49 protein-coding genes and 1 CRISPR repeat array (1 of these 50 cut by a window edge) are annotated in these 57,671 nt (G+C 41.9%); of the genes, 13 read left to right on the top strand and 36 right to left on the bottom strand.

The genetic code is table 11. The features are described from left to right. A protein-coding gene (gene betA / locus ACXJY6_RS01920; protein WP_458767107.1) for a choline dehydrogenase crosses the window boundary here: on the bottom strand, positions 1-1,148 show its 5' portion. The gene continues 532 nt to the left of window position 1, outside the view; 1,148 of the gene's 1,680 nt are visible here — the first part of the coding sequence; it begins with the start codon at positions 1,146-1,148; its stop codon lies beyond the left edge, outside the window. An 893-nt stretch (positions 1,149-2,041) separates the two neighbouring features. On the opposite strand from betA, the gene ACXJY6_RS01915 reads away from it, so the two are divergent. Next, entirely contained in the window at positions 2,042-3,070 is a 1,029-nt protein-coding gene (locus ACXJY6_RS01915) for an amino acid ABC transporter substrate-binding protein (protein WP_458767105.1), read from the top strand. Between the two features lie 128 nt (positions 3,071-3,198). Continuing rightward, on the top strand, positions 3,199-3,954 hold the full coding sequence (locus tag ACXJY6_RS01910) for an aspartate/glutamate racemase family protein (RefSeq protein WP_458767103.1): 756 nt from the start codon (positions 3,199-3,201) through the stop codon (positions 3,952-3,954). A gap of 118 nt (positions 3,955-4,072) precedes the next feature. Here the strand turns inward: ACXJY6_RS01910 and puuE are convergent, their stop codons facing one another. The 7 genes from puuE to ACXJY6_RS01875 all read right to left on the bottom strand — a co-directional run bounded on the left by puuE (position 4,073) and on the right by ACXJY6_RS01875 (position 10,339). Beyond that, positions 4,073-4,966: an allantoinase PuuE gene (gene puuE, locus ACXJY6_RS01905; protein ID WP_458767101.1), complete on the bottom strand. Its 894-nt coding sequence runs from the start codon at positions 4,964-4,966 to the stop codon at positions 4,073-4,075. A 42-nt stretch (positions 4,967-5,008) separates the two neighbouring features. Further along, entirely contained in the window at positions 5,009-5,725 is a 717-nt protein-coding gene (locus ACXJY6_RS01900) for an aspartate/glutamate racemase family protein (RefSeq protein WP_456051459.1), read from the bottom strand. A gap of 6 nt (positions 5,726-5,731) precedes the next feature. Further along, entirely contained in the window at positions 5,732-6,454 is a 723-nt protein-coding gene (locus ACXJY6_RS01895; protein ID WP_456051458.1) for an ABC transporter ATP-binding protein, read from the bottom strand. A gap of 3 nt (positions 6,455-6,457) precedes the next feature. Further along, a complete protein-coding gene (locus ACXJY6_RS01890; RefSeq protein WP_456051457.1) occupies positions 6,458-7,240 on the bottom strand; it encodes an ABC transporter ATP-binding protein in 783 nt (260 codons plus the stop codon). Continuing rightward, entirely contained in the window at positions 7,240-8,208 is a 969-nt protein-coding gene (locus tag ACXJY6_RS01885) for a branched-chain amino acid ABC transporter permease (protein ID WP_456051456.1), read from the bottom strand. Before ACXJY6_RS01885 ends, ACXJY6_RS01890 begins: the two co-directional genes overlap by 1 nt. A gap of 4 nt (positions 8,209-8,212) precedes the next feature. Beyond that, positions 8,213-9,082 carry a branched-chain amino acid ABC transporter permease gene (locus ACXJY6_RS01880; RefSeq protein ID WP_458767098.1) on the bottom strand — a complete coding sequence of 290 codons (870 nt, stop codon included), beginning with the start codon at positions 9,080-9,082 and terminating at the stop codon, positions 8,213-8,215. Between the two features lie 69 nt (positions 9,083-9,151). Next, positions 9,152-10,339: an ABC transporter substrate-binding protein gene (locus ACXJY6_RS01875; RefSeq protein WP_456051454.1), complete on the bottom strand. Its 1,188-nt coding sequence runs from the start codon at positions 10,337-10,339 to the stop codon at positions 9,152-9,154. Between the two features lie 324 nt (positions 10,340-10,663). Here ACXJY6_RS01875 and ACXJY6_RS01870 point away from each other — a divergent pair, with 324 nt between their 5' ends. After that, positions 10,664-11,350, top strand: a complete 687-nt coding sequence (locus ACXJY6_RS01870) for a GntR family transcriptional regulator (protein ID WP_456051453.1) — start codon at positions 10,664-10,666, stop codon at positions 11,348-11,350. Here the strand turns inward: ACXJY6_RS01870 and ACXJY6_RS01865 are convergent. The 15 genes from ACXJY6_RS01865 to ACXJY6_RS01795 all read right to left on the bottom strand — a co-directional run bounded on the left by ACXJY6_RS01865 (position 11,345) and on the right by ACXJY6_RS01795 (position 32,179). Next, on the bottom strand, positions 11,345-12,580 hold the full coding sequence (locus tag ACXJY6_RS01865) for an allantoate amidohydrolase (protein ID WP_456051452.1): 1,236 nt from the start codon (positions 12,578-12,580) through the stop codon (positions 11,345-11,347). The two genes, ACXJY6_RS01870 and ACXJY6_RS01865, sit on opposite strands and share 6 nt — an antisense overlap. Before the next feature lie 19 nt (positions 12,581-12,599). After that, on the bottom strand, positions 12,600-13,832 hold the full coding sequence (locus ACXJY6_RS01860) for a pyridoxal-phosphate-dependent aminotransferase family protein (protein WP_458767095.1): 1,233 nt from the start codon (positions 13,830-13,832) through the stop codon (positions 12,600-12,602). Further along, positions 13,822-15,399, bottom strand: coding sequence for a gamma-glutamyltransferase family protein (locus ACXJY6_RS01855; RefSeq protein WP_456051450.1), 1,578 nt, complete (start codon positions 15,397-15,399; stop codon positions 13,822-13,824). The genes ACXJY6_RS01860 and ACXJY6_RS01855 overlap by 11 nt, the downstream gene beginning before the upstream one ends. Beyond that, a complete protein-coding gene (locus ACXJY6_RS01850) occupies positions 15,396-16,580 on the bottom strand; it encodes an amidase (protein WP_456051449.1) in 1,185 nt (394 codons plus the stop codon). Before ACXJY6_RS01850 ends, ACXJY6_RS01855 begins: the two co-directional genes overlap by 4 nt. 11 nt (positions 16,581-16,591) lie before the next feature. After that, positions 16,592-17,593, bottom strand: coding sequence for a bile acid:sodium symporter family protein (locus ACXJY6_RS01845; RefSeq protein ID WP_456051448.1), 1,002 nt, complete (start codon positions 17,591-17,593; stop codon positions 16,592-16,594). A 35-nt stretch (positions 17,594-17,628) separates the two neighbouring features. After that, the gene (locus ACXJY6_RS01840) at positions 17,629-18,447 is read right to left on the bottom strand and encodes a MurR/RpiR family transcriptional regulator (RefSeq protein WP_456051447.1); all 819 of its coding nucleotides are present in this window, start codon (positions 18,445-18,447) and stop codon (positions 17,629-17,631) included. Between the two features lie 364 nt (positions 18,448-18,811). Next, a CRISPR array of direct repeats spans positions 18,812-23,174; the repeat unit is 29 nt; unit sequence CGGTTCATCCCCGTGAGTACGGGGAACAC. 79 nt (positions 23,175-23,253) lie between these two features. Continuing rightward, complete coding sequence (gene cas2e, locus ACXJY6_RS01835; protein ID WP_456051446.1) at positions 23,254-23,550, bottom strand: type I-E CRISPR-associated endoribonuclease Cas2e; 297 nt, start codon at positions 23,548-23,550, stop codon at positions 23,254-23,256. A 12-nt stretch (positions 23,551-23,562) separates the two neighbouring features. After that, on the bottom strand, positions 23,563-24,480 hold the full coding sequence (gene cas1e / locus ACXJY6_RS01830) for a type I-E CRISPR-associated endonuclease Cas1e (RefSeq protein WP_456051445.1): 918 nt from the start codon (positions 24,478-24,480) through the stop codon (positions 23,563-23,565). A gap of 8 nt (positions 24,481-24,488) precedes the next feature. Further along, positions 24,489-25,958, bottom strand: coding sequence for a type I-E CRISPR-associated protein Cse1/CasA (casA, locus tag ACXJY6_RS01825; RefSeq protein WP_456051444.1), 1,470 nt, complete (start codon positions 25,956-25,958; stop codon positions 24,489-24,491). Continuing rightward, positions 25,945-26,595 (bottom strand): type I-E CRISPR-associated protein Cas5/CasD, encoded by a 651-nt coding sequence (gene cas5e / locus ACXJY6_RS01820; protein WP_456051443.1) that lies wholly within the window; start codon positions 26,593-26,595, stop codon positions 25,945-25,947. The genes casA and cas5e overlap by 14 nt, the downstream gene beginning before the upstream one ends. A gap of 21 nt (positions 26,596-26,616) precedes the next feature. Then, positions 26,617-27,642, bottom strand: a complete 1,026-nt coding sequence (gene cas7e / locus ACXJY6_RS01815; RefSeq protein ID WP_456051442.1) for a type I-E CRISPR-associated protein Cas7/Cse4/CasC — start codon at positions 27,640-27,642, stop codon at positions 26,617-26,619. A gap of 17 nt (positions 27,643-27,659) precedes the next feature. Continuing rightward, positions 27,660-28,097, bottom strand: coding sequence for a type I-E CRISPR-associated protein Cse2/CasB (locus ACXJY6_RS01810; protein WP_456051441.1), 438 nt, complete (start codon positions 28,095-28,097; stop codon positions 27,660-27,662). Positions 28,098-28,106: 9 nt separating this feature from the next. Beyond that, entirely contained in the window at positions 28,107-28,649 is a 543-nt protein-coding gene (gene cas6e / locus ACXJY6_RS01805; protein WP_456051440.1) for a type I-E CRISPR-associated protein Cas6/Cse3/CasE, read from the bottom strand. Positions 28,650-28,651: 2 nt separating this feature from the next. Then, the gene (gene cas3 / locus ACXJY6_RS01800; RefSeq protein ID WP_456051439.1) at positions 28,652-31,108 is read right to left on the bottom strand and encodes a CRISPR-associated helicase/endonuclease Cas3; all 2,457 of its coding nucleotides are present in this window, start codon (positions 31,106-31,108) and stop codon (positions 28,652-28,654) included. A 90-nt stretch (positions 31,109-31,198) separates the two neighbouring features. Then, positions 31,199-32,179: a BrxR family transcriptional regulator gene (locus tag ACXJY6_RS01795; RefSeq protein WP_458767091.1), complete on the bottom strand. Its 981-nt coding sequence runs from the start codon at positions 32,177-32,179 to the stop codon at positions 31,199-31,201. A 117-nt stretch (positions 32,180-32,296) separates the two neighbouring features. On the opposite strand from ACXJY6_RS01795, the gene ACXJY6_RS01790 reads away from it, so the two are divergent. Next, positions 32,297-33,148 carry a patatin-like phospholipase family protein gene (locus tag ACXJY6_RS01790; RefSeq protein WP_456051437.1) on the top strand — a complete coding sequence of 284 codons (852 nt, stop codon included), beginning with the start codon at positions 32,297-32,299 and terminating at the stop codon, positions 33,146-33,148. 56 nt (positions 33,149-33,204) lie between these two features. Here ACXJY6_RS01790 and ACXJY6_RS01785 read toward each other — a convergent pair whose 3' ends face one another. The 7 genes from ACXJY6_RS01785 to hutX form a co-directional block, all read right to left on the bottom strand. Beyond that, positions 33,205-33,633: a DUF2753 family protein gene (locus ACXJY6_RS01785; RefSeq protein ID WP_456051436.1), complete on the bottom strand. Its 429-nt coding sequence runs from the start codon at positions 33,631-33,633 to the stop codon at positions 33,205-33,207. A 147-nt stretch (positions 33,634-33,780) separates the two neighbouring features. Next, complete coding sequence (locus ACXJY6_RS01780; RefSeq protein WP_458767089.1) at positions 33,781-36,186, bottom strand: putative bifunctional diguanylate cyclase/phosphodiesterase; 2,406 nt, start codon at positions 36,184-36,186, stop codon at positions 33,781-33,783. A gap of 29 nt (positions 36,187-36,215) precedes the next feature. Then, positions 36,216-36,944 carry a transporter substrate-binding domain-containing protein gene (locus tag ACXJY6_RS01775; protein WP_456051434.1) on the bottom strand — a complete coding sequence of 243 codons (729 nt, stop codon included), beginning with the start codon at positions 36,942-36,944 and terminating at the stop codon, positions 36,216-36,218. Positions 36,945-37,161: 217 nt separating this feature from the next. Then, positions 37,162-38,952 carry an ABC transporter ATP-binding protein gene (locus tag ACXJY6_RS01770; protein WP_458767087.1) on the bottom strand — a complete coding sequence of 597 codons (1,791 nt, stop codon included), beginning with the start codon at positions 38,950-38,952 and terminating at the stop codon, positions 37,162-37,164. Between the two features lie 63 nt (positions 38,953-39,015). Next, complete coding sequence (locus ACXJY6_RS01765) at positions 39,016-41,160, bottom strand: TonB-dependent hemoglobin/transferrin/lactoferrin family receptor (protein ID WP_458767085.1); 2,145 nt, start codon at positions 41,158-41,160, stop codon at positions 39,016-39,018. 120 nt (positions 41,161-41,280) lie between these two features. Continuing rightward, positions 41,281-41,808: a heme utilization protein HutZ gene (gene hutZ, locus ACXJY6_RS01760; RefSeq protein WP_458767083.1), complete on the bottom strand. Its 528-nt coding sequence runs from the start codon at positions 41,806-41,808 to the stop codon at positions 41,281-41,283. Then, positions 41,798-42,289, bottom strand: coding sequence for a heme utilization cystosolic carrier protein HutX (gene hutX, locus ACXJY6_RS01755; RefSeq protein ID WP_456051538.1), 492 nt, complete (start codon positions 42,287-42,289; stop codon positions 41,798-41,800). The genes hutZ and hutX overlap by 11 nt, the downstream gene beginning before the upstream one ends. A gap of 477 nt (positions 42,290-42,766) precedes the next feature. On the opposite strand from hutX, the gene ACXJY6_RS01750 reads away from it, so the two are divergent. The 9 genes from ACXJY6_RS01750 (at position 42,767) to ACXJY6_RS01710 (ending at position 51,406) form a co-directional block, all read left to right on the top strand. Beyond that, positions 42,767-43,600: a heme/hemin ABC transporter substrate-binding protein gene (locus ACXJY6_RS01750; protein ID WP_458767081.1), complete on the top strand. Its 834-nt coding sequence runs from the start codon at positions 42,767-42,769 to the stop codon at positions 43,598-43,600. A gap of 26 nt (positions 43,601-43,626) precedes the next feature. Then, entirely contained in the window at positions 43,627-44,685 is a 1,059-nt protein-coding gene (locus tag ACXJY6_RS01745; protein ID WP_458767080.1) for a FecCD family ABC transporter permease, read from the top strand. After that, positions 44,682-45,455, top strand: coding sequence for a heme ABC transporter ATP-binding protein (locus ACXJY6_RS01740; RefSeq protein WP_458767079.1), 774 nt, complete (start codon positions 44,682-44,684; stop codon positions 45,453-45,455). The genes ACXJY6_RS01745 and ACXJY6_RS01740 overlap by 4 nt, the downstream gene beginning before the upstream one ends. Before the next feature lie 469 nt (positions 45,456-45,924). Then, the gene (yiaK, locus tag ACXJY6_RS01735) at positions 45,925-46,926 is read left to right on the top strand and encodes a 3-dehydro-L-gulonate 2-dehydrogenase (RefSeq protein WP_458767078.1); all 1,002 of its coding nucleotides are present in this window, start codon (positions 45,925-45,927) and stop codon (positions 46,924-46,926) included. Positions 46,927-47,029: 103 nt separating this feature from the next. Next, a complete protein-coding gene (locus ACXJY6_RS01730) occupies positions 47,030-47,515 on the top strand; it encodes a TRAP transporter small permease (RefSeq protein WP_456051426.1) in 486 nt (161 codons plus the stop codon). Beyond that, a complete protein-coding gene (locus ACXJY6_RS01725) occupies positions 47,512-48,792 on the top strand; it encodes a TRAP transporter large permease subunit (RefSeq protein ID WP_456051425.1) in 1,281 nt (426 codons plus the stop codon). Before ACXJY6_RS01730 ends, ACXJY6_RS01725 begins: the two co-directional genes overlap by 4 nt. A 59-nt stretch (positions 48,793-48,851) precedes the next feature. After that, the gene (locus ACXJY6_RS01720) at positions 48,852-49,829 is read left to right on the top strand and encodes a TRAP transporter substrate-binding protein (protein WP_458767075.1); all 978 of its coding nucleotides are present in this window, start codon (positions 48,852-48,854) and stop codon (positions 49,827-49,829) included. 60 nt (positions 49,830-49,889) lie between these two features. Further along, the gene (locus tag ACXJY6_RS01715) at positions 49,890-50,405 is read left to right on the top strand and encodes a NanQ anomerase/TabA/YiaL family protein (RefSeq protein ID WP_456051423.1); all 516 of its coding nucleotides are present in this window, start codon (positions 49,890-49,892) and stop codon (positions 50,403-50,405) included. A gap of 242 nt (positions 50,406-50,647) precedes the next feature. Continuing rightward, positions 50,648-51,406, top strand: a complete 759-nt coding sequence (locus ACXJY6_RS01710) for an IclR family transcriptional regulator (protein WP_456051422.1) — start codon at positions 50,648-50,650, stop codon at positions 51,404-51,406. 59 nt (positions 51,407-51,465) lie between these two features. Here ACXJY6_RS01710 and ACXJY6_RS01705 read toward each other — a convergent pair whose 3' ends face one another. From ACXJY6_RS01705 to ACXJY6_RS01680, 6 genes are all read right to left on the bottom strand, one after another. Next, positions 51,466-51,609, bottom strand: a complete 144-nt coding sequence (locus ACXJY6_RS01705) for a hypothetical protein (protein ID WP_458767073.1) — start codon at positions 51,607-51,609, stop codon at positions 51,466-51,468. A 255-nt stretch (positions 51,610-51,864) separates the two neighbouring features. Continuing rightward, complete coding sequence (locus tag ACXJY6_RS01700; protein ID WP_458767071.1) at positions 51,865-52,773, bottom strand: SMP-30/gluconolactonase/LRE family protein; 909 nt, start codon at positions 52,771-52,773, stop codon at positions 51,865-51,867. A 16-nt stretch (positions 52,774-52,789) separates the two neighbouring features. Next, positions 52,790-53,899, bottom strand: a complete 1,110-nt coding sequence (locus ACXJY6_RS01695) for a substrate-binding domain-containing protein (protein ID WP_456051419.1) — start codon at positions 53,897-53,899, stop codon at positions 52,790-52,792. Continuing rightward, positions 53,896-54,936, bottom strand: coding sequence for an ABC transporter permease (locus ACXJY6_RS01690; RefSeq protein ID WP_456051418.1), 1,041 nt, complete (start codon positions 54,934-54,936; stop codon positions 53,896-53,898). The genes ACXJY6_RS01695 and ACXJY6_RS01690 overlap by 4 nt, the downstream gene beginning before the upstream one ends. Before the next feature lie 9 nt (positions 54,937-54,945). Next, complete coding sequence (locus ACXJY6_RS01685) at positions 54,946-56,457, bottom strand: sugar ABC transporter ATP-binding protein (RefSeq protein ID WP_458767069.1); 1,512 nt, start codon at positions 56,455-56,457, stop codon at positions 54,946-54,948. A gap of 594 nt (positions 56,458-57,051) precedes the next feature. Next, positions 57,052-57,645 carry an ANTAR domain-containing response regulator gene (locus ACXJY6_RS01680; protein WP_456051417.1) on the bottom strand — a complete coding sequence of 198 codons (594 nt, stop codon included), beginning with the start codon at positions 57,643-57,645 and terminating at the stop codon, positions 57,052-57,054. Between the last annotated feature and the right edge of the window lie 26 nt (positions 57,646-57,671).

Below are 57,671 nucleotides of genomic sequence, written 5' to 3'. Positions count from 1 at the left end.
ACGTGGACTTGAAAACCATGTCCATCAAATGCCGCTTGACCGTCATATCTCATTGCTGCAGGTAAAAAATGATATTGAATATTTGGCCATTTCAATCCAGCTCGAGAACGAATAAATGCGCACGATTCAAAATGGTTAGTGGCTCCCAACCCTTTTTTGGTCAAAATCCACTCTGCTCCAATCATTCCTTTGCTTATAAGATCGATCTTACTGTTTAACGTTATTGGTGCTTTACAACGATATTGAAAATACACTTCTAGATGATCTTGAAGGTTCTCGCCAACCCCTGCCAATTCTTTATGAACGTCAATGCCGGCTTGTTCTAGTACCTCTTTAGGGCCGATTCCTGAGAGCTGTAACAACTGAACCGATCCAATCGAACCTGCGGATGAAATCACTTCTTGATCAGCATAGGCAGTGCTTACGTTGCCTTTGTTCTCATATTCGACCCCAACAGCAACACCCTTTTCAATGACCACTTTACGCGCGACAACATGCTTGATAACCGTTAAATTGGTGCGCTTAATCGCTCGCTTTAAATACGCATTCGATGTAGACGCACGCACACCATTCTTAACTGTCATGTGCATAGGGCCAAATCCCTCTTGCTGATAACCGTTATAATCTTCGGTCACGGGATAACCCGCATCTTTACCCGCATCAATAAACGCTTGATATAGCGGATTTAGCTTCATTTCATTGCCATTACAGGTTGATAGCGGTCCGCTACCACCTCGATAAGTTGACTCACCATCACTCCAAGTTTCAGCTAGCTTAAAGTAAGGTAAACAGTGACTGTATCCCCATCCAGCCGCACCGTGTTCTTGCCACTCATCAAAGTCGCATGCATGCCCTCTCACATACACCATGCCATTAATCGACGAACTGCCACCTAGTACCTTTCCACGGGGACAATGTAATTTACGACCATCTAACCCACTTTCACTCAATGACTCGAATTGCCACGCGTATTTTGGAGTGTTCATGGGATAAGAAAGCGCGGTCGGCATTTGAATGAAAATACTGCGATCAGAGCCACCGGCCTCGAGTAAGAGAACTGAGTTTTTTCCTGATTCAGTTAAACGATCGGCAAGTACACAACCTGCCGAACCTGCCCCTACTATGATGTAATCGTATCGATTAGCCATTTACAAATATGCTCCTTACTAATACGGACTCTCAAAGCTTCCCAGCCTGATAAATACGCGTTTTGTTTGTGTATGATTAAAGATGAGCTCACCCAGTTCTCTCGATCAACTCTAAAATGTCTGTAACCACCCGCGACCATTTCAGCGGAGAGTTATTCCAACACCTTCTAGCGTGAAGTTGATAGAGAACGCGGTGAGCTCACGATATATTTTGAGTTAATACCGCACCAGCTAAGCACCATAATCACTGTTACTGTGTGGATACTTGCTATGAGTCTACTATCCTCGGATCATTCAAGATGCTGAATTTGTTGTCAAGACAGGATCATGCTAAACCAGAAGAAAGTGATATTATAAACCTAATTATTAGCTCAAGTTTTTCTTATAAAAAAAGGCAAGAGCTCAAAGTTGTTGATTCTTTATTTATAAGCGGCAACCTATTTTAGGCGAGTCGGTTACTACTGCACGAGAACAGTAACCGAATACCTATATTGTGCCATTTAAGGCAAGCGCCAACTCGGTGCTTTACCCTGTCGTACCTTGAATTTCTCGTATTATTTTTAAGAATCATTCTTTAATTTGACGCTGATTAGAAACCAAATTAATCCGTTCATTAGCATATGTCACCGCCGTAAAATCACTCTTTGGCATAACTCTCTAAATCACTAAAGTCGTGCAGTTCTGCACCATTTACTCTTTGTTTCAACTTCGGCATTCTAGCCTGAAAGACACGAAAACAAACCTAAACAAAATCAATGAATTAACACCAAATTATAGTATTTATCTATAGATAATGCGTGAACGTCTAGCAAAGGTATATATCTAAACGCCATCTAGAAGGGATTTATTGATTAAACATTTCTTTTTAAACAAACGTCAGGAAGGATCCTCATATGAATTTCAAATTTAATGCCCTATCGACTACCGTGATATCGTCGTTATTATTGATGTCGAGTACTGCTTTTGCTGAGACTTCGACACTCGACAGAATTAAACAAAGTGGGTACTTAACATGTGGCGTGAGTACTGGGTTACCCGGATTCTCGAACCCAAACTCAAAAGGCGAATGGGAAGGCTTAGATGTTGGATATTGCCAAGCACTTGCGGCAGCAGTGATCGGCGATAAAACCAAAGTGAAATACATCCCACTCACACCAAAAGAACGGTTTACTGCGCTACAGTCAGGCGAAGTCGATGTGCTCTCTCGCAACACTACTTGGACTTATACCCGTGATACAGCCCTCGGCTTGAACTTTGCCGGTGTCACTTACTATGATGGTCAAGGGTTCATGGTATTTAAAGATTTGGGGGTTAGCAGCGTAGATGAACTCGACGGGGCGTCGGTTTGTGTTCAAGCTGGTAGCACTACAGAATTAAACTTAGCTGACTATTTCCGTAGTCATGGAATGTCTTACCAACCCGTTGTATTTGATACACCAAACCAGACTAAGAAAGGCTTTGATTCCGGGCGATGTGATGTGTTAACGACCGATCAATCTGGATTATATGCCCTGCGCTTGGAACTGGAAGACCCATCTAACGCCATCATTTTGCCAGAAATAATCTCGAAAGAGCCACTTGGCCCAGTAGTACGTCAAGGCGACGATAATTGGCTAAATATCACTAAGTGGACGCTGTTTACAATGATTAACGCGGAAGAATATGGAATAACGTCTAAAAACGTCGATCAAATGAGAGAGTCGAACGATCCAAATGTTAGACGCATATTAGGTGTTGAAGGCCCTAAAGGTAAACCACTGAGTTTATCAGATGATTGGAGCTATCAAATTATCAAACAAGTTGGTAATTATGGTGAGCTATTTGAAAGCCAAGTCGGATCGGGTTCTCCACTTCAAATCGCCCGTGGTGTTAATGCACTTTGGAAAGATGGCGGCTTTATGTACGCACCACCAATACGCTAATGATGATCCAATAAGAGTATGTGGCGTAGTCTGAATCGACTGCGTCACAAAACAATGAATTAACTGATTAAAAGATTTAAATTGAAGCCTACCATTTCGCTTTGAGTTCGAAGCTTGGAGAAGTCACATTGAAAAAAATCGGGATAATCGGCGGCTTAGCTTGGCCCTCAACCATGGATTACTATCGCCTATTGAATCAAAAAGCTAACCATCACTTCCAGCAAAAAGGGGAGCCAACCCCATACTCAACAGTGCCGATGGTGATTGAATCGTTAAACGTCAACGAACCTAGAAAGATTCGTGGAGAGCTGGGGAATGAAGCATCATGGGTAGAACATGATTCCTATTTTCGAAACGTATTTGAGCAGTTAAAAAGATCAGGAGCCGAGCTCGGCGTCATTGCCAGTAACACCCCTCATACAAGATTACATGGTATATCAAACGGACTCGACCTTCCGATTATTAGTATCTTAGAATCAACCGCAAACACGGTTGCTTTGAATGGTGGTCAACGAGCGCTCGTGTTAGGTACTCCCTTAACCATGAGCAGTCAAGCTTATCCCGATGCATTAAAAAAACAGAATATTTCATCCATTGAAGGAGTATCGGACGGTGAAGTTGAACGCTTATATGCGTTGATAAATAGCGACCTTCATACCGATAATATTGAGCGCTCACGCGACTATTTACTCGAATTGAGTGAACGCTATATCTTAAATAAAGAATCGGATTTTGTTTGTCTCGCCTGTACTGAGTTACCCTTAGCGTTTCCTGAATACCGAGATGACGCTTTTTTCCGTTTTCAAGGCATTGGCTTCATTAACACCACGGTTGCTCACGTTGAGCACATATTAGACGCAGCATTGTCGAACGAAAATGAATAGATTTGGGTAATTCAATATTATGCTTTGCAACAAAGGCATAAATTAAGGCATGCCTTTGATAAATATAAAATGCTTGTTGACTATGTATCCAGAATGAACACTACATCTGTCGAACTGCTTATCTGTTAACCCAATGCTCGGCTATTTGCTCTCGGGTGGCATACCAGACATCGGGAAAGGTCTTGGTGTATTCGATGAAACGTCTTAATGCGGCCAATCGTGCTGGTCGGCCAACCAATCGGCAATGTAGACCAATATTCAGCATTTTCGGGCTATCTTCCCCCTCTGCGTACAGTTCATCAAAAGCATCTTTTAAATACTGAAAGAACTGCTCACCACTGTTGAACCCTTGAGGCGTCGCAAAGCGCATATCGTTGGTATCTAGGGTATAGGGAACCACCAACAACGGTTTTGAATAATGATTGTCCCAGTATGGTAAATCGTCTGCATAGCTATCCGAACAATAAAGAATGTCGTCACGTTCGGCGATAAGTTCAAGTGTATAAGGACTCGTTCGCCCGGTGTACCACCCTTTAGGTTTCTTACCCGTCACTCGCTGATGAATCTCGATGGCTTCTTCAATGTGGGCTTTTTCTTGTTCTCGAGTAAAGTCTTGATAATGAATCCAACGAAGCCCATGACTTGCAATTTCCCAGTTTGATTCGAGCATCGCTTTCACTGCATCGGGATTTTTCTCTAATGCTGTCGCGACACCAAATACCGTCACTGGAATCTGCTCTTTATTAAACAACCGATGAAGACGCCAGAACCCTGCACGGCTGCCATATTCGTACATCGATTCCATGCTTAAATGTCGGTCTTGATAAGATTCGGCTCCGACGATTTCCGACAAAAATTTCTCGGAACCCTCATCACCATGGAGCACACAATTTTCTCCACCTTCTTCATAATTGATCACAAACTGTAACGCAATTTTTGCCTGATGAGGCCAATTAGGGTTTGGCGGATTCTCTCCATATCCGATTAAGTCTCTTGGGTAACTATCGCTCATAATTTATTCCTTTTATGATCTTACCTAACTAACTTATCCGTTCTAGTTAGTGTTGAAATGACAAAGTTTGTGCTCCGGTGGCGGTGCATAACCTCCCTTCCGTGTCGTTTTTAGATTTAACCTAATCAAGCTCTCACATAGACTTACAGCACAGGTAACACCATCTAATACTGGTAATGAAAAACGTTCACTTAGTAAATCAGCCAGATCCGTCATTCCAGCGCAGCCGAGTACTATCGATTCAGCTTTATCTTCATCAATGGCTCGCTTAATTTCTTGAGCAATAATTTCAATCGCATCCACATTACCATCTTCAAGACTAAGCACTGGTATTTCAGAAGAACGAACTCGGATGCACTGACGTTCCATTCCATAGCGAAGCAAGTTATGTTCCAAAGCTGGCACTGATCGATTTAGTGTGGAAATAACACTGAATTTATTTGATAGCATTGATGCTACTCGGTAAGCCGCCTCCCCAATACCAAGAACGGGTTTTTCCGTTACACATCGAGCTGCATCTAAGCCGGTGTCATCAAAGCAAGCGATAACAACAGCATCAAAATTCTCAGCCTCTCTTATGGCCTGTAACATCCCTGGCAGAGACATAGCCTCGTCATAGTAACCCTCTATGGACACAGGCCCCGATGCAGAAGTTACAGCCATAATCTCAGTTCCAATTGACGCCACTTTCCGAGCTTCGGTCGCTATTTTCTCTGTCATGCTCTTAGTCGTATTTGGATTAACAATAAGAATTTTCATGATGCTTTAGACCTCTCCCCCTAAGTATGCAGCCTTGATTCGGTCGTCATGAATCAACTCTTTTGACGCACCCTCTAACACAACCTTACCTGTAGAAAGTGCATATGTTCGGTTTGAGATAGACATAGCCATACGGCTATTTTGCTCCACCAACAACACACTTACATTCTGATCTCTTGAAATAGAAACAATAGAACGAGCGATGTCCTGCACAAGCTTTGGCGCAATCCCTAGGCTAGGCTCATCGAGTAAAAGTACCTTAGGATCAGCCATCAAAGCTCGTCCAATCACCATCATTTGCTGTTCACCACCAGACAATGTACTGGCTTGCTGCGAATACCGTTCACGTAGTCTAGGGAAACGTTCTAGCACACTATCGAGAGTACGAGCGATTCCGGCTTTATCGGTACGTGTGAACGCCCCCATCAACAAGTTGTCCTTAACAGACATATAGGGGAAAACACGACGCCCTTCAGGAACCATTGCAATACCTCGCTTAACAATCTCAGCAGCCGGAGTGCCATCAAGTCGCTCTCCGTTATACTGGATTGACCCTGATTTAATTTGATTAAGCCCTGTAATCGCACGCAAAATCGATGATTTTCCAGCGCCATTCGCACCAATTAAGGCCACGGTTTCCCCTTCATTGAGCGATATAGAAACACCTTTTAACGCATACACATGTTCATAGTAGAGCTCAACATTTTCAAACTTTAGAATTTCGTTCATCTATCAGATCCCCACTGCAGCATCTTCAGAACCCAGATAAGCTTCGATAACCTTCGGATTATTTTGAATTTCCAATGGTGTTCCTTCGGCAATTTTTTCCCCGAAGTTAATCACGACAACACGATTTGAAATCTTCATCACAGCAGGCATATCATGTTCGACTAAAAGCACGGTGACCCCACGCTCATCTCTAAGCCTCTGAACAAGCTCAACCATGCGCATCGTCTCATCGTGATTCATCCCAGCAAACGGTTCATCCAATAACAGCACCGCGGGATCGGTTGCCAAGCCAATGGCCATTCCCAACACTCGTAAATGCCCTTGCGGTAAATTCAAGGCAAGTTCATTCGCGATAGATTCGATACCAAGAAACTCAATAAGTTGATCTGCTGACTCTCCGAACTTTTTCTCATCGGATTTTGCAAGCTTGGTTCCAAAGAAAAAGCCAAGCAATGAAGCGTTAGAACGCAAGTGGTGAGAAACAATAATATTTTCCCGAACAGTCATTGAACGAAAGATCGTCGTTTCCTGAAACGTTCGAACAATCCCCCGACGAGCCACAATATGTGGTGCCATATTGCTAACCCGCTCTCCTCGCAAAAACACTTCCCCACTACTGGTTTTTAGAAATGAAGAAATAAGCTTGAATAGAGTCGACTTTCCTGCACCATTAGGGCCAATAACAGATAGGATTTCTCCCTTATTAACCTGAAAACTCACGTCATTTACAGCAGTAAGTCCACCAAAATGCTTGGTGACTCCACGGATCTCAAGTAGTGGTAACATTAGCGCTTCTCCTTACGTTCCAGCAGGCTTAATACTCCATTTGGCAACACCAGCATCAGTAAAATAAGCAAGCTTGAATAGATAAGCATTTGATACTCACCTGTTGTAAACAACAGGTCCCAACCGAAGTAAAGCATGAGTGTTCCCAACATCGGACCGAAGACATATCCAAGCCCACCGAGAAAACAGTTAAGCATGAAATTAATGCTGTCTGCTATTTGGAATGATGAAGGATAAACAGATTGGGTAATTGCAACAAAGCTAGCCCCAGCAATACCACCAAAAAAAGACGATATAGAGTAAGTTAACACTCTCAAATAAGTGATGTTTACGCCGATTGATGATGCTAATTCTTCGTTTTGTTGAAGTGACCGACAAAGATGACCTAGTCGAGAATGAACAATACGCCAAAGCACCAAATATGCGAACACCATCATGGTCACAGCCATGATATAAAATGAAATTTTGGGGTTTTCAAATGTACTAAAATCTGGAATAAGTGTTAGACCAAATACTGTAAGTGCCTCGGGTAACGGAATCGAGGTGATTCCTTTTGCTCCTTGGGTAATAGGAAGGGCCAATGCCGTTAATCGCATCACTTCTGTCAATACCAAAGTAACCATCGCAAAATAGACACCACGTAAACGTAAAATCGGTAAACCAATAAATACCGAAAGTACCGCACAGAATAGACCCGCTATCGGTAGTGTTACCCAAAAATTCAATCCCGCTTGCGTTATTAAAATGGCAGAGACATAACCGCCAGCCAATGAGTACGCTCCTTGACCTATATTAATGCGTCCAATATAGAAGGTAAGCCAGACGCCCGCTGAAGATATGGAAAGAAGTGCCACCGATGTAAGCGTATAATAGAAATCGGTACGTCCAGTAGCGGTAATAATCAGTGGAACAACCAAATATATCGCAGCAAGAAAAATACACAGCCGTGTTAACATTGTTTTATTCATTTAATTAACCCCATGGTTTGCCCATAAGTCCATGCGGACGTATGACTAAGAAAACCATCAAAGAAGCAAATATAACGAGGTAAGTAATATCACCGTATTCAGACAGTACGGATAGGCCAACGCTTTCCATCATGCCAAGAATAAAGCCACCAACAATTGCACCAGGAATAACGCCTGCGCCACCAATCATGATCATAATGAAAGCTTTCGTGGACGCTGGACCTCCCATCCCTAGGTTGATGCCTGTGATACTTACGAGCAATCCACCAACCAAACCAGCAAGCATTGCCCCTAAAGCAAAGCCTATCATTTGATATCGATCGACATCGACACCCATTAGCGTCGCTGCAACTTTATCTTGAGCTAGCGCTCGCATAGCACGACCAGTTTTTGAGTAATGCATAATAAAAATAAAACTAATGATCATAGCAATCGCCAAAAGGCCAATTACTATGCGGTCATAGGGTATAATGATTCGAAAATCCCAGTTAAAGACACCATCGATAATTTTAGGTATGCCGCGCTGCTTCTCACCAAAAATAAGCAGAATAATGGAATCGAGAAAAAAACCAATACCTGCTGCGAGCAACATGGTGCTCTCTTCTCGTTTTGATTTTTTGATAACAGGTCGGAAAAGAAAACGCTCAATCAAAGCACCAACAACAGCTAAGATAAATGCCGAGAGTATCAAGCCTATAATAAACGGAAGTTCAAACTGAGAGACGGCAGTGTAGGTGACAAATCCGCCCAAAACATACATCTGGCCATGGGCAAAGTTAAGCACATTCATTAACGAAAAGATGAGTGTTAACCCCAAGGCTATTAATGCATATTGCGCCCCCAAGTAAAGGCCATTAACAATGATCTGTTCCATACACATTCCTTTGTAAAAAAAGCAGTGGCACTAAGTCGTGCCACTTAGTTGGAATCAAATCGAAATTGACTAATCAACTTGCGCAACGAATAAGGTTGTAAACTCACCATCTTTGTAGGTGTTTACAACCAAAGGTACTGATACCTGTCTTTTCTGACCAAATGAACTCGTCCCAACATATTTCAATTTAGCGTCACCCACCATATATGGATTTGGTGCTTCAAACGTGTCCATTGTTTCTTGAAATTCAGTTACATCCATAACCGCAGATGGGTTTGCTTTTAATGTTTCTAAAATATACTCAAGTGCGTATACCTTAGTATTAGATTCGTCATTGTATTCACCAAACTTAGCGGTATAACGCTCAACAAATTCACGCATATTGTCCGACGCTAGTTCTGGTGTCGATGCCCCACCAACTGAGATAAATCCGTTGGCTAAATCACCGGCACCTTCTTTGAGAACATTTGCATCCTGAGCTGTTTCAGTTGAAATGAGACCTTGATAACCTAATTCACGAGCCGAACGAATTAGCTGCGGGGCATTTGCTGGAGAGACGCCAGATAGAACCATCAAGTCAGGCTGAGATTTGATGACGGGTAATAGAACGGGGGTAAAGTCAGTGGTATCAACTTGATAAGTAACATTACTGGAAACTACTTTAAGACCAAGTTTTTCAGCGGCTTTAATACCACTATCGCGTTGACTCAATGGATCTGATTCATTAGCGGCTACAAATGCAACATTCTTGATACCACTATTTTGAATTAAATAAGAATAGATAGCTGGGCCGGATTGATAGTTTGCCACCATACCTAATACCGCGTTAGAAGCAGGTGCAGTATATAAAGATTTAGGAAACGCGTAAGGAAAATACATAATACCTTTTTGCTCTGCAACGGGTCGTACCGCCGCAGCGCCATCATCAACATTTGGACCGACAACATAGTGAATGCCTTCCTGTGCCATTTTTTCCATGCCTGCGATGGCTCGTTTAGGATCTTTTTGGTCATCAAACGCAACAATTTCAATATCATAAGTGGTTTCACCAATAGTGACACCACCAATTTCATTGATCCAATCAGCGCGAGTCTCCATTGAACGTTGATTGGAAATACCCCACGAGGCAGCAGGTCCAGAAGTCACCCCAACAAAACCAATTTTAAGTACTGGATTTGCAGCAAAAGTGGCGGTTGTCATTGCGATACTCATAGCACCGGCTAATAAACCTACTTTAAAAAAATTACGTTTTTTCATGTACAGAACTCCTTTGTTGTACTTATACCAGTTACTAATCTCCGACTAGCATTTCCATACTTCAAACTGGCACTCATTATATTGATAACAATAAGTCGTTAAATTGTTAACAATCCTCGTTAACAATATGCAATAGACATACCAAACAATTTAAAATTTAAAAGCCCATATTATAATAAATAAATTCAATTACTTACCTGTCAACTCAATACATGAAGTTCATAAGAAGTTGTTTCAATAGTAAAAATATCGTTTCCATTCTCCCCATTTCTGCGCATACTGATCTAAAATAAAGCAGCATTAAAAGATTAGGAATCATTCAACATGAATAAAACACGTGCCGCTGACTCTGTAGAAGAAGAAGCTATCGTTGAACAAATTTATCAAGCTATCATTGACCAACGTTTAACCCCTGGAACTAAACTTTCGGAATCTGATTTAGGTAAGGCCTTTAACGTAAGTCGCATGAGAGCTCGCAGAGCTATATTTATGCTCGCAGACAGGGGACTTATTAATCGATTACCTAACAAAGGCGCTTTTATTGCTCGTCCTAGTGCCAAGCAAGCACGGGATATTTTCGATATGAGATTAGTAGTCGAACCACCAATAGCGCGTCTTGCAGCAGAAAGAACCAAAGCTAAAGATTACAAACTACTCGACAAGCATTTAAAGAAAGAATCAGCCGCGCGGTCTAGTCACAATCGGCGCGAATCGATACGACTCTCCGGTCAGTTTCATACTCTTCTTGCAGAGTTAGTTGACAATGATGTAATGGTACAGGTCGTTAAAGATCTAGTGACACAATCATCACTTATTATTGGTATTTTCGACTCTACCGGTGCCAGCGCATGTCGAGACGAAGAACATGCTGAATTAGTTGAAGCAATACGCGCTTCTGATGGTGATCTTGCCCACGACCTAATGCAAAGTCATATCCGTCATATAAGTGAAAATGTTGATCTAGAAAGTTGCCCTACAGAAACTCTCGACATTGTTAGCTTATTTTCATAAACAATCATATTTAAAACCACGTACCATCTCGATAAAACAACTCAGTGCAACTTGCACATCTGACGTTGTTACCTGTTCTCGTGGATTATGACTAATACCTTTTTCACAACGGACGAAAAGCATGCCGACATTAGTTAGATTGGCGACAGCCATAGCGTCATGGCCAGCGCCGCTTGAAAGAAAGAGCGCAGAGTCGCCAGTGATCGTTTCTACCGCACTGGCCCACTTTTTCTGCAAATCTTCGTCACATGAAACAGCGGATGCCTGATAGATATTCTCGCTTGTAAAGCCTAGATTCCGCTGATGGGCAATCTGCTCAATTTTATCTAAAAGTCCAACCGTGCACGCTTCAAGTTTAGATTGTGACGAACTGCGAATATCAATAGTGAAGTTCACTTCACCTGGTATTACATTTACGGCGCTAGGAAGCACTTCACACTTCCCGACGGTAGCAACGATATCGTGTTGCTTTGCATACTCTTCGATGCTGTTAATCATTTCGGCAACACCGCAAAGCGCATCTTGCCTCAGACCAATAGGCACTGTACCCGCATGGCCAGCCACCCCCTTAACCTGACATTGAAAACGCTTTGCTCCTGCAATACCCGTGACTACTCCCACGGCAAGGTTTGCCGCTTCTAATACTGGGCCTTGTTCGATATGAACTTCAAGATAGGCTTGGATATCATCGGCCACTCTCGCATCATGGCCAGCCTTATTCGGCTCAAGTCCAAAATCACGCATTGCTTGTGACATTGTCACACCATTCGCATCGTGAATGTTCAACCACTCTGTTTGAAAGCAACCAGCAATTGCACTGGAACCTATGAGCGTGGTATTAAAACGCGTGCCTTCTTCATCAGCGAAAGCCACCACGTCAATATGAAAAGGAAAGGTTTCCTCCGACAACACGGCCAGTGTTTCAATCCCTAAGATAACACCCAAATTACCATCATATTTCCCAGCGTTGGTCACTGTGTCACTGTGAGACCCGAGGATCAAAGTTGGCTCTGTGGGGTTGGGTGATACTTTGCGTCCCCACTGGTTTCCTACACTGTCTTCCCATGTTTCTAATCCGGCTTGTCGCATCCAAGTGGCTATCTGGTCATGTGCCGCGCGATGTTCTGGGGTGAGATACGCACGGGTTAACTCTGTTGGGCTTTCACTGAAAGAAGCTAAGGTATCTGCCTGCTCCATCAACCGCACCGCTCGACTTTCCATTGTCATCATAAGCACTCCTTTGTCGATATTAACAGTACAGCTCCATCGCCGCGGCAACACCTTGGCCTTGAGAGATGCTCGCTTTATGTTTAATCAAAATGGCTTCTAGAGCGGCTAAGGTTGTTAACACGCACTCTTGTCTCGCGTTGTAACCCATTGTTCCAATTCGCCAAATCTTGCCATGTAACGGGCCGAAAGACGTCCCAATCTCGATGCCAAAGCGATGCAGTAATTCCAAACGTACCGCATCACCATCAACGTTATTAGGAATATACACACCAACCACATTGTTCATCTTGTAGCTTTGATTACCGAATAACGCTAACCCCATCGCTTGAAGACCTGCCGCCATGGCATCTCCGGCTTGTTTATGACGAGCAATGACATTATCTGCACCTTCTTCAAGAAACAGTCGTGCACATTCGCGAGCGGCATAAAGCATGCTCGTTGCTTCTGTGTGGTGATTTAATCGCTCTGGGCCCCAATAATCCATAATCATCGCCAAATCAAAATAGTTTGACTGAATCATCGCATCTTCACCCTGCGTATGATGATCGGCACGAATACCTGCTTCAATGTGTTTACGGCGATTAATCACCTCCGCGCATTGCTCACTTAACGTAACTGGCGCAGAGCCTGATGGGCCTCCGAGGCACTTTTGCAACCCAGCAGAAACGGCGTCCAAGTGATACTCATCAATTTTTAGTTCATTCCCTGCGATAGAAGCGGTCGCGTCGCAATAAAATAGAACCCCATGACGAGCACAAATTTCACCCATTTCTTTCAGCGGTTGATTCATTGTCGTAGACGTATCACCTTGAACGGTCGCAAGTAATTTAGGTTGAAACGATTTAATCGCTGCTTCCACTTTCTCTGGTGGGCACACTTCGCCCCATTCAATATCGATGGTCTTTACGATCGCACCAACTCGCTGCGCAATTTCACACAACAAGTGACCGAAACGACCAATCACAGGGATCAGAACCTTATCTCCCGGCTGCAATATCGATACTAAGACCGCTTCGATACCCGATCGCGCAGTACCATCGACCAAAAATGTTTGCTGGTTTTTCGTTTCAAATACGTCACGATAGAGCGACTGTACTTGATTCATGTACCCAGTCATCACGGGATCGTATTGACCAATTAACGATTGAGAGAGTGCTTGATGAACACGCGGATACGCATTGATTGGCCCCGGTCCCATAAGGATACGTTGCGGCGGGTTTAGGGTTTCAAATAGATTGGTTTTATTGCTCATCTTGCTCTCCAACTAACCAGCAGCCATCACTACGCGGATCACTCGTGGCCTCTGCTTTTCCATGTGTATCAATCACGATCGCACCAGCGTGACCCATCAATTCATTTTGATCATCTACATCAATGACGTCATGGCCAAGGTGTGATAATTCGGTTCCATATTTTTCATACAAAGTACGTTCAAGCCGTAAATTATTGGTGCTATCGCCCCACGTTCTCCCGAGTAACCAACGTGGCTGCGCAACGGAGTCTTCTAATGAGAAGTGTTGATAATGATAACGACTAAATAAACAGGCTTGGGTTTGCGGCTGTCCTTCTCCACCCATGGTTCCATATACCATTCGGCGACCATCAGCGAGTTTCGCATAGGCTGGGTTTAAGGTATGAAATGGCTTTTTCCCCGGCGCTAAAACATTGTGGTGATTGTCATCCAATGAAAAGCTCTTGGCTCGAATATTCCAGACAATGCCAGAACTAGGCAGTACTACACCTGAACCAAACTCCCAATATATGCTCTGTATAAAACTCACCATCGTGCCATATTGATCCGTTGCGCCCATCCATATCGTGTCTCCTGGTTCAGCTTGATGTGGCCACGGTAGCGCTTGTTCCAGTGATATTCGACTGACGCACTCTTCAATTTCTTTATCGCTGAGTAATGATTGCAGCGGTTGAGATAGACAATCTTCATCACACACAATGCGGTCGCGAATAATGAATGCTTGCTTTGTGGCTTCAACGAGAAGGTGTATATGGTCTAGCTCATTTTGGGCACGCTTCGCTAACCGATCGTAAATGGCCAATATCAATAGCGACGCAACGCCCTGAGTAGGAGCTCCAAAATTGAATAGCGTCCCTTTTGATATTTCGACGCTAAGTGGTGCCATCAGTTTCGCTTGATGACTGTGGAAATCCTCTAAGCAAATTGGGCTGCCCGCTTCTTGCAGCTCCTTGGCTGCTATTTCGGCAATCTCACCACGATAAAAGTCATCTAATCCATGTTTAACAAGCAATGAAAGCGTATCAGCCAATGCGCTATTAGTAACCACATCTCCTTTATTCAAGGGCTGGTTCTCATTCAAGTAGATATCTGAAAAGTGTTCAAGTGCACCTAGCCGCTGCAAAGTTTTTTCACTCGCATCAACCAAGCTTTGGGTCACTTCAATCCCGTTCCTAGCCGCTTCAATAGCGGGTTGCAGTAACGTGCCCAGCGGCAATTTTCCAGCATCTATTTCTAGAGCTTTTTCCCAAGCTGAAATCGTTCCCGCCATAGTGATTGCAGCCTCGCCACCAGCTTCAGGAAGCTCAGTAGATTTTTCACGGTACGCGTCTACATCGACGTTAATTGCGGCTGCGCCACATCCATCAATTGCAATAGGTTCATTCCCTTGTTTAGAGACTAACCAGAAACTGTCGCCGCCAATACTGTTCATATGTGGATACTGCACGGCAATCATCGCAGCCGCAGCGACCATCGCTTCACTTGCTGTACCGCCTTGATCGAGGATTTGCTGACCTACTTCTGCGGCTTTATGGTGAGGAGCGGTAAAGGCAGTTTGATAGTTCATTCGCTCTCTCCTTCAATCAAGGCTTCACCAGTGACAATTAGTGAATTCTCACTGTTCGCCCCCCCCAAAACTGACACCCCACAAGGCCCTTCATTGAGCGCTTTCATCGGCAAATGCAGTTGAGGTAATCCACTTAGTCCTGCGATACTGGTTAACCCCATCAAGTGAGAACGATACTCCGCCAGCTCCTCTTCTGTTTGATCTAGACTCGGTGGTCCAGAAGGTGTGGTTGGGATAATCCATAGCGAACCAAGTTGTTTCATTTGTCGGTTCAGCACCTTCTTGAAATCGGACTGTTTTTTCTGTGCTTGTACGTATTGTTCACGAGTAATGCTTTTCGCCCATATCACTCGCGCCATGATCGCAGGATCCAAACTTCGACCATTGAGCTCTAACCAGGAACCATGCTTTTCAATAATTTCAAAGCCTTGTATAGTACGAAACAGCAAACTAAGCTCTTCCAAAGACCAACCGTTATCGGCCAAAAAGTCACCATGAATCAATGAGATATCTGCTTGCTTGCACCATTGATGTAAACGACTTGAACGCTCTTGAGTTAACACTTGCGCACATTGGTTATCGAGATAAACAACATTTGCTTTTTTACCCTCAAACTCGGTACTGGAAAGCGTACTCCAAACCTTACTCATCGATGCGAGATCACGGGTAAAAATACCCGCAGTATCAAAGCTTTTCGCTAACTCAAAACAGTTACTCAGGTCTAATCCCCCAAGTGTCGGCCTCAGTCCAAAGAGCCCACAATAACTTGCAGGAACACGAACTGAGCCTCCAGTGTCAGTTCCGATTGAGACATCGCTGTCACCATTGGCGACCGCAACCGCACTGCCACTGGATGAGCCCCCAGGAATACACTCTGGAGCGGCTGGGTTAATCGGTGTACCGTAATGAATGTTCTGCCCATTCAAGCTATAGGCAAGCTCGTCGGACTGAACTCTGCCGCAACAAAATGCGCCTTGTTGCAACAGCTTTTCGATCAGTGGCGATGTACTTTTTGCTTCTTCATGAGTCGACAACCAGACGGGGTTCCCGGCTCCCGTTTTATATCCTTCCACATCAAACAAGTCCTTAAACACAAAGGTCATACCCGATAAGCAGCCGCAGCCCGTTTCGGTAATAGTCAATGGCCCTTGCTGACAATAAATCCGAGAGTCCTTTCTCATATAACCTCCACTTACTTGCTAATCGCAGAATTCAATTCGTCACTCTGCTTGGCATAACGATTGGCGAGTATTGCGCAATAGAAAATCTGAATAGGGTGATAGAGCATTATTGGGAGCAAGATCATGCCCAGTGATGGATCGGCTCCAAATATAACCTTTGCCATTGGAATTCCTGCCGCGAGTGTCTTTTTCGTACCACAGAATACGGCCGCAACTTCATCAGGAAGCGAGAACTGCATTCGTCGACCTCCCCATTGAATCAGGTGAACCATGCACAGCAAAATTACGACGCAAATCACGATTGCGATGGCGAGTAACTCAATCGAAAACTCTTGCCATATTCCATTAAAAACCGAATCGCAAAAGGCGTTATACACAATGGCTAAAATGACATACTTATCCAGTTTACCGACAATGCCTTTATGTTTGTTCGCCAGGCCAATCAATTTAGGACGTAACAACTGACCGACAACCATAGGAACCAACAAGAGCTTTGCGATGGAGATAACCGAGGCCATTAAATCAAGCTCTACTCCCTCAAAACCCATAAAAATCTGAATAAACAGTGGTGTCAGAAAGACCCCTAGAATACTTGAAAGCGATGCGTTAAAAATCGCCCCCGGCACGTTGCCCTTACCCACGCTAGTCATAGTGACAGAAGATGAAATGGTGCTCGGCAATACCAGCAGGTAACAGAAACCAAATGCCAGAGCGGCCGGCATATAAGCAATAAATGCGTTACCAAAAAGAATCCAAATCAAGGGATACACAGCAAATGTCGCAAGCTGAACGTAGATATGTAGCCGCCAGTTCGCGACACCCGCTTTAATCGCGCTTGGCGATAAACCAAGACCGTGAAGAAAAAAGACCAGTGCAATACCGATACTGGTGAGCTGGTCAAGATGGATAACGCCACCCGACCGACCGATTTCCGGAGTCAGGCTCGCCAAAACAATCGCGACGACCATTCCAGATAGAAACCACTCTTTTTTAATTTTTTGTAATATATTCATTTCACTACTTCGTTCAGGTTTATGGTAATTCGTTGCTATTCAATCTCGTTTAGCTCGGAATAGCTTTGAGATATTCGGTGACTCTGCTTAACTGCGTCCTTACCGAGATGCCGGAATACTTTGTTAACCAGATAGGAAATCAAACTCATGAGAGCAGCGTAGCTATCCAATGGGGTATCATTGTTCATATGACAAATAATAACATTGCTCATCCTGTCCGCGTATTTCTGCCCCGATTGATCCGTAATTAGCAAGCTTGGTTTATCTGCAAGGTAGTTAACAATGCTCTCAAATTGACGGGTTCTACGACGAATTCCCAGCAAAATGACAAAGTCATCGTCACCAATAGAAACCAAGTCTTCGCCTATGGTCTGTCCCGGCAATGGTAAAAGATCGACATCTGGACGACATTGCAGCAACTGTTCACGGAAATGCATCGCCAACGGATAACTATTCCGGTAACCAATCACTTTAATGCGCTTTGCCCTGCTGATGCTATCAATGATCATCGACACATCGGTTCCCACAAGTTGTGTCCACAAACGTTCAAGTGCCCGCATATCATGCTGAATGTCTGGGTCTTCAACGTCCGATGTTAGAACTGGGGTTCCTTTCTCTCTCTCCTCAATCAATTCTTGACGAAGAGCAAGGTGGTCATCATAGCCCATCTGCCGAATAAAACGACTAACGCTGGTTTTAGATACGCCACAAGAATCGGCGATCTCTGCCAATGACAACATCAGTATCTTCTCTGGATGCAATTGTACGAAGTCAGCGATACGGCGACTTGTATCTGTTAACTTTGAGTACTGCTGAGTGATACGTTCAATTAAAGAATGATGGTTATGTGTCATTAAATTCCTCGATGTAAACTAAACCTCTACTCACACAGCACCAAATTAGCCTCTGAAGCCGATGATCATTAAGAGAGTCTTTCCGGTGTTACAATAACATTGAGGCTATAGGTTGTATCACAAATATTTCCACAATCATGAAACGATTGAAACTTATTGTTAATAGTTAGCAACGTTTGTACCACAAAATGAACTTATTTTTATCTTTATAAAACAGACATATAAAGTATAACGATAAAAACAACCAATCTAATGCAAGGATAATATGGCGAGTTTGGTGCGAATTTATCCGAAATAGGTGCAATTGAAATATCGAAATTGACCGTAAGTTCAGATGAGTAAAATACCTCACAAAACTTGGTTTCGGTTCATCCCCGTGAGTACGGGGAACACAGCGTTGAAATCATCACCCGCTATAATAAAGCCGGTTCATCCCCGTGAGTACGGGGAACACGTACAACAAGATCATGAAACAAGGCGCGATAGCGGTTCATCCCCGTGAGTACGGGGAACACTTTTCAATGCGTCAATTTGGGCACTGAGTTGGCGGTTCATCCCCGTGAGTACTGGGAACACCCACCCGATTTTAACGGGTCATAAACAATAACCGGTTCATCCCCGTGAGTACGGGGAACACAGAGCGCACTACGTTGAGAAACGCATTTACCGCGGTTCATCCCCGTGAGTACGGGGAACACCTGGGACGAAAAGAGGGAGGGATCGGTTGTTACGGTTCATCCCCGTGAGTACGGGGAACACTATGTCGATAAAGCTGATAGGTGGATGACATTCGGTTCATCCCCGTGAGTACGGGGAACACATTTGAATAATCCAAATTAACAAGCTCCTGTACGGTTCATCCCCGTGAGTACGGGGAACACCTGCTAGTATGGATTGTATGGATGTATAAAGACGGTTCATCCCCGTGAGTACGGGGAACACATAATTTAGTTTTTTTCGCTGCCTTAGAAGAGCGGTTCATCCCCGTGAGTACGGGGAACACTGCAAGAAAATCTACCGAACCGCAATGAAGAACGGTTCATCCCCATGAGTACGGGGAACACTTCAAGCGCTGTAATCTGAGCAAGTAATTCTGCGGTTCATCCCCGTGAGTACGGGGAACACAAAACGTTACAGTTATCACTGTCATTTGTCAGCGGTTCATCCCCGTGAGTACGGGGAACACATCTGCTGTTGACGCGAATAGCGTTATGAAAGCGGTTCATCCCCGTGAGTACGGGGAACACTCCTTACGCAAGAATGTCATCCATCTTTCTGCCGGTTCATCCCCGTGAGTACGGGGAACACTAATCGCTACTTGCTTAGCGATAGTTTTTAAACGGTTCATCCCCGTGAGTACGGGGAACACATACTCGGGTCATATGGTCGACCCTTATCGTCCGGTTCATCCCCGTGAGTACGGGGAACACTGATAAGCATATATACGATATTTTACGAATAGCGGTTCATCCCCGTGAGTACGGGGAACACTCACTTATATTGATAGAGAGCTAAAACGTATGCGGTTCATCCCCGTGAGTACGGGGAACACTTTATCTGAGCATTCAGCCATTAGATCACGAACGGTTCATCCCCGTGAGTACGGGGAACACCATTTTCTTTGCTTCTTTGAGAAGAGGATTGGCGGTTCATCCCCGTGAGTACGGGGAACACTAGTGTTATGTAACCTTGTGTGGCTACGGCCGCGGTTCATCCCCGTGAGTACGGGGAACACAATTATCCTAGCATAGTTAGTGAAAATGGGGACGGTTCATCCCCGTGAGTACGGGGAACACGCTTGTATTAGCCCTGTTACCGCAGGGTTTTTCGGTTCATCCCCGTGAGTACGGGGAACACTAACAAATAACGTGATTGCTTATTTGTTGATTCGGTTCATCCCCGTGAGTACGGGGAACACACCAAGAAAATCAACAATTAACGCTATGGTATCGGTTCATCCCCGTGAGTACGGGGAACACAGGCGATTAGCATCGATGAGTGTGTTATTTAACGGTTCATCCCCGTGAGTACGGGGAACACATAAATATATCTATGGTGTAGTCGCTATTTGGCGGTTCATCCCCGTGAGTACGGGGAACACAATGCGGCGCGGTCTTCTTCGAGTTCGACAATCGGTTCATCCCCGTGAGTACGGGGAACACCCCTTTGGGGCATTCAATGGCAAGCCGTATTGCGGTTCATCCCCGTGAGTACGGGGAACACATATGAGTAATACTTTTAACTAAATTAAAAAGCGGTTCATCCCCGTGAGTACGGGGAACACCTATTCAATTGAAGAGGTAATAGAAGAATGGGCGGTTCATCCCCGTGAGTACGGGGAACACTCTATGTAACCATTAAGCACTGTCGTGTCTGACGGTTCATCCCCGTGAGTACGGGGAACACATCGCTCATATCGATAGAGAATTAAAACGTATGCGGTTCATCCCCGTGAGTACGGGGAACACTCACCGACATCACAGCGTGGTGAATAGTCGAGCGGTTCATCCCCGTGAGTACGGGGAACACGGATTCGAGAATCTTCTTACGCAGTGCCGATTCGGTTCATCCCCGTGAGTACGGGGAACACGAAACCGAAGCTAGTTAGCGAATCTTAGTACCGCGGTTCATCCCCGTGAGTACGGGGAACACTTTATATTCTCGCAAGCCCCTTGGTATATAAGCGGTTCATCCCCGTGAGTACGGGGAACACATCAATGCTGTTGTTTCGGTGGCGGTATCATACGGTTCATCCCCGTGAGTACGGGGAACACTTTTCAATGCGTTAATTTGGGTACTAAGTTGGCGGTTCATCCCCGTGAGTACGGGGAACACATTTTTTCAATTTCAAACACAGTCATTAATAGCGGTTCATCCCCGTGAGTACGGGGAACACAGGTCATTATGCGAGTCTCACTATCCAGTTCACGGTTCATCCCCGTGAGTACGGGGAACACTCTTTCGAATTTGATTTTTCGTGGAACTTTTTCGGTTCATCCCCGTGAGTACGGGGAACACGGTCAGTGGCTAATGGAACTCGGTTACGCCCACGGTTCATCCCCGTGAGTACGGGGAACACAGCCCATAGAGAAGCCAAATGAAAGCTATCATCGGTTCATCCCCGTGAGTACGGGGAACACAATCAGGGAATAACCCAGCTTCATGCATTAGGCGGTTCATCCCCGTGAGTACGGGGAACACTTTTCCATGTCCTTTTTAGCTTCCACTTTTTGCGGTTCATCCCCGTGAGTACGGGGAACACGCCACCATAAGGCACCATGAATTGCAATCCTGGCGGTTCATCCCCGTGAGTACGGGGAACACTGATGTAACAGTTGCAGACACTCCGGTTCCCACGGTTCATCCCCGTGAGTACGGGGAACACCCATTTATATTTTTCTTGATGCAATAGCCAATCGGTTCATCCCCGTGAGTACGGGGAACACATACAAACAACTCGACTCTGGTGTAATGGTTCCGGTTCATCCCCGTGAGTACGGGGAACACTCTCTTACAATGCAATCATAAAAGTGGCTGGACGGTTCATCCCCGTGAGTACGGGGAACACGCTATCGATTTCAATAAACTAATGATTCACGGCGGTTCATCCCCGTGAGTACGGGGAACACTGTCATAAGCAAGAGTCACATAGTCTCCAGCACGGTTCATCCCCGTGAGTACGGGGAACACTGCAGTATAAACAATTTGACCTGCGCCAGTATCGGTTCATCCCCGTGAGTACGGGGAACACTTCCATTGAATCAACTGAATCGCATTCAAATTCGGTTCATCCCCGTGAGTACGGGGAACACATTCAATCGAGTGTTGATTGTTTGTGCGACTGCGGTTCATCCCCGTGAGTACGGGGAACACATCAACACACCTTTGCGAGAAGAAGATCATCCCGGTTCATCCCCGTGAGTACGGGGAACACTCAATATGGCTTTGCTTGATGGCGAGGAAAAGCGGTTCATCCCCGTGAGTACGGGGAACACACTCGATATGCTGCTCAACGGTGTGCGTTTCGCGGTTCATCCCCGTGAGTACGGGGAACACATCTTCTTCTTTAGTTACGTTCATGATATTTCCGGTTCATCCCCGTGAGTACGGGGAACACGGAGGATATTAAAAAGCAAATAGAGGGAACGGCGGTTCATCCCCGTGAGTACGGGGAACACACTGGTTAGATAAAATATAGCTAAATCACTTTCGGTTCATCCCCGTGAGTACGGGGAACACAGCGCAAAACAATTCGTGATTGTACTGCCATGCGGTTCATCCCCGTGAGTACGGGGAACACGTGGACATACCCAACAATAGCCACAAATCATTCGGTTCATCCCCGTGAGTACGGGGAACACCACCTATTTAAAACTGTTGCCTGTAGTATAAGCGGTTCATCCCCGTGAGTACGGGGAACACGGAATGATCTTCTTCTCGCAAAGGTGTGTTGATGGTTCATCCCCGTGAGTACGGGGAACACACACCATTTCATCAATCCAGAAGGTCTCATTGCGGTTCATCCCCGTGAGTACGGGGAACACACACCATTTCATCAATCCAGAATGTTTCATTGCGGTTCATCCCCGTGAGTACGGGGAACACTGCAACCCTATCAGATAGATCGCTAGTTAAAGCGGTTCATCCCCGTGAGTACGGGGAACACGTCGCAGCGCATTTCATAACCAAAATGTCAATCGGTTCATCCCCGTGAGTACGGGGAACACTCTAAATATACATAATTGTTTTTAAAGGACAATTACTTCCCACCAAATTTTACCGATTTTTTAAAGAACAAATTAGGACTTATTTTTCTTTTATTTCTGGTTTAAACTTTACTAGCCGCAGCCCATCGAGGTCGACAGGCATACGGCGATTTTCGCCATAAGTCATAAAATCAAACCCTGATTCTGTATTGGTTGACCATGCCATAACAACATTACCTTTTTCAGCAAGTTCTTCTATTTGATACCAAATCATTTCTCTCACTCGCCGAGAAACATCACCAACATAAACACCTGCACGAACCTCTAATAGCCACACTGCTAATCTACCTCGTAATCGAGGCGGCACGGTTTCTGTCACGACTGTTACCATTGACATATTAATTCCTCGTTAACTGACACGATGTCCGTCATTACCTATTATTTCTGGCTCTGGAATAGCAGGTGGTTGAGCATCACTATAGGGTTCTGGTGGCTGAATTTCACCTGCACTTAGCACTTCTTCAATTAAAGGAATTAATCTTTTTAATATTTTAGTTTTCCTAAATGCTTCTCGGCAGGCAATACGCACATCTCGATCAGGTGAATGGGTTTTCTTCGCAGCGATTTCAAAAGCGACCGGTACAACGATTTCAAATTTTAGAATATCAGCAATATCATACACAAAACTAAGTGGTTTCCCTGAATGCACAAAGCCAATAGCAGGAGCATAGCCAGCGGCTAAAACAGCCGCTTCGGTAATGCCATATAAACAAGATGTTGCGGCGCTGATACATTGATTGATCGAATCGCCCTTGCCCCAATTTTTGGGGTCATAACGTCGTCCATGCCATTCAACGCCATATTGTTTTGCAAGTAACTGGTATGTTTTCTTAACTCTTGCACCTTCAATGCCACGTAATTGATCGACGCTACGCCTTTGTGGCGCTTCATCGCCAAAACGTATTTCAAACATTTTACGTACAACTTTTAAACGTAAATCTCCATCTAATGCTAATTTGGCTTGATAAAGTAACTTATCACTACGTGCTCCGCCGGGCTGACCTGCAGAATAAAGTCGCACGCCCGCCTCACCAACCCAAATCAGTAATGTGCCACAAACACTGGCAAGTTTAATGGCAGCATGGCTTACTCGTGTTCCTGGCTCTAACATAATGCAAGCAAGTGAACCCACTGCAACATGCATGCGCTCACCATTTTTATCGATAACAACAAAAGCGCCATCTTTGACATCAATCTGCCCCATTCCTACAAAAATCATAGAATTGCGATCTTTTATTGGAATGGGCTTTAAAGGAATGAAGCTCATAGAAACTCCTAATGCTTTTTATGTAATACCACTTCACCTTTTACCAATGCTTTAAATAAGGGTAAATCATATTGATATTTACGTTGAACATCAGTGAAAATGCGTTTAGCTTCTTGTTTAAGTTCAACAACAGCTAAATTCCGTAATTCAGTTGCTTCTTTGCGTTCGACATCGAGCAATGTTCTTTGAATGATTTGTTGTGCATTGGCGGTAAATGATTGCATTGCCGTTTCTTTAATCCCGCCTACAAAGTTTTTATCGTAACCCACACCAAACATTTTATTAAATGCCTTCGACAATAGTTCTTTCTGATTGAGCCCTGCATCGATAACTTGTGTTACTTTACTCAACTGCTTACTCAAAGATGAAGGCATTGAATACAGATCATACACTCGACCAGTAATCGAACCTTGATCGGCAATATTGCCACCAACTAACAAATTAGTTTGGCGGGGGTTTTTCATATATTGAAACTGTCTAATAATATAAGCGGGCTCGACGGTCGCTTTATCAGACTCTTTTCCAATAATATAACTACTTAACTCTTGCCAGCTTTGCCAGTTTTGATCACGAGCACACACAGCAAAGATACCTTCTTCTTTTACCGTACAAGGTGTATAGGGATGAGGCCACCAACCCGCACCACCATCACGTCCATTTTTAGTTGAACCATAAACTCCTTTATACTTTTCGCGATTAAAGGTTTTGATTGATTGAAGTGATTTCTGTCCGCAAACATCACACACACAAGGCTCATCTTTAATGTTAAAACCAATATGATAAGCCAACGCAAATAAACCCCTATTTAATCCGATTTTAGGGGCTTGATAGATATCTCCCGTCATGGGTGATACCCACATAGGCGTTTGATCCGCATCTTTATCAAGCTGTGTAGATTCAGTAAAATAATCTTTAGCGATAGTATTGCTTAATAATGTTTGCTTTAAATTATCGCCAGCGATCAACGTCGTTATTGCACCGCCGCCACGAATGCCTGTCGCTCCTGTTTTACTAAAGCACTCTCCTTTTATATTCATGTGTAGGTTATAGTTCAAAACATGCATACAATCTGGACAGCTTGTTTCTGCTTTTTCTCTTTCAGAAAAAAGCCCACTCGCATTACCTGATGTACCACACTCTATACCAGATAATATCTTAGTAATTGGAGCATCAAATTTTTTTGATCCAATAGTCGACTTTGACTGCATAAAACAATCACTTTCAAACCATTGGCTGTCTATATTTTGTAACGCATGATCATATTGTTCGGCAGTTAACCCTACTTTTAAGTAGCTTTTAAGTTCATTAACAGTGGGTTGTAGCACAACCGTGGTCAGTGAACTTAATAGTTGCAACATCGCCAATTGAACTTCATCAAAGTAATACTGCAATTGATAATCTTCATTACTCGTCAACAGTGTTTTTAGCGATACCTTGCCTTGATTGGTTGAAATAAACGCATCTTTAAGTAAGTTCATCAATTTCTTCCTTTGACTCTTGTCTTATTTGCCCACAAACAAACACAGTACGCATAGCGTATTTGCGTGGCGTTGCAGTGATCTGGTCACGAACTTGCAACATCGCGACTTGATTTTCACCGTTGACATCACTAAAAATTTGTCCGTTTTCGTTATATTTAATTAAGGCATCGGCAGGGTTATCATCATCCGTTACCGCTTCAAATAGAGGGCGCGTTAACGGGCAGGATTTCCGACCTTGAAATAAGCCAAATTCAGGATTTTTAACGTTTCCTGTCAATGTATTAATGACTGTTTCATCGGCTGTAATAGCAAAGGTATATTCACTATCACACCAATATTCTCGGTAGGTTGGTTTAGGGTTTCCTTTTTGAATCTTCCCATACGGGCTACGAAAGTTTTGCACGGTATGGTAATCGACTATTTTTTCACCGGATTTATTCACTTGTACCGCAATTTTAAGTTGTTGAGATAAATCATATAGTTCAGAAAATCGTTCCCGGGTAATCCCCTTTGCAGCACCTAATAAGCCCATAATGGCTGATCTCGTAGGGAAATGACTTACTCTACGATGGACATCAAAGGTCTGCAGCCCATAAGCCGACATGCCTTCTGTTTTCAATATCAGTGTTTTCATGCGTTTCATCCCAATATTAGCTTAAAAACGAATATCACCGATGGTGTCTACTAATTCGATCATCTCACTTTGTGTGCTATCAGTTAGGTCTAAAGCAATTGCTTTTGAATCAAGCTCGTAAGCTTTACATAGTTTTTCATAATGTTTTACCAAGGCAATAATCGAGTTTTCCATTACGTCGCCATTATTGGCAATTGCTTTTCTAAAGGCATTAGCCAGTGAAATAGGTTGATTGGATTGTGCTGCCATCACAAAGTCAGCTTGGTTATAAGCTGCAAATGTTTTTTGTTTCGCATTCGGTGTGACTTGGGCAAAGCAACGGATCATGGTATTAACGATAGTGCTAACATCTTCAATGCTCGCTTTGACATTTTTCGCTAATAAATCAACATTGATTGATGCATAGCGATAAAAAACACCAGCGCTAAATTCAGTGGTACCAATGTGTCCTGATCCTTGTTCCGCTAGATCATCACAAGCGGTAAACCAATCAACTTCAATATCTGCGTCATGTGTGGTTACACTGTGCGCAACACTCATTGCGGCTTCAACATTACGTTGCGGGCAACTTGCATCCATACGCCCAGATAATGCGACATCATAAGTTGGAATTTGCACTATTTTTTTAAGTTCTTTTAATTCCGTGCCTTCCTTTACCATGTTAATTGCTTCGCGTATGGCACCAATCGCATAGGGTTGAACCGCATCAAAATGTCGCGTTGTTTCTCCCGTTTCTTTATTTTTTTCACTTTTTACTTTTGATCCCATATTCAGCAACACATCTTCAATCAACTTAGGCTCTATGTCTGGCATTTCTTGTTTACACAAAGCAAGAAGCTCATCCATTTTGTTGGTACGAATTGAAGTTTCAGCAACCGCCTCTCCATAAAGATCACTTTGACGAATAGCGCGTTTTAAACATTGGCTGGAAATACGGCTACGGACTGTACCACCAAAAACAGCTGTTTTTTGCATACCGGAATCATCACGGTTCATCATTGATGACGGGTGAGAAATAAGTGTGTGAATGTTTATAAATGTAGTCATGATAATGTCCTTGTTGATTATGCTCTAGTTGTTGTTTGAGTATCGTTATCAGATAAAATAAATTCTTTTAATAAGTTCCGGCGTGTATTTTCTCCCCAAAATTGCGCTAATTCTCCGAGACTATCGAGGGATATATTATTACAACGAACTAACTGCCGTTTTAGGTAGTCAATACCATTATCACCACTACGCGTTATTTGAATGATTTGTGACTCTTTCACGCCAGCCTTTAATAAAGCAGTCGCCACATTAACGCTTTGTTCATCATTGGTTATTTTAAGCCCCACCAGCAAAAACAGAATACGTTGCGTTTGTGCTGTGTCCTTTGCACCGGTAAATTTTAAAACTCTAAAATATGCAGGTGCATCTGCTAATTTTTTCAAATTACAGCGCTTTAACTCTGCTTGTTCTCCGTTACTTAGTGCTTGATAAGCTTTGTATATTCTTTGGTACATAACCTTTCCTTATTGTGTACGCGCAAGTGATAATAACCCTGCGCCTGCATGCTTTTTCCGACCGATTCCCATAACTAATGCTCGCCGTATTTGCTCGCTATCAGTCACCTGTAAAATACCTTCAAAGCAGATAAATCGACTGGTATAGGATTTTTTGCTACGTACCATTTGTTCATCCATCGCTGTCACAGTGACATTTGCACCGCTTAATTTACGTTGCAACCATTGCACTTGTTCGTCACAATTTTTTATTTCAATGACTTTTTTACCTTGGCTTAAACACTTTGTGGGATAAGCTAATAATTTAAATTTATAGAAACCGTCTTGAGTTACTTCTGTAATGAAAGGTTTACTCACTAATACGCTGGCCTGCTCACTAGATTTTGGCTCAGTACTGGATTGCAATAAAACCTTGCATGACTTCCCATTTACACTTTCTACCCGAAATAGATGATCACGTTTACGATCTGGCACATTGGCAAATAAAGTCCAAATGGCCTGATGTTGCTCGTAACTATCTTTTGTATTCAGCATCACCTGAGATAAATACATAGTTAATTCCCTGTGGTTAATTCATCAATAAGATCAGCGGTAATAACGCCCATCTCGTTATAAACAATGTCTTTATCGACTATCGCCTTGTAGCAATAATAGTTTTCGTCTTTTTGGCCTTGGGTATGTTTGCTTGCCAGTGCCACGGTATTTTTTTCTCTGTCTTGTTGTTCGTTAAAATCACCACCATGTAACAACTCTCCATTATTTTTAAATAACACAACGGTTGCGCTCATTTCGCCATCACGGGTTAACATCGCACAACGTGGGTCAACATCATTAAGTGGTTTAGATTGCAAATTACTTAGACTACGAGCGGTATAATTATTACCATCGGACTTGATACTGTATTCATCAGCAACAACTGTTAATACATCAGGTTCACCTGCTATAGCTTGTTCATCATGAACATAATCAATCGCTTCACGGTAACAATCAGGAAAAGCTAATTGTTTGAGAGGGGAAATATATTGCTCAGTTCGATAAAGTAAACGCGTATTTTGGTATACGTATCCACTGCCTTGATAATGATGTTTTAATTGTTCCACCGTTGTATCTTCGGTAATTTCTGTTTCTGGTAAGAGAGTGATAAATAAAGGTGCTTTAACGGCATTTGTTCGTGAGCATAAAGAGGTATTCATTCGATTATGTCGCCATAACCGTCCCATTCGTTGCATTAAAAATTCAATAGGAGCTATTTGACTGATTAACACATCAAAGTCTAGATCTAGCGATTGCTCAATCACTTGCGTTGCGATTAATAATCGACCACTTCTTTGGGCATCTTTACCGTAATCCTTGAGCGCTTTATCTTCTAATTTTTTTCTATCATTAAAGGTGTAACGCGCATGAAATAGATCAACCGTTAATCTTGGGAAGCTCTCTTTTATTTGATGATATAACCGTTGCGCATCTTTGACGGTATTGCAGATAATGCCGACCATAGCTCCTTCAGTTACCCAATCATTGACTTGGGTCCGTTGTTCTTCAGTAGGCAATAAAGTTTTACTAAACCAAGTTTTTATTGATACAGTTTTATTTGTTTCTTGTTTAGGTAGTGTTAATTCTTGAGTCTGAGCAGATAAATCGGTGTGGCTAATTAATGGGTAAGCATTACTTTGTGAGTCACCTTTATAAGTTGAAAGTAATTTTTCTTTTAAGTCTCTTGGTAAAGTTGCAGAAAGTAAAATAGCACTTGAATATGCTTGATGTTGCCCTTTCAATACTTGTTCAATTAACCCCATCATATAGGCATCAAAACTATGAATTTCATCCAGTATTAACACTGATTTTCGAGTACCAAAAGAACGAACAAATTGATGACGAATACCCAATACTCCCATGAGTATTTGATCGATTGTAGCCACTGACATCGAACCTAAAAACGCACGTTTATTTGATTGATGAAGAAATCCGCTTTCATCAGTCATTATGTATTTGGATTTACCGTGAGCAAGGGTTGTTGATGCATCAGGGAACAGTTTATTCGTAGCTTCGCCAATACGTGAAAACAAACCGTTTGCAGTTGCCTGCGTTGGTAAGCCAAAGACTATTCCATCAGCTAAACCCGCTTGAATTAATAAAGATGCATAAGCCAATGCGAATTCTGTTTTTCCTGAACCTGTATCTGATTCAACTATCGTCAAGCCTGATTTTATTGGCATGTTAATTAATAAAGTTTGAATACCACGTGGCGCATAATTCTTAAATAAATAATCAAAACCTGCACCCTGTAGTTTTTCAATCATGCCTGTTTCTAATAATGCGACTTTCGCCCTTGGTAACGCATCTTTGTAATACTGATATAAATTAAGAGTCTGATCTGCTGTAAAGTTTGTCATAGAAGAGCCAACCCAATCAGAAATGCTACATAACCCTGCTAACATCGGAATGTCACCTACATCAGGAATATCATCTAATTTGCAAAATTCAAGACAAAATTCTACCCATTCCTTTCGCGCTAGTTCATCTAATTCACAAAGTTCTTCGTCCGCATCTGGATCATCATAATTAAAGGAAGTATCACAATAACCATGATGACCAGCTACTGCTTTCATCGCATCGTTAGTATTATACATTTCACTAAACTGCTTATAACCACAGGAGCCATGAGAATAATAAGTAATATCAGGTTCAACTTCCCATTCATCTCCTTGTAAAATTTGTCGAATATCTTCACGAAAGTTTTGAAAGCGAGCATCGAATTTTCCCAAATCATGTAGCAAAATAAAGAATAAACAAATACGCCTTGCATCGTCGGTTGTTATATCTAGATAGGATGTGATTTGTTGCAATAATGTATTCGATTCAGTTAACCAAACATCAGCAACAGCAGCTACATCTAAACAATGAAAAACTAACAAGTGATAATCGGAACATTCATTGCCGTTTTCATCTTTTTTAGCTTTGCCCCAGTATTTAAATATGCTCTTCAAATCAGATGGCGAGAAGTCGTTCATATAAGACCTACTTATGTGCGATTTAATAATTAAATACAGTAATCCTCAGATACAATGTCCACAACACTGTAATTAAACACATGTCGAAAATTAGGTAGGTTTTGGTAGGAATGGCGTTATACTTTTGCGGCACTTTGGTGTTAACACAATCTGTTGTTCTTCTGGGGAATCTTTATACTGGTCTAAACGTAATCGTAGTAGCAGGTAATTAACGAGGGCCGCTCGGGTTTTAATTATTTTTTTATTGTTCTTCATTTGAAAATCGTTCGCGATAATCTTTTGTTGTTCTTGAGTTAGACCTGGATCAGGAATGATTTCAATATCTGTAAATGTATTCCATAAGAGGTCTTTTTCTTTATCCACTAATGCTGGCCCCTCAAACTCAGCGATACCATTAAATCGAGATAATACAAAATCTCTAAACTCTGTATTTTTACGGCAATAAGCGCGAACATGCCAACGTAATCCATCAAAAATAAGGGTATGAGGCTCAATGATTCTATCTAAGTAATCCGGGCTAGTTAATGAGATATAACCAATATCAATTGCCAATTTTTCTCGTATTGCTTTTAAAATAGGCCTGACTGATTTTGCATTTATATTTCTAAATGGTGCTTCAACTTCTTCAACGTTTTCGGTAATAGATTTTCCTGTCGTTTGCATAATAAGCTTTAAATAATAATCAAAATTACCAACATCCGTTATAGCGTTAAATCTATCAGTAATAACTCTGGCTTTTGCTGAAGAGTCATAAATAAGATTTTCAGGAAGCTTGTGATCGTACTCTCTTAATATTGTAGAGGCTGTATCACGCGACAAATAAAAATACCGCATCAGGTGCGTTGCATTTATTTGCCCCTCCCACCACACGATAGATTCAATATAATTAAAATAATCTTGGTCTGATATTTTCATTTGATGATTTATATTAAAGAAAAAATATATAAAACCACAGACAAAGTTATGATTCAACGAGATTGGATTAAAATTTTGAATCGAACTAACTATCACTGTTCTAAGTAACTCATTGAATATATTTGGATATAAATCAGAGAGACTTAGACTTGTCACTAGCCCATACCGCTAACAACAAGCCAAACTCAATGAGCTATCTACCCAATAACCATTTGAATTAAATACCATTTATAGTATGGTCAAAATAAGTGATCACGAATAATTTTGGTTTTTATGGAAAACAATATTGGGTTAGTTTTAGAAGGCGGCGGTTTTAGAGGATTATATACCGCAGGAATTCTTCACTACTTCGCAGAAAAAGGATTGGAATTTCCGTACATCATTGGCGTTTCTATGGGCGCGAGCAATGCGACCAATTACCTTGCGAAACAGACTCAACGGAACCTCGACGTTCCTTATGCCTTTATAAATGATAAGAGATACATCAGCTATCGACGTTTATTGAGGAAAGGGGAACTATTTGGAATGGACTTTATTTTTAACGACATCCCAAATTCACTTATCCCCTTTGATTACAGCACTTTTTTCGAGTCCAATCAGCGCTTAATCTATGTCACAACCGACTGTGACACTGGCAATGCTTACTACGTTGCGAACACCGATAATGAGACGTCGTTTAAGGCACTAGAAGCATCTACCAGTTTGCCTTTTGCGGCTAAAATGGTTGCACTGCACGGAAAGCAACTACTCGATGGCGGAATTAGTAACCCCATTCCGATTGAAAAGGCGCTTGAGGATGGTTGTGAAAAACTCGTTGTGATTCTAACTCAACCAAAAGGCTACCGAAAGTCACCTTTTACGGCAAAGTACTTGGCACAACTGAAGTATAAACGCTACCCAAAGTTAGTTGATCTGCTTTTAACGAGACACCATATCTATAACCAACAACTGGATTTACTCGAACAACTTGAAAAGCAAGGTCGTGCTTTGATTATTCGCCCAGGCAGTAAACTGCCTATCAGCCGAACAGAGAAAAACAAAAATAAACTCAAAGAATCATTTGATCTTGGTTTCCAAAAAGGTAACGAAGTACACGACACCTTATTCAAGTTTATTAGTGAATAGCCGCCTTCATAGCGTGCCCTCTTGGATACGATCTAGATAACATTCGTTGAGCTTTATCATGAATGATATTTGGCTGCATCAAGCTCTAAGGCTCTTCTTTGTCTCTCTAAGTCTCGAACACAACTGTCACAAGGTGGGTACTTTCGTGCCAATTCGAGCAATGGAGGTAATGTAAGTCTCATAGCGCTTCGACCAATCAATTTCTGCTCGTCATCTGCTTGCTTGCAATTCGCCATATGCAATACAGAGCGGTGTGGAATTAATAAACATTGTTGCGCCAGTTCAATTTCACCATCTTGCAGGTATAGCCTTGATAATTTCTGGTAGCTGGCTATCCAACCACGTAAAGAATCAACACATTTAGGGTTACGAGTTAATTCTCTTTCAAGAGTATAAATAATATCTCTGCATTGTTGCTCATGGTCGGCCAAGTAATCTGTCTGAGACGATGGTGAATCTGCCGTGATACTAGAAAATTGATTCATAGAAAATACCTTTTTGATAATGAGTATAATTATCATTTGTATTTCTATATCTGTAAAGGTTTTCTTTATAAAAAGGATGAATGACCCGTAAATTAGTCGCTATCACAACAGCCTGTCGGGATATTCGTACATGGCTCTATTACTTTGCTAGATTGAGCGACAAATTTGAGACTCAATAAAGCGATCAGCCGGTACAGGATGACCAAAGTAATATCCTTGATGATCTTGACAGCCAAGATCGACGAGTAGGTCTCGCTGAGTACGAGTTTCGACGCCTTCAGCAATGACTTCTAAATCCAAATTTTTCGCCATCGATAAGATAACTTCAATAAGTGGAGACGTGTTTGAGCCATCGGTTAGACCAACAACAAATGAACGGTCTATTTTCAGTTCATCAATCGGAAGTTCTTTTAAATACCTTAACGATGAGTAGCCTGTGCCAAAGTCGTCAATAGAGAATGAAATCCCTCTCGCTTTTAATTGAAGCATTTTTGTTTTGGCGAGTTCAAAGTTATTTAACAGTAAGTTTTCTGTGATTTCTATAATGATCAGGTCTCCCGGCACATTATATTTATCAAGCAAGTCAAGAACGTAAGATACAAAGTCAACTTGTAGAAAAAACGTTGGGCTAATATTTATGGCAAGATTATCAAATTCATTTAGAGCCTCACCTTCACGCCATTTGGTTAAGTGAAGAATGCTCTTTTCGATTACCCATTTATCAATGTCAATAATAAGCCCGGTTTCTTCGGCATGAGGAATAAAAAAGTTAGGCATAACTAACCCGAGTTTAGGGTGATTCCACCGCACAAGCACCTCCCCTCTTAGCACATCGTTACAGGCATTCACCTGAGATTGAATCCAAATTTCAAAATGGTCTTCGGCGAGTGCTTGATGAATTCCCTCTTCCAATTCGAGCAGGTGCTGAGCGGCGTATTGCATTTCTCTCTTGAAAAACTGAACGCCGTTTCGCCCCAATGATTTTGATTTATACATCGCGGTGTCAGCACGTCTAATGAGTTCATTCGCATCCACGTCATCATTAGGAAAAAACACAATCCCTATACTCGCCGTTGTATGGAGCGTCACATCCTTAAGTTCGAGTGGTTGAGAAATAGACGCTAATAGTTCGCTTGAAAGTTTCATTGCTTTTTCAGCAGCATATTCTAGGTTATCGGCTAAATTAGGGATCCCTACCACGAACTCATCACCTCCGATACGACCACAAATTGTTTTCGTATTAAATGTCGACTTTGTTCTAGAGGCAATTTCGACTAATACTAAGTCTCCAACAAGATGTCCTAGGGAATCATTGATATTTTTAAATTGGTCCAAGTCAAAGTAAAACAATGCTCCATATTGATTTTGTTCTTGATGGTCTAGAATTAGCTCTTCAATTTGTTGGGAAAAAAGGCTGCGATTCGCTAAATGCGTCAGGGAATCATAATAGGCGAGCTCATGAATTTTCATTTGCGTATGTACCCGCTCAGTGACATCTCGAGCATTGATCATCACAAAGGTCTCACCATCAACTTCAAAGTGGGTAGCTCGACACTCTAAGTTTACGTTTACACTTTTCTCGTCGTCTGTTCTTCGAAAAGTATCATCATAACTGTGCACCTTCTGCCCGATGATCTTAGTAAAAAGAGCTTCCATTTCATCACTTGAATAGTCCAAGCTGAATTCAGCTATGCTTTTGGCTTCGATTTGATTAAAGCTCTGCCCCACCAGTCGTTCAGCTACATTGTTAACCAGGTAAATCTGAGAATCAGGGTGACAAAGAAACATTGCATCACTGGCGTTTTCCATCAACATCCGTGAAAAACGTTCGCCTTGTTTAAGGCTGTCTAACATCTCATTGAGCTTATGAGACACTTCCTTATTTGATGTCCACTCCTTACTGAATTGCTTAACTAATAAGCCAAGCTCATCTTCTTTTGTATAAGGTAAAGGGAAAATGCTTTTATTTGAACTGAGGTCCGTGACCCATTGAGCGATGTTCATCACCGGCCTAGAAATATAAATATAACTCAGCATGGCGAGAATAGTCGCTAGAAGTAGGGTAAATATTACCGAAGTTTCCAGGTTGATCTTAACGCTTTCGGCTAACTCATTCGCTAACAATGATTCATCAATATAGAGAGTTAATTTTGCGTACCTGCCTTTCGAATTAACATCAATATCAAAGGATTGCTCAGCTGGGATCTCGGCTAAATAGGCAGAAAACTGAAGATAGGGCGACATTGGATATGTGTCGGAGCGTAACGAATCACCAAGCAGATCCCCAAAATCATCAAAAAACGTTGCGCGTTTTATCAGCGGTTGTCGAATAATAGAGATTAATATCTCATGCACTTGTTGTTCATCTAAAGTATAAACCGCACGACTAAGCGTATCTCTATGCAGATCGACCGTACGAGTAATACTTTGAGCTTGTTCTACCCTATCTTTTTGTATATTAAGATAAACATTAATGACAGAGGAAATACCACAGCAAAACAGCGAAATAACAAAAACATAAATGGTTTGCTTGACAGAAATACTCAATTTCATCTTGATCTACCCATCGATACAAATACACATTAAAAGTATTTGCCCCTGAGTTGTTGGTATTTTCCATTCTGTTTTATTATTCGTAAGCCATGGTTAAACATTGATAATATATTCTCACTTTGAGGATAAAACCTACTGAGACATAAATGGAGCTCATTGGAAGCCACATCATCTATATAAGTCACCTTCAGATTGTCTTCCTCGTTCATTTTTTTGGCTGTGTGCAACGTGGGGATTTCTGGGCCATAGAACACATCCACACCTCGATGCAAAACGCGAATTAATGCAGAACGTACGTCTTTTGAAGGCGTATAATCAACATGATGTGCACTAAGTTGATTTGTCGTTCCCCAACCATCAATCGTGGTCACACTATAGTTCGATAAATCAATCAAACTTTTAATACGATTTACATTCGTATCTTTTCGAGAAATGGCCGCTTGCCGTGTTGTACTAATAAAATCACTAAAGAGCATGTATTGCTCACGCCCTTCTCGCTTACTGCATGAAAGCGTACCGGCCACTTCGCCAACTTTCATTAGCTTCATAACTCGCTTCCAAGGAAGAACCTCGAAAGCGACCGTTTGCCCACTTTCTCGAAAAGCCGCTGTTACTACATCAATATCCATCCCAGATATTTCATTTTCGGTATTAATGATCATATAAGGAGGGTAATCGACGACATAAAATGTCAAAGGCTCTTGTGAAGAAACTAAACTGCTAAAAAGTAGAAAAATTAATAAACTATATTTACGCATTCTTTAACTCGCAGCATATTCATTATAAATTTACGTTAACTGTTTATGCCAATAAATACAACTTGGCTACTTAACAATAAGAGGTGCCAGACACCAAACAGTATGATTCAATTAACTCATTTAAATTGGCGTGTGAAATGCTGACTGTATTAGTGTGACCTCCTCCCAAAAAATCGGAATAGACCAATTGCTGGGAGGGTATTGATAGAGTGAAACCTTATACTTGAGCGCCATACAAGGTTTGATAAAGCCCATCTTGTGTCACCAGTTCGTGATGTCGCCCAGATTGAATTACTCTGCCATCTTCTAGCACATAAATAAGATCTGCCTGCTTCACAGCCGATAGACGATGGGCAACAATTAAGGTTGTACGCCCTACTAAAAATTCATCCAGTGCACGATGCAATTTCGATTCCGTTACGGTATCAAGTGCAGAGGTCGCTTCATCTAATATCACAAAGTCAGGTTCAGCGAGTACCATACGAGCGATCGCTAGGCGTTGTTTCTGTCCACCAGAAAGTGTCATGCCTTGTCGACCTAACTGAGTGTCAAGTTGGTAAGGAAGTTCTCTAACAAAGTCGTCAAGTTGAGCAATACGCAGTGCATTCCACAAGGCTTGACCGTCGAAGTTTTCTCCCAGAGAAAGGTTTTCCCTTAGCGTATCGTTAAAAATCATTGGGTGCTGTAACACAACCGCAAGCCTTTCTCTCAATGGTTCATAACCCACACTTTCTATCGCATGACCATTAACCAAAATTTCTCCCTCTGACTTTTGATATACCCCAAGCAGAAGTTGAATTAAGGTCGATTTTCCACCTCCAGAAGCTCCCACTAACGCAACGCGTCGACCTTTTGGAATCGTTAAGTTAAGCCCTTCAATCACGTTTCTTTCTGAGTTATAGGCAAAACCAATTTTCTGAAATTCCACATCAAAAGATTCGCCTTTGGTAAAAGGGTTTACCGTCGGCGTGTATGTTTTTTCCTCTTCCAACTGAAGAAGAGTATTCAGCCGTTTCATTGCAGCAGATGCGCTAAACCAAGAATATTGGATGCTAAGCAAATCTTGTATTGGTGAAAGCATGTACCAAAGGTAGCCAAATATCGCAAAAATCTGACCTACCGATAAATCCCCAAATAGCACCATGATCATGGCAACGGCTCGAAAGATCTCGAACCCAATTAAAAACAGTAAAAACGAAAGCCGATTGGCCGCATCCGATTGCCAAGCATAGTTGTCGGCATCGTGGCGAATATCATCGGCATCGACACGCAGCCGCCGCAGGTATTCCCGATCTCGATTCGATGCTCGAAGTTGATAAAGCCCATCTAATGTTTCAACCAAACGTTGCTGAAAACGCTCAAAAGAGCGATTCTCTTTCTTTTTCAGCTGCTTTACTTTCTGTCCCATCTTTTTCGACAAGTAAATGATGATTGGATTAAGCAACAAAATAAACAGAGCTAGCCGCCAATCAAGCCAGAATAAAACGATTGATATTCCAATTGTGGACAAAATACTGACCACAAAACGACTCAGCGTTGAGCCAATAAAATTGTCGACCGTTTCGATGTCAGTTACAAGGTGCGAAGTGAGTGAACCACTACCTTGTTGTTCATACTGACGCATACTGATTCGACCTAGCTTTTCAATCAGTACTTTGCGTAGTTCACAGGTTAGAGATTTAGAAATAAGCGTAAATTGACGGGTTTGTACGATGTTTAGCATCTGGCTTACTAGCCGCATTATGATGATGATAACCAGTACAGCCCCAATATATCCGGCTGGAATTTGGAGAGATTGTGGAAGTATAAAGTCTAAAAATTCGATGCCGGTACTGGGTTTTTCTAACAATACTTCATCGACCAATACAGGCAATAGCATTGGAATAGGAACACTGATACATGCCGCCATTAAAGCAATAATATTCGCGACGACGAGCTTCCTTTTATGGGCGCGTACCTCTGTATAAAGCCATTGAATATTAATTTTTTCTAATAAGTTATTCGCCACGATTCTCATCCATAAAAAAGCCGCCTTAAAACTTCAGGCGGCAACAAGGTTACGGTGTATCAACTAGAATTGGTAGTCTACTGATACGCCCCAATTACGCCCTGGTTGGGAAACGCTGTCGATGCTGTTCAAGTTAAACCCTGAACCTGTTCGCCCAGAAAGGTCACTGTAAAGCCAATACTTTTCGTCGAACGCATTAAATAAGCCAGCCGTAACGGTTAAATCATTCATCGGACGGTAGTATGCCGTTAGATCAACAGTGGTATAGCTCGGCGCGTCTACGTTCTCTTCTGATTGCCATTCATCTTTGGTCGCCACCCATTTAACATTTAACGCGGTACCATAAGACTCGCGGTCCAATCCGAAGCCAACGACGCTAGTCAAAGGTGCAACGGAATCAAGCGAGCTTTTCGTTTTCTTATCCTGCCCATCTAAATAGGCCACTGACAGTCGAGCGTAACTTCCTTCTGGTGCACTAAATGCTTGGTCTAATCGTACTTTAGAGCCAAATTCAATGCCATAGATCTCAACTTCATCCAAGTTCATCTTAGTGTAAACGTCTCTTCCGCCATCTTGGCCGGTAATTTCTTGAGTAATGAAGTCGGTATAGTCATTATAAAAAGTTGCCACTTCAAAACTGGTTGAGTTGTATTCACCTCGAAGACCAATTTCATACGCCGTACTTCTTTCTGCTTTTAAATCAGGGTTCGCTTCAAATACGGCACCTTGGTTATAGGAATAGTACAAGTCATAAACCGTTGGCGCTTTAAATCCTTGGCTAATTTGACCAAACAGAGACAGTTGCTGGTTAAGGTGATAAACCGACCCGAGTTTACCCGTTATTGCGCTGTCCTCATTTTTATCAAACTCAGTAGAGTAGCCTGCATCTGTCGACGGGTCAGCGGTAAATGAGTCGTAACGAAGACCGGCCGTTAACACTAATCTGTCATCCATTAAATACGCTTGGTCTTGAACAAAGACACCCAACTGAGTCACTGTAGCATCAGGAATCGATGTGCTTCCCGGACTCTCTGTCCCTAAATCATAAAAATGGTCCGTATTATCAAGACTAAAATCATTTCCGACATAATTTGCCCCATAAGTAATTTCATGGGAAGAATTGGACGCGATAATCAATTTAGAAAGTTGAGCATTAAGTTGAATTGACTTATCTGATGAGTCTCTTTCTCTCATTCGGAAACCGTAAAGAGGCGTAGTGTCGTAATTTTTAGACAACGAGCGAGAATCTTGATAATCGATTGACCAATCTAGTGAATCTGCATAGGCACTGTTCATCAACATATTATGTTCGAAGCCTATTCGGAAACGTTCATTCACATCTTCATTATAGTTATCAGTGTAGGTAAATTGTGGACCGAGTGATACACCGTTGTAGTTCAACTCATCTTCATCATATTGGTGATTATAATACTCTAGCGTGACGCCAATTCGATGGGTGTCATTCACTTGATAAAATGCTTTACCAAGTAAATTACTTACTTGTTTATCCGCAGGGTTTGCCGCACCTCGTTCGGTGCCTTCTACGTCTAAACCTGAACTGTGAGTTTCTGTTTCATGCCCTTGTGAATAGGTCGCCATCAGAAGCGTTTCGAGTTTGTCTTTTCGCATCGCCCAACTAAGCGTGGTCTTAAACTCATCACTCGCTGAAGCGTATCCCGTTTTAACGCCAAATCGATGTTCATTCTCATCAGTAATTAGGAGATCTTCTGGATTTTTCGTGCGCATTAGCACCACTCCACCCAATGCATCTGAGCCATACAATGTGGAGGATGGACCTTTGTTCACTTCAATCGATTGCAAGGTATCAACTTCGATAGTATTCGGGTATTTACGTTGTTCTGTCGAGCCTGGGTTGTATGAACTCGGCTGTTGAACGCCATCTACCATCATTTTGACTCGGCTTTCTTCGACGCCACGAATGTTAATGCCAGAAATACCGAATCGTCCCGACCCGATAGCATCGACACCCGGAGAATACGTTAGCGCTTGTTTTAGATCTCCTACTAAATTTTTATCTAATGTCTCAGAAGAAACAGTGGTAATAGACGATGACACATCTTTCTTAGTTTGTTCTGTGCGAGTCGCGGTTACCACAACCTCTTCTAAGATAGACGTTTCAGCATTCACCATTGTGGGTAGCGCAAACAAACCACCGATCACAACAGCAATCTTTGTTTTATTGAACATTTTTAATTCCTTTATCCTTTTTTTAGGCAAACAAATCCCTTAGATGAAAATAGTTTTTCATCCAATATCTTGATTTATCTATTTTTTTATAGTTGTCTAGTGATGACTAGACTGAAAGACTTAGCTGGCCTTTGTTATTTTTGTGTGGCCACGGTCTAAATGAACAAAATCCACCATATCGCTACCAGAAACATTAAACGCTTTACCAAAACCTTTGACAAAACGTCCTGAATCCGGAATAAGCTGATACATGTGAAAATCGCCAAGTTCGCTCAAGTTGCTGACAATTTCGCCAAAACGCTGTTCTAATGCGTCAATCGCTATACGCCATTGAGAAGATTCTCGTTCAATATGATGAGCGGTCGTATCGAAAGTTAACCTTTTCCGAGCGTAGATACTTTTCGCACTCTGTTCATCTTCTATCATCATGATCGAAACCTGATTATTGAATTTTAGGTTTTGACCATGCTTGGCGATATCACTCACCAAGATGTAGTAACCATCGGGTAGATAAACAAATGGCGTGTAACTGACATGAGGAAAACCCTCTGACGAAATTGTCGCCATCTGTACGGTTTGTTGTAGGCGACGAAACTCATCTATTTCTGGACCGATTTTGTTTTGAATTCTTACTTGTTTATTTTCCATCACTGAGTTCCTGCTTTAACGTTTGAAATAATTCGACTTGCTCGGGAATTAACTGGCGCTTTTTATCTCTTCCCAAGTAGACTTTAAAGACACATTGACCGTGGATATCGTAAAAGCCGATAAAATGGCTTTCCACACCCCGAAACGGTTTACTGACGAAAGCAATGTAGCTGACAAGGTCAATCTTCAGATGTCCATGAAGTTCACCATTGTTCCCGCCGACTAAGTTGTAATACCCATGACCTAACTTTCCTTTTGGAAATGGCGCTTTTACTTCAAATATTGAACCCGCAGAGTGAATAATAGTCGTCACTGGGCCCCAGTCAGCCAACGTCTCAAGTATTAACTGACAATATTCTGAGTGAATACGAGTTACGTACTCTTGTGGCAAGGCTAACGTTACGCCACCTTCCGACATCCCTAACTTAATCGCGATTTCTGCCACTGAAAGAGCTGGCTGCTCTTCAACTAACTTTTCCACTGCGATTTTGCATTGCGCTGCGGTGAGTTCTACCACTGAGAAATTCTCCTTTACCAAGCTCTTGTTTTTTAACAAATATGTCAGTTATTGATTTAGAGAGGTGTTCTCAAATCAATAAACTCTATTGAAGTTCTTTTAAAAAAAAGCCTTCTAACCCTTACTAAACAAGGCATGAGCGACATTTTTCAGCATACTATCTTTTTCAAACTTAAATGTAAATGATAATTGATCTTATTATCATTCGCATTGTATTATGACAAAATACAGAGGAAGAGATACTGGGTCATAAGGTACAACTTGCTCAAATTGGTCAATGTTTATAAAAGCAGTCCTTATAGTGGTAAATGACTCACCCAATAAATCGCTAGGTATAATCGCTGATAAATCCGTATCGGCGTAAATGATTCTTAAACGGTTGGCTTTTCTCCAAATAACTCAAATAAATGCAATCAACATAATGATGGAAGAATCTCAATAATGAAAATTTTCACCTTAGTACTTTCCCTACTTCTTGCTCACTACTCTGTGCAGGCCCACGAACGAATTATTAGCGCCGGTTCCGCAATCACAGAATTGGTGTACGCACTGGGTGCAAGCGATCAATTGGTTGCGGTTGATGTGACAAGCAAACACTTTATAGAGGGAACTGAATTACCTCAGGTTGGCTATCACAGACAACTGTCCGCAGAAGGGCTACTCGCTCTCAATCCAAGTTATCTGATAGGCTCCTCTGAAATGGGTCCTCAGAGTACGATTAACACTCTAAAATCAAGCAATGTAGAGGTAACAGTTGTGCCTTCGGGAGACAGTATTGAGGACCTTTTTCAACGAATTGATGTGGTGGCAAAAATCACTGGCACCGAAGCCAATGCACCCGAATTAAAACAGACAATATCTGCACAACTTGATGAGCTTCATTCCCACACCTTAACTGACAAACCAAAAGTGATATTTTTAATGTTGAGTAAAGGCCGACCAGCCAACATAGGCGGAAAGGAAACAACGGTTGATACGATTATAACCCTATCTGGGGCCAACAACCCTGCCAGTGATTATGTTTCTTCATACAAGCCTGCATCGATGGAAGCAATTGTAGAGATGCAGCCAGACTATCTATTAGTCAGCGACCGAGCATGGCACAGTTTAGGGGGAGAGAAAGGCATTTTAGACGCATTTCCTTTGCTGGCCGCGACCCCTTCGGCTGCAGGCAACAAGATTATTCCAATTCCGAGTCATGCTCTTATTGGTGGATTTGGCTTAGAAAGTATTCAACTCTCTCAGCGCCTTGCAGAGCAATTTAGCCAACCTTAACCGGCAACGAGACACGACAAATAATCATGAAAAATATCGTATCAGGGCGGATGTCGACACGAGTTCTTTTCCTCGTTGGTTTGGTTTTGCTCTACTCTGCAATCGTCATTTCAGTCACGATTGGGCCGATGAACATCAGTTTCATTGATAGTATGCGCGCCATTTTACCCAATATAGTAACGTTTGATGAGCCCGTGGCTTCTCATGTCGAATTAGTGATTCAACAAATACGACTACCAAGAACATTATTGGCCATATCTGTAGGCGCGATTCTAGCGCTCTGCGGTACAGTGATGCAGGGGTTATTTCGTAACTCGTTAGCCGATCCAGGCATTATTGGCGTTTCTTCCGGCGCTGCTTTGGGCGCTGCACTCGCCATTGTCGTTTTTGGTAGTTTGGCAGAACAATATCCCAACCTGCTGCTTTTTGGGACAGTACCTCTTTTGTCATTTATAGGCGGTACTGTCACGACTCTTATCGTGTATCGACTTGGAACAAGCGCATCAGGCACTTCAGTGACAATCATGCTGCTCGCTGGGGTTGCGGTCAGCGCCTTAGCAGGTGCCGGCCTTGGAGTCATGAACTATTTCGCCGATGACCAAGCTCTGCGCGATCTCTCTTTGTGGACAATGGGCTCACTTGCAGGCGCAAACTGGGTGGGATTGATCCCAGCGTGGTCGACACTTCTTATTTTGTTCTTACTTTACTATCGTGATGCGAATAAATTGAATGTGCTGTTACTTGGTGAACCCGAAGCCAAACATATGGGCATTAACGTCCAAACCTTAAAACGTCGTTTAATTCTTCTGACTGCTGCGGGTGTGGGAATCACAGTATCACTAGCAGGAATGATTGGCTTTGTCGGGCTCATCGTTCCTCATTTGGGTCGAATGCTCTGCGGTCCAAATCACCGCTCTCTTTTGCCTATCTCGATGATCATGGGTGGGTTGCTGTTACTCACCGCCGACATGATTGCAAGAACCGTAGTCGCACCACTGGATATGCCCGTCGGTATCGTCACTGCGCTGCTTGGCTCTCCATTTTTTATCTGGCTTCTTATTAAGCAAAAGGCTCGCATTTCATGAAAACCACCGCCTTATCAGTACAAAATCTCGATCTTCAGTTCGGTGACCGCATTGTTTTAGATAACGTATCAACACAGCTTTATTCTAATGAATTGACCATTTTATTGGGGCCTAACGGCACAGGAAAAAGCAGCCTATTAAAACTTATGACCAAGGAATCGCCATCAAACGGGAAAATTGCTTATTTCCGAAAAAATGCCGAGCAATGGGATCGCGCCCAATTGGCGAAACAACTCGGTGTCTTACCTCAGTCGAGCAATTTATCGTTTAACTTTACCGTTCGTGAAGTCGTCGAATTGGGCGGTCTAACGCTGAGTGAATCTCAAAAGAAGATTTCTGAGATTGCTGAGTTTCACATGGTTAAAACCGATGTTATTCACCTTGCTGATAGACTCTACCCTAGCCTTTCAGGGGGCGAACGTCAGCGCGTTCATTTCGCCAGAGTCCTTACTCAACTAGCACAAAGTGGTGAAAATAAAATTTTGCTACTTGATGAACCGACCTCTGCTCTCGACCTCTCCCATCAACACAACACGTTGGCACTCGCCAAATCGCTCACGCAACAGGGGGCATCGGTTGTGATCGTGATGCATGATCTCAATCTCGCCGCGCAATATGCCGACAGAATTTTAATCCTCAATCAAGGAAAACTGGTGGCTGATGGCACACCATGGGAAACACTTACCAAAGAGGTCATTGGTTCAGTATACCAGTGGGAGGTTTCAATTATTGTTCACCCAGAACGCGGGCACCCTGTGATCTTGGCGTGAGTTTACCCATAGAGATAATGCAACTAAATCATTACCATACACCCTACGTCGCTAAATAAGTTACCGCCTTTTTACAATATCCAACTCTTCTTCTGCATGACGATGTGAAATAGGAGAAGAGTTGATTATCGCACCTCTCTTCGGGACACCTCCCTCCTTCATTTAAATCATCAATGATCAAAACACCTTAATAGTATTAATTCTAAAAATGAATTATTCGACTCAATCAATTCCACAATAAGAAATACCAGAATACTTATCCAACCTTTTGATTGATAACATTTTATTAACAACACCCAAAGAGAAAGTCTGTATTATTTGTTTGTTTTCAAACACTTACAGTTTACATTTAATTTTCCGTGCACACATCACAGAATAAACCATTAACAAATGCAAATAAAATGGAATTATAGATATAATAAATTCCACATTGCGAAACCATTAAGAAGCTCAGTAAAGGATAGAAACTATGCCATTAGTGTCACTTGAAAAATTACAATCTGAATATGAACGCGTTCTACTTGCTCGAGATATGAAGCCTGAAATGGCGGCGCGTTTAGCCGCTGGATTTGTCGAAATGGCCAATGAAGGAACCTATTCACACGGAATCAATCGCTTTCCTGTTTTTATCGATCAAGTCGATAAAGGTCAGATAAAACTTAATGAAGTGCCTAAATGCGTAAACAGCATGGGTGCATTAGAGCAATGGGACTGTAACTTTGGCCCCGGTGTATTAAATGGCCTCATTTGTTCTGACCGTGCAATGGAGTTAGCGAAAGAGCATGGAATTGGCATGGTTGGCATGCGTAACTCTAACCATTGGATGCGTGGTGGTGCTTATGTATTGCGCATGGCACGAGAAGGTTTTGCGGGGATTGCATCAACAAACTCTATTGCTGTAATGCCAGCCTGGGGTGGGAAAGATCATCGTATTGGTTCAAATCCACTAATAATGGCAATTGCTGGAGATCCACCCGTCTTAGTCGACTGCTCTATGTCACAGTACTCTTATGGCCAACTGCAAAACTATGTACTTGCAGATAAAGAGCTACCTATTGAAGGTGGTTTTGATGACAACGGAGAACTAACCAAAGACCCACATATTCTTTGGGAAAATAAGCGTCTAGTTCCTATGGGCTTCTGGAAAGGATCATCAATGTCTATCGTATTAGATATGATGCTAACCGCTATTTGTGGTGGTAACTCTGTACCGGCATTAACAGAAGACATGGGTGGCGAATTTGGTATATCGCAATTTCTAATAGCCATTGATTTAAGTAAAACAATTGAGCCAACTCAGTTTTCCGCCGAAATGAAGCGAATCCGTGACTATGTATTAGCATCTGAACCAGCTGAAACAGGCTCAGTAAGGATTGCGGGTTCTGACATTGAAACCTTTATTACTAAACATAAAGAAGCAGGTGGCATTGAGGTTCATCAAGAAATCTGGTCACAAATCCAAGCACTGTAAGTTAGAGCGACAGAGGCATACCAACGCTGAAGCCTCTGTCTTTTTAGCGACGCACTATCTTAAAAAGTAGTGGCTTAAATGGCGAAAAGCTGAGGAGGACCCTGTGCGAAAAATATTAACCTGGATTTGGAATAGCATTGATATTTTGATGGCATTCATCTTAGCAGTAATGATTGCCCTTGTTTTTACAAATGTGGTCTTGCGTTATGGCTTTTCATCTAGCTTGCGCCCGTCGGTGGAATTATCTCGGTTGGGGCTTGTTTGGGTGGTTATGCTCGGTGCGGTAACCGTTTTACGTCGTGGTGAACATTTGGCTGTCGCCGAATTTTCAGAAAAATTATTACCACGTGCTGTGCCTTTTCTACGCCGTATCTGTTGGTTAGTTATCCTTATATCCGTCTCTTTATTATTTATTGGGTCTTTCCGTCAAATGATGGCCAATTGGAACAACATTTCACAGTTAACCGGCCTTCCTTCTGCATTATTTTATCTTGCAGGTGTGATTTCTGGGATCTTAATGGCCTTCGTTGCAGTCGTCAGAGTGATCAACCCAAATGCTCTAACATCTGACTTAGAGGATAGAACATGACTCTCGCAATCTTTCTTGTTGTATTAGTCGGCTCGATTCTTCTCGGGTTACCTGTTGCATTTGCATTATTACTTTCGTCAATGGCATTGATGCTACACATGGATCTGTTTAGTGCCAATATCATTGCTCAATCACTGATTAATGGCGTTGATAGTTTCCCACTTTTAGCGATTCCATTCTTTTTAGTTGCGGGCGAGGTAATGTCCTCTGGTGGTTTATCAGCAAGGATCGTTCGTCTCGCAACGACACTGGTTGGCCATCGCAAAGGTGGATTAGGTTACGTCGCGATTTTCACTTCTGTTTTGCTTGCCGGTTTATCTGGTTCTGCTGTAGCTGATGCTGCGGCCTTGGTGAGTATTTTGTACCCAATGATGAAAGCGGCCAAATACCCCGAAGGATCATCAATGGGATTACTCGCATCGGGCGGTATTATCGCACCTGTCATTCCTCCTTCACTTCCTTTAATTCTGGTTGGGGTTGCCGGTGGAATCTCGATTAAGAATCTATTTTTAGGCGGCATAGTACCCGGCATCATGATGGGTATGACCCTTGTCTTAGTTTGGTCTCTATTAGTTCGCAAAGAAGATCTTGATGTTGCTCCAAAGGCGAGTAGATCTGAAAAAATCGCTGCACTTAAAGATGGTATCTGGGCTTTATTCCTACCGATTATTATTATTGGTGGTATCCGCTTCGGTATATTCACGCCAACTGAAGCCGCTGTTGTTGCCGCGGTTTACGCCATTTTTGTATCGACATTTATTTACCGAGAAATATCTTGGAAAGGCTTCTACAACATACTGTTAACCGCAGGACGCTCAACGGCAATGGTCATGTTTTTAGTCGGCTGTGCAATGGTTGCTGCTTGGTTGATTACCGTTGCTCAACTCCCTCAACAATTGACAGAGCTACTCGGCCCTCTTGTTGAAAGCCCACGCCTATTAATGGCCGTAATTATGTTGTTGGTACTATGTGTTGGCATGGTAATGGACCTTAGCCCAACCATCTTAATCCTCGTCCCATTGCTCATGCCAATAATTAAAGTTGCAGGTATTGATCCAGTTTATTTTGGATTGATGTTTGTCATTAACTGTTCGATTGGATTAATAACGCCACCCGTTGGAACAGTGTTAAATGTGGTTTGTGGTGTCGGCCGCGTTCCAATGTCTGCCGCGGTTAGAGGTGTTTTACCCTTTATTTCAGCTTATCTCGTGCTATTGGCAATATTTATTGCCTTCCCTAGCATCATCATTGTGCCGATGCAATTTATCACCGGCTAAAACTAAGTTCTATATTTTGCCAATGATCGTTTTCATTGGCTTAACTCAGGAGAAATAACATGAAGTCTTTATTAAAAGTTGTTGGTCTTACTACTACATTAGCATTGTTTTCGTCATCGGCTATGTCAGCTGTAACACTAAAGCTTGCACATGCGGCACCAGAATCAGATTTACAGCAAAATATGTCTCTGTTTTTCAAAAAAGAAGTGGAAGCTCGAACTGACGGAGATGTAAAAGTTAACATTTTCCCCAATGGTCTTTTGGGTAATGATGCACAGATGATCGATGGTTCCCGTTCCGGTATTCTGGACATTTCACTAGTTGGTCTAAATAACTACTCTGGTTTGATGCCTGAATCAGCAGCACTGACGCTGCCTTTCATATTTCCTAACCGTGAAACAGCTTACAAAGTATTAGACGGTGAAGTTGGCCAAGGTGTTATGGCTGACTTAGAAGAATTTGGCTTAAAAGGGCTTGGTTATCCTGAAAATGGTTACCGTAATATGACTAACAGCCGTGGACCAATTCGTGTTCCATCTGATGTTAAAGGTCTGCAAATGCGAGTGAATGGTTCTAAAGCATTGAATGATATGTTCGATAGTTTAGAGGCTAATCCACAACAAATTCCTGTAGCTGAGCTCTATACTGCGCTTGAAACCGGCGTTGTTGACGCACAAGACCATCCAATAGGCGTAACTCTGTCGTTCAAATTTTATGAAGTTCAAAAATATCTAAGCATGACCCAACACGCTTATTCACCTCTTGCACTCGCGATGAACCTTGAAAAATTTAATGGTTTAAGCCAAGAGCAGCAAGCAATTATCACTACGGTTGCTTCAGAGGCAGTTGCAATGCAACGTCAGTTGAGTATCGAGAAAGAAGATTCAATGATTGCAGACCTCGAAGCCCAAGGTATGAAAGTTAATCGTGATGTAGATGGTGCTGCATTCCAAGCTGCTGTTAAGCCTGTTTGGGCCACTTTCATTAAAGAAAATGGTGATACTATGGTTAATAACATTCTAGCAGCGTCAAAATAAGTTAAACAAGTTAGCCTAATAATATGAACCCCCTATCTTTTTGAAGATAGGGGTTAAATAATGAAACATGACAACGGCAGACATGACATGTTAACTGGAACAATTAATCTAACCATAGAGCACCAATATTATCCCAAATGTATAACTCAGATTTTTGAGTACTTGAATAGCTTAGATTTAAGCAAACTTGCACTTGGCAGGCATGAGTTACCTTTATTTCCTTCAGATAAGGCATGGTTTGTTATTTTAGAATACCAAAAACAGCCGCAATCAGAATTACTACCAGAGGTACATAAATACCACAGTGATTTACAAATAGTGCTTTCAGGTAGCGAAAAGATGGCTTGGACTATTGATAACGGAAATCATACCCCCGCAGAAGCGTACAATAACACTCGTGATTTACAATTTTATCGTCCAGAAACAATTGCTCTTAATTATCTAAAGGCACTGCCTGGGCATTTTTACCTGTTTACACCAAACACCATTCATGTGACGAATATTGAAGATGGCCGAGGAGATCCCGTACGAAAATTAGTGGTAAAAATACATAACGATCTTTTGGCACCTTGCTGATAAATGATGTATGAGAGTGAGATAGTAATACAGCCAAAGGACGCTCAAATATACCCAACAATGAACAGCTTGTCTTAGATTGAATTAAATGGCACTGGTGCTATCTTTCCGAAAGATTTACACTTATTTAAAAAATTAAAAGTGAATTCATTTATTGTAGGAAGCGCTTTAACGAGTCGCGAAGACAATCAGATGGCACAACCTTCTCACAGCAAAATAGCTAAACATTGGTAACGACTTTCATGAGTGAACATATTAAATCATTGGCAAAAGCACTGACAGTATTAGAGTTTTTAGGTCAGTTTCCGAATGGGATTTCCTTACAAAAAATTTCGGATGCGACTGGAATGACCAAATCATCGGTCCACCGGATTTTAGCAACCTTTGAAATGAATGGTTATGTCACTCAGCTATCCTCAAATAAAGAATACCGTTTAACAATGAAATTAATGCACCTGGGGCAGGCTGCGATGAATTCAGATGTTATTGGTATCGTAAAACCTTATCTCTCCACACTATTAGAAACATTAAATGAAACGGTAAATTTCCTTTCTTTTGAAGGAGATAAAATTGTTTTTAAAGATAAACTTGAACCACAAAACGCCGCATTTAGAACAAGGACTTATGTGGGGATGTATTCACCAAAGTATTGCTCTGCCGCAGGCAAATGTTCACTGGCCTTTATTGATGAAAACCTAAGAGAGTCATATTGGCAAAGAAACTCTAATGTGATGAAACAGTTAACCGCCAATACTATTTTAGACAAAAAACAGTTTTTTGATGTCTTAGACAGCATTAAAATAAACGGTTTTGCGTTAGATGATGAAGAGAATGAAGCGGGTATTTCCTGCGTCGCCGTTCCCATTTGTGACAAAAATGGTACCCCTATTTACGCAGTGAGTGTTTCAGCACTTACTCCCAAAATGAAAGATTTAGGCTATCAGACCATCGCAACTGAAATTAAAAAAATCACAACAAAAATAGAACAGGAGCTATTTTAAGGTATATGTAAACATTAGCCTGCCTCATTTCTACCTAGCAAGGTAAAAACTGGGAGTAATTAAAACCAAGCCGATGCAACTAAGAATGCAGTAGCACTAAGTATTACGGTCATTTTTAATAAAAATATCGCGAGTTCAAGTACAGGTGAAACCTTACTTTCAAGTACTTCAATAGAATCTGGAATTTGTTCTGATGTATTCATTGTAACCCTTCACATTTATATGATTCAGGTCACAACTATAACAAAAATGAGATATGCGTCAATTTATTTGGTAATTTAACTACATAAATAGCAAAAATAGCAACCTAATCAGCTTAAATTTTGAAACTAAATTACATGAAAAACTGTGTAGAAATTGAATAATATGCGCCCCATATACTAACGGGCGCATGATTAGTGAAAGATGAGCAACGTTAAATTTACGTTTGTGAACCAATAAAGCTCAGCATTAAGACTCTAATCTTTATGGCTCTGTGTTGATAGTTTTGATATCAATTGAGTATTAATATCAATTGCATAAACAGAAGTTGATGCCGTAATGTATAACCGAGTTTCATCTTCATTAAACGTGCAATTCGATACCATTTCAGGCACATCAATTTGACCAATAAGATGCCCAGTGGTTGGATTTATAACTAAAATACCCTCCGCTGAACTAGAATAAATCTGTCCGAACCTATCCACTGTCATACCATCTGGAATACCATTTTGGACTTCATATATAAATCGACCATTACTCAATTTATTTCCCGACACATCAAAAGCTTTAATATGCTTATTCCCACAAGTAGGAAAATCAACAATCGACATATCAGCGACATACAATATAGATTCATCGGGTGAAAATACTAACCCGTTCGGCCGTTGAATATCCGTTGTTGCAATCGTTAATACCTGGGTAACGGGATCATAACAATACACATAACAGCCGATAATCTGACTTTCAGATTTAAACCCTTCATCATCACTAATAATCCCGTACGGCGGATCGGTAAACCAAATCGTTCCATCGGATTTTCTCTCGATCACATCATTAGGAGAATTCAGGCGCTTCCCGTCAAATCGGTCGATAAGTACTGTTGCAGTTGCGAGGTCATCACTCTTGCGTATCGAAAGACAACGCCGGCCATGCTCACAAGAAACAACATTACCATTGCTTAACATAGCATTACCGTTAGAAAAGTTGGATTGGTCCGTAACCAACACCGTTTCTTGGGTGCTTTCATCATAGTAATAAAGACAATTACGTTTTACATCGGAAAAAATCAGCTTAGAGGAGTGTGGCATCCAAGCCACACCCTCACACCAACAATGTCCACTGCTTATTACTGATAGTTCAGAGTCGAGTGCAGACTTGAATGACATTGTATCTCCCTAAATTTTACTTAACTTGCCAAGATGCTTTGTAATATTCACGGTAGCCATTTTCTGGATCATACATATTGCGATCCCCACCCGCTTCATCAATATTCTCTGCTGTCACCAAGTGAGCAGGAGTAACATATCCGCTCACAGGTAAATCATTAAATAAGCGGTTAAATTCATCGATGATCTGCCAGCCGTGCAAATTTAACGGCTCAGCCACTGTTGCACTTTGGAAACTGCCGTTACGGATACGTTCGAAAGCAGATTGACTACCATCACCCGCAGAAATGTTATAAGGCCCATCACCATCTTTACGACCTAAAGAGCGCAGTGCTGGTCCCATATAATCAAAATAAAGATCGTTAATCGCGAGTGTATAGTTGTATTTATCACCATGTTTTTGCACTAAAGATGACGTTAGTTGTGGAATACGTGCCGAAGTATTTGCGAGTGGTGTATCCTCGTAACTTAATACTGAACAGCCTGCACATTTTTCAATGTACCCTTTCATAACATCCGCTTTATGTACTGCAATGCTATATAAGCCATCGGTTAAGATAACGACATTTGCTTTACCTTCTGACTTAGCAATGGCATACATCGCTGAAACTTTCGCAACATCATCTGCCGAGCTAGTGATATTTGTAGCGATAAAATACTCGTCCATTGGGCCTGGTTCAGGTGTAGCATGCCAACTAATGAGTTTAATCCCAAGTTCATTTGCTTTTTTCAATGTATGCACCATGGTGTTGGGTGTAAAACCACCAAGTACAATCCCATCAGGCTGAAGTGCTAAGGCTTGCTTAAAAGCTGAAGATTGCGATGGAACACTGCCTGCCCCATCTAACACTCGAATGTTCCAGCCGATAGCTTCAGCGGCTTCTTCATAACCATCAGCAACACCCAAAACACCACTATTTTTTAAATCTGATGCGATAAAAATAATTGTTTTATCCTTAACGGCTTTTGCTCCTTTAGGTAAAGTGAAAGCCGTTTCAGAATCTGAAGACGCTTTAGCTACTACCTCTTTTGCGTACTGCACATAATCAGATGCTTCGTCTGCTAAAGCTTGTCCAGTAAAGCTTGCACTTACTAATAGAAATATTAATTTCATTTTCGTCTTCATTTTTTCACCTTTATGTTGTTTTTTGTTGCCGTTTGCTTACGTTTTTGGCTAAAACCAGCCAAGGTTATGGAGATCAATAAAATTGCGCCATTGAATAGTGGCTCAACAAAGAATGGAGTCCCTAACTGCTGCAGCCCGGAAATACCAACACTCACCAATGAAACGCCTATTATTGTGCCCCACACATTGACACGCCCTGCTCTAAATGTGGTTGAGCCTAAAAATGCGCCAACTAATGCAGGCAGCAAATAATCTTGCCCTACAGAAGAAGAACCAATACTGATGTGTGATGCAAGAAGAACACTTGCAAAGGCAATAAGTCCGTCGGATACGACATATGAACCGACGTAGCAGGCTTTAGTATTAATACCATTCAACGATGCTGTTACTGGATTGGCTCCAACAGCGTATAACTTACGTCCTAAAGTGGTGTATTCGCTTACAAGCCACAGCACAACAGTGATAATAGCGAGATAAAAAACGACGATAGGCAGGCCTAGCAACTCGAAACCACTAAGCATGTAAAAGCTTTCAGGAAGAGCCCCAACTATTTGACGCCCTCCGGTATGCCATAGTGAGATTGAATAAATTACCGTGCCGGTTCCGAGGGTTGCAACGAACGAATCAATATCGGCAAATGCGACAAGTGCTCCATTAAATGCACCATAAAGGCAACCACACAATACAACGATGATGGCCGCTTCTTGCCATGAGAAGCCATAACGTTGTTGGAGCGTTATGGCAAACACATGCCAAAACGTCACCGCGAATCCAACGTTTAAATTCATTTTACCGGTGATCATGGTGACCATCGCCGCCAATGCTAATATTGCTACGACACTTTTTTCACTTAAAAGCGCTTGTAGCGTCAACATAGAAAAGAAGGTATCGGTCGTAAAACCAAAGAGCAAAATTAATGCGATGGTTAATAGTAATAACCCGTAACGCATTGCCACTTGAGTAATAAAATTGCCCATCCCCTGTGAACGGGTTATTTCAGCTTCTAATGCTGTCGATTTAATATTTGATGCTGACATTTCTTACTCCTATTTAGAACCTGATGCATACTTCAGCAAATTTGATACGGATATTTCATCTTCAAATAACTCTTTAGTTACTTTGCCGCGGTTAAAAACCAACGCTCTGTTTGAAATATTCACAACTTCTTCAAAATCAGTCGAAATGACGATGACAGACATACCTTGAGAAATAGCCGCCTGCATAATTCGATAGATATCAGCACGCGCGCCGATATCCACGCCAGCAGTTGGGTTATCTAGAATTAAAATCGGTTTATTCAAACTGAACCAGCGAGCCAAGATCATTTTCTGTTGATTTCCGCCACTCATAGAACCAATAGCAATGTTTGGATCTTTGGGTCTGACACCGTATTTATCCATGGCACGTAGGGTGTCTTGTTGCTCAACGGAATTGAGTAATGGAGCAAGTTCCCCACGACTCAAATTAGTTGGATTCAGATTAAAGTTCTCTAACGCACTCATCGAAGCACAAATACTTTCTTTTACCCGATCGGCAGCAACCATAGAAAACCCACTTTTAATGCTTGTCGCGGGAGATGAAATATTAACCTGTTTATTTTCGACAAAGACTTGTCCAGATTTTATGTTTAACCGACCAAAAAGAGCCTGACCAATCGCTTCTTGACCAGCATTGCGTAGGCCAACAAGAGAAACTAGCTCCCCTTTTCTAAGGCTCATATTAAAGGGTGAGAGGCTTCCAAGAACTAGATCCTTAACTTCTAGAAGTACGGGGTTATCCTTCTGTAATGGTGTTCTAAAATTCTTCTGGGTCTTAGAGCCTACCATCATGGTAACAACAGCATCTAAATCGTGATCTTTGACCAAACCAGAACCCACAATGCGTCCATCTCGCATGACTACAACGTCATCACAAATGTCGTATATTTCATCAAGTCTATGCGAAACGTAAATTAAACCAACGCCACGTTCTTTGAGAGAACGTAATACTTGAAACATTTGTTCGACATCACTCGACACTAACGACGCTGTCGGCTCATCTAGTACTAACACTTCTGCATCAGTCGCCAAGGCGCGTGCAATACCCAGTAGCGATTTTTCCGCTGCAGATAAATTAAATATCCGTTCATTAGGATTTATATCTAGACCAACTAAGCGAAGTACCTCTACGGCACGTTTTTCAGCAGCTTTCCAGCTTATGATGCCAAATCGTTTGGGAAACCCTAGTGTTAAGCCAATGTTTTCAGCAACAGTCATCCATTCAATGAGTCCTAAGTCTTGATGGATAAAAGCAATTGGGGTTTTATCTGATGACGCTAACTGCACGGCATCTTCAACTTCTGTACCTCGAAATATAATTTTCCCAGAGGTTTTTTTATTTATTCCCGCTAACGTTTTGATCAGTGTTGATTTACCCGCTCCATTTTCACCTAACAAAGCGACGCAACGCCCTTTGTGAACACTAAAAGATGCTGAGTCTAAAGCAACAAAGTTGAAAAAGTGTTTAGTCAGTGATTCTACTGTTAATAGACTCCCCTGGGGGCTATTGACTAACTCCATAATATTCCTCACGGTTTACCTGTTTCGATAGCTAGAAAGGTCTGCTTGATATTTGATTAACAGAGCTCTTTAACAAGATTCCGCAATGCGAAATCTTAACATCCAATAATTCCAATTTATGTTATATTGAAAAATGTTCTCGAAAAGTGAGCAAGATCGACAATTGTTAAATAGTTGTTACGTTCATTAACAAGTGTGATATAGAGCAAATTTAGATGGATACGACTATATTTTAATAATCGGCTACTCCAGATTTAATGAATAGCCGCCGAAGTCATGTCTAAGACTCTGAGGTATCGAGGAAAGTACTAAATACTTGGAATTGATAGTTTTAGGGGAACAACAATCTTAAAAATTATTTTCGAAATGTACGTTTTGAGTGGCGATAACTTATAACAACATGAATATTAATAATCCGAATAATTATAAAAATCTATGCTTAAGGTATTAATTTCTTATTGATGAAGAGGAGGCATTATTTATTCTTAATAAATATATATAAATGCCTTGATAGATTATTCTATAAAAGCTTCCACTAATATAATATTCAATCTTTAATATAAGCTATATAATAAAAGATTTAAGTTCTCTATTTTATACTTCACTCGAGGCAATAATAGCTTCTGCTATAGTAGCTATTGAACATTTATCTTTCATAGACTTTTCTCTTAAACGTTTATAAGAGTCAGTTTCGGAGATACCTTTTAAGTTAGAAAGTATCGCTACTGCTTGTTCAACCTTCCGTCTTCCTTTTAAGGTTTCATCTAAAGAGTTTATGCGTTTTTTTAATCGTTTTTCGTGCTTTGAGAAGCCAATAGAGGTGGTTAATACGGCTAATAGACCAAATATTCGAATCGGCTTAGAAATAACGCCATGTACGTTAAAGTATTCTAGCTCGGTTAAAATTTCAGGTGTTTCGTAAGCAATAACGCCAATACGAGCAGCTGTTTCATTGCTTGCCATCCATGAAATTGAGTTTTTTGTATTGTTACTATCAATAGAAAAAATAACTGCGTCGCAACTGTTTTCTATCGCTTTAGGTGCTGGCCAAACATAGCTAACTTGGCAACCAATTCTTCTTATATGATCGATGAGCGTCTTTCGATCTGAATCATCTGGATGTATTACTAAAATCCGCATCTGTCGCAAACGTCGAAGTAATTGATAATCTTTAGAAGAAGTACTCATCTGTTCATTTATTCCTTATTATATTC

Source organism: Vibrio phycocola, from assembly GCF_054404255.1.
Note: the sequence above shows the minus strand (reverse complement) of the source record. Positions and strands in the feature narration are given on the sequence as shown.

Bases quoted from the DNA above. Each gene is read 5' to 3' on its own strand.
- ACXJY6_RS01715 (WP_456051423.1), top strand. From the start codon at position 49,890: ATGAAACATGACAACGGCAGACATGACATGTTAACTGGAACAATTAAT.
- ACXJY6_RS01765 (WP_458767085.1), bottom strand. From the start codon at position 41,160: ATGTTCAATAAAACAAAGATTGCTGTTGTGATCGGTGGTTTGTTTGCG.
- ACXJY6_RS01855 (WP_456051450.1), bottom strand. From the start codon at position 15,399: ATGAACTATCAAACTGCCTTTACCGCTCCTCACCATAAAGCCGCAGAA.
- ACXJY6_RS01875 (WP_456051454.1), bottom strand. From the start codon at position 10,339: ATGAAAAAACGTAATTTTTTTAAAGTAGGTTTATTAGCCGGTGCTATG.
- ACXJY6_RS01740 (WP_458767079.1), top strand. From the start codon at position 44,682: ATGAAAACCACCGCCTTATCAGTACAAAATCTCGATCTTCAGTTCGGT.
- ACXJY6_RS01845 (WP_456051448.1), bottom strand. From the start codon at position 17,593: ATGAATATATTACAAAAAATTAAAAAAGAGTGGTTTCTATCTGGAATG.
- ACXJY6_RS01710 (WP_456051422.1), top strand. From the start codon at position 50,648: ATGAGTGAACATATTAAATCATTGGCAAAAGCACTGACAGTATTAGAG.
- cas2e (WP_456051446.1), bottom strand. From the start codon at position 23,550: ATGTCAATGGTAACAGTCGTGACAGAAACCGTGCCGCCTCGATTACGA.
- cas7e (WP_456051442.1), bottom strand. From the start codon at position 27,642: ATGACTACATTTATAAACATTCACACACTTATTTCTCACCCGTCATCA.
- cas1e (WP_456051445.1), bottom strand. From the start codon at position 24,480: ATGAGCTTCATTCCTTTAAAGCCCATTCCAATAAAAGATCGCAATTCT.
- ACXJY6_RS01745 (WP_458767080.1), top strand. From the start codon at position 43,627: ATGAAAAATATCGTATCAGGGCGGATGTCGACACGAGTTCTTTTCCTC.
- ACXJY6_RS01880 (WP_458767098.1), bottom strand. From the start codon at position 9,082: ATGGAACAGATCATTGTTAATGGCCTTTACTTGGGGGCGCAATATGCA.
- ACXJY6_RS01700 (WP_458767071.1), bottom strand. From the start codon at position 52,773: ATGTCATTCAAGTCTGCACTCGACTCTGAACTATCAGTAATAAGCAGT.
- ACXJY6_RS01870 (WP_456051453.1), top strand. From the start codon at position 10,664: ATGAATAAAACACGTGCCGCTGACTCTGTAGAAGAAGAAGCTATCGTT.
- ACXJY6_RS01750 (WP_458767081.1), top strand. From the start codon at position 42,767: ATGAAAATTTTCACCTTAGTACTTTCCCTACTTCTTGCTCACTACTCT.
- ACXJY6_RS01785 (WP_456051436.1), bottom strand. From the start codon at position 33,633: ATGAATCAATTTTCTAGTATCACGGCAGATTCACCATCGTCTCAGACA.
- ACXJY6_RS01840 (WP_456051447.1), bottom strand. From the start codon at position 18,447: ATGACACATAACCATCATTCTTTAATTGAACGTATCACTCAGCAGTAC.
- ACXJY6_RS01915 (WP_458767105.1), top strand. From the start codon at position 2,042: ATGAATTTCAAATTTAATGCCCTATCGACTACCGTGATATCGTCGTTA.
- ACXJY6_RS01890 (WP_456051457.1), bottom strand. From the start codon at position 7,240: ATGTTACCACTACTTGAGATCCGTGGAGTCACCAAGCATTTTGGTGGA.
- cas5e (WP_456051443.1), bottom strand. From the start codon at position 26,595: ATGAAAACACTGATATTGAAAACAGAAGGCATGTCGGCTTATGGGCTG.
- puuE (WP_458767101.1), bottom strand. From the start codon at position 4,966: ATGAGCGATAGTTACCCAAGAGACTTAATCGGATATGGAGAGAATCCG.
- ACXJY6_RS01705 (WP_458767073.1), bottom strand. From the start codon at position 51,609: ATGAATACATCAGAACAAATTCCAGATTCTATTGAAGTACTTGAAAGT.
- ACXJY6_RS01685 (WP_458767069.1), bottom strand. From the start codon at position 56,457: ATGGAGTTAGTCAATAGCCCCCAGGGGAGTCTATTAACAGTAGAATCA.
- cas3 (WP_456051439.1), bottom strand. From the start codon at position 31,108: ATGAACGACTTCTCGCCATCTGATTTGAAGAGCATATTTAAATACTGG.
- ACXJY6_RS01850 (WP_456051449.1), bottom strand. From the start codon at position 16,580: ATGAGAAAGGACTCTCGGATTTATTGTCAGCAAGGGCCATTGACTATT.
- ACXJY6_RS01780 (WP_458767089.1), bottom strand. From the start codon at position 36,186: ATGAAATTGAGTATTTCTGTCAAGCAAACCATTTATGTTTTTGTTATT.
- ACXJY6_RS01810 (WP_456051441.1), bottom strand. From the start codon at position 28,097: ATGTACCAAAGAATATACAAAGCTTATCAAGCACTAAGTAACGGAGAA.
- ACXJY6_RS01790 (WP_456051437.1), top strand. From the start codon at position 32,297: ATGGAAAACAATATTGGGTTAGTTTTAGAAGGCGGCGGTTTTAGAGGA.
- ACXJY6_RS01680 (WP_456051417.1), bottom strand. From the start codon at position 57,645: ATGAGTACTTCTTCTAAAGATTATCAATTACTTCGACGTTTGCGACAG.
- ACXJY6_RS01900 (WP_456051459.1), bottom strand. From the start codon at position 5,725: ATGAAAATTCTTATTGTTAATCCAAATACGACTAAGAGCATGACAGAG.
- ACXJY6_RS01865 (WP_456051452.1), bottom strand. From the start codon at position 12,580: ATGATGACAATGGAAAGTCGAGCGGTGCGGTTGATGGAGCAGGCAGAT.
- cas6e (WP_456051440.1), bottom strand. From the start codon at position 28,649: ATGTATTTATCTCAGGTGATGCTGAATACAAAAGATAGTTACGAGCAA.
- casA (WP_456051444.1), bottom strand. From the start codon at position 25,958: ATGAACTTACTTAAAGATGCGTTTATTTCAACCAATCAAGGCAAGGTA.
- ACXJY6_RS01695 (WP_456051419.1), bottom strand. From the start codon at position 53,899: ATGAAGACGAAAATGAAATTAATATTTCTATTAGTAAGTGCAAGCTTT.
- yiaK (WP_458767078.1), top strand. From the start codon at position 45,925: ATGCCATTAGTGTCACTTGAAAAATTACAATCTGAATATGAACGCGTT.
- ACXJY6_RS01895 (WP_456051458.1), bottom strand. From the start codon at position 6,454: ATGAACGAAATTCTAAAGTTTGAAAATGTTGAGCTCTACTATGAACAT.
- ACXJY6_RS01720 (WP_458767075.1), top strand. From the start codon at position 48,852: ATGAAGTCTTTATTAAAAGTTGTTGGTCTTACTACTACATTAGCATTG.
- ACXJY6_RS01860 (WP_458767095.1), bottom strand. From the start codon at position 13,832: ATGAGCAATAAAACCAATCTATTTGAAACCCTAAACCCGCCGCAACGT.
- ACXJY6_RS01725 (WP_456051425.1), top strand. From the start codon at position 47,512: ATGACTCTCGCAATCTTTCTTGTTGTATTAGTCGGCTCGATTCTTCTC.
- ACXJY6_RS01690 (WP_456051418.1), bottom strand. From the start codon at position 54,936: ATGTCAGCATCAAATATTAAATCGACAGCATTAGAAGCTGAAATAACC.
- ACXJY6_RS01885 (WP_456051456.1), bottom strand. From the start codon at position 8,208: ATGAATAAAACAATGTTAACACGGCTGTGTATTTTTCTTGCTGCGATA.
- ACXJY6_RS01775 (WP_456051434.1), bottom strand. From the start codon at position 36,944: ATGCGTAAATATAGTTTATTAATTTTTCTACTTTTTAGCAGTTTAGTT.
- hutZ (WP_458767083.1), bottom strand. From the start codon at position 41,808: ATGGAAAATAAACAAGTAAGAATTCAAAACAAAATCGGTCCAGAAATA.